The sequence below is a fragment of the Niallia sp. Marseille-Q9988 genome (genome assembly GCF_976954375.1).
Genome location: NZ_CDRJSZ010000013.1, coordinates 57672 through 114443, shown reverse-complemented (window position 1 = coordinate 114443; position 56772 = coordinate 57672). Strand labels below are relative to the sequence as shown.

Here is a 56772-nt window from a genome sequence, read left to right as displayed (position 1 = left end):
GTATTTTAGCCAAAAAATATACTGATACGAAACCCAACTTTAATTTAAAACATCAGAAAGTAAAACTATTAGAAGAAATACTAGATAATGCTGCTCTTGATATATTTATTAATATGATTTTAGAATTTTAATTTCTCGTGATTAATTCTTAGGAAAATTAAATCATTCAACCAAAATATTACACTACTAGAGATGATCATATAATAAAAATTTTGGTCTAAGTAAAATTTGGGATTTAGATCGGTAGCAAGCGGATAGAAAATCAAATTAACTATAAAACCTAATATAAAAAATAATACAAAATTTTTAATATAGGAATTATTTAGGGACTTTCTAAAGAAAAATTGAATGGGCGCTCCTAATACTAGATAGATTAAACTAAAAATTGTAAAAAATAACAAGAATGAAGCTAAATCAAAAGAGTCGAAAATAGAAAATGGAACCGTGTTAATAAAGTAAAACAAAAAAAGAGCAAGAAAAAAAGCTGAAGAAACAGAACAAATTAATAGTCTGATAAAAAAGTTGTTTATTAATTTCATGATAAACATAGTACCTCCTCCTAATTCCAATATTAGTAAGTTATACCTATATATAGTATAGATGTATATTGTTACAATTAATTATAGCATTACTACTATACATATATAGGTTTGTAATGAAAATTTAAAAAATAAAAGGAGCATTCCTGTTAGAAGGATTTTCGGGGACTTGAACAAAAAGAGCCCTCTTGGTATGATGCGGGGTGTCAAATCGTCGACGAAATGACCCCTAATTTGTAACCAAGGAGGACTCCATAATGGATTTTAAACAAAATCAGAAAATAAATCAAGTCACCGAGAAAACACTTGTGGTCGGAATCGATATTGCCAAGCGTACGCATTACGCTTGCTTTGTAGATGATCGCGGTCGTGTGCTTCAAAAGTCTTTTGCTGTTTCCCAGTCTAATAGCGGTTTTAATTATTTCTATCAACGTATTTTGACCGCAATGAAAGAAAATGAAAAAACAGAGGTTATTGTTGGGATTGAACCTACTGGCCATTACTGGCTCAATTTAGCTTATTTCCTTGAGGAACGGGGCATCCCCTTAGTAATGACAAATCCGATGCACGTCAAACGTTCAAAGGAGTTAGACGACAATCTTCCAACTAAACATGACCGAAAAGATGCGCTAGTAATTGCTCGTCTTATTAAAGACGGTCGTTTCAGTTATCCGCGTATTTTAAAGGAAATGGAAGCAGAACTTCGTGTTGGCTCAACTTTTAGAAGCAAGTTGGTAGAGGAGTTAGGCTCTCTCAAAAACATGATGATTCGCTGGTTAGATCGCTATTTCCCAGAGTTTACTCAGGTGTTTCCTTCATTCGGAAAAATGGCTTTAGCTGTACTTGAATGTACTCCATTTCCGAGTGATTTTCACCAAAAACAACCCGATGAAGTCTTAACCCTTTATCGAAAGGTCGAGGGGCTAAAATCCCCACAAAGACCAAAAGCAGTGCGCCTTATTGAAGTCGCGGCTAACTCTATCGGGGTAACAGAAGGACGTGAGATGGCCCACATTGAAATCGCCACGCTCGTTCGCCGTTACCATCAATTAGAGAAAGATATCGAAAACATTACGGTGCACTTAGTTGAACTTGTAAAAACGTCTGTAGAGTATGAATGGCTATCAACCGTCCAAGGACTTGGAGATACCACCATTGTTGACTTATTAGCCGAAATTGGAAGCTTTTCACACTACGAAGATCCACGCCAACTTATCAAACTCGCGGGATTAACGTTACGTGAAAATTCCTCTGGTCTGCATAAAGGACAAAAACGTATTTCTAAACGGGGCAGACGAAAGTTACGTGCCCTCCTGTTCCGAGTTATGATGCCTATGATTCGCCATAATGAAGCCTTTAGAAAGCTGCACGAGTATTACACAAACCGTCAGGTTAATCCATTACGCAAGAAGCAATCTATCGTGGTTTTATGCGGTAAGCTATTAAAAGTATTACATGGAATTAGTACCAAGCACAAAGCGTTTGACGCACAGCGAATGATGAGGGATATTCCAGGTCTCGCAGAGGCTGTTTAAACCCTACATCCCCTTAATAAGACAATAAGACCTAGACAACAGGATGACACGGAGAAGCTGGCAATATATTTTCCATTCGACCTTGAGTCCCTAAAGGAGCTTCGCTAGCCTCTGCCTTATGACTAGACCGAACGAAGGAATGTAGGCACATAGATGCCCAGAGACATGGGAGGGTACGTCATCATAAGCTACGCAGAGATCCATTGTGCATCGCATAATTCCCTATCACTACTTTCTATAATTATCCAGTAGTGACCGCGTAGCGTACCCGTAGGTTGGAATAATTACACATAATATATAAATTCTGTTAGGAATCGTGTCGAAAAATATTTTTTTGACACCCCAACAACGGCTCAAACCGTTGATAAATCAATATTTATAGAGGGAGGAAAAAATGTATAAAAAAAAGATTATTTTTACTTCAATTATAGCCTTAGGATTTGCTATGTCTCCCTTAATTGTTAGCGCTGACAATGATGTAACTGTTAAAACAAATGATAATAAGGTGATCTTAGAGTTAAGCCCTAAAAAGAACGAATACTATAAAATATACAAAGACGACCAGTTAGAATATAGTGGTACAAACAATAAATATACAGACTATATTGATCAATCACAAAAATATAAAATAGGAGTCTATTCAAATGGTAAACTAAACGAGGTACTCTCTGTTAAAGCGGCTGATAATAAACATAATATTTTTGAACCAACATCTATGAATACCGCAGAAAAAGAGGAATATATTGATAGCATAGTTCAAAATACAAGATTAGAAACTATCGTCACCTCTAATTCAGTAACTATACAATGGCCTAAACTTCCAGATGAAGATAATGTTTATGAAATATTCAAAAATAATGTAAAAATCGCTGAGACAACAGATCTACATTATGTTGATACTAATGTAGAGAGTGGCAAAGAATACAATTACATGCTAAAAATTAATAATGTTGTTTCTGAAGAAACTGCAGATTTAATAAAAAATGAAGCAATAAAAGAAAAAATAGTATTAACTGATGAAATGTTTGAATATGATGGCTCAATATCTACCCTAGTAGCAATACCATCCGTAGAGGAAGAGTCATTGACTGAAGATCCAATTATGGATCCTATCTTTGAAAAGGCAAAGGGTAGCGGCACTATTGGTACAAAAGCAATTCCTAAATCAAATGAGTTTTCATTTGATTACAGGACTTATATACCATTCAAGTCAGTTAAAAATCCAAATGTTTTAACTAATGATGACTATCCTTACTTAAAAGGAGATAATAGATCAAATCCTACTGCTTATTCTGACAAATACAGAACAGAAGCTAGAGTATATGCAATGTTAAGTCAACCAGCAGCAGTAACCTTATGGAAAAGTGTTTCAAAATCACATTATTGTACTGCTTCAAGCTGTTCATCACCAAAATCTCTTGGAACTGCATCGGATAGTGGAATTAAATTACTTAAACATAGAGTTAAAACTAATGACTTAATGTGGGCTGTGAATCATGCAGTGGGTGTTCCAAAAATTTCTGCTCCTAAAATTGATTATAATTATGTTGCTCAACTTTCTAATAAATCATTTATTGCTTATGGAAAACATGATAGAGCACCAAGTCATGAATTTTATATGAATTACCCAACTGGTAGCAAGAAAATTTATTCCCATCAAGTTACTAGTTCACTCGAATTTTTATTGCTTTTTGGTGTCGTACAAGGATCATGGAGTTTTGATATGTAATAATAAAACCATAAACTGTGCTCACTAGAAGGTGTATTGAAGCAAAGTTTTTACATCAAATAAAGTAAAAAAATGCGAGTATTAAAATTTTCTTCTCATAGCATGGGGTAGCGTCAGGAAAATGCGGTTTTGCAAAGCTAAACCTATTTTCCTGACGATTACCCCTTCTTTATCCTTATGATGATATATGGTTTATTTTCCCCTAGGGTATTGACTTATTCCCCAAAGAGGGGTAGCGTCAGGAAAATGCGGATTTACAACGTTAAGGAAATTTCAATATCAAAAAGCCTAATTTCTCAATTAACTGTGAAGAAACTAGGCTTTTTTCATTTCTCAATTAAAGCGCCTGATTGTAGAATATAATTTTCTTGTTGAACAGTATTTTTGTACTGTGCAGTAAAGAAATTCTATGTATAATTAAAGGACCTTTCTTTACTTTTTTTATTTAGAGCTTTCCCTCTTTATACTATATTCACCATATCATGGGAAAAAATTGCTTGTCTCTAATCTGCATTTGTCTCGATCAATAATACATTCTTTTTTACCGATACTCTTTTTTGCCCTACGAATTTAATGACGTGAAACAATCCATTATGAAGCTCCCCCTCTTGGAGTAAAACTTCGCCCATAAAAAGAAGCATATACTGCTGGATTAATCGAAATAGAAGACCTTAACGAAGAAAAGGAAAGGACTGAATGGAAAAAATTATTGCCGATGTTAATACAGAAGCAAAAACCTGAGAAGTCGATTCAAAACATTAGGGATACTATTGATTCAATTCCACCCCAAGGCGCTGAACCATTACTACAAACTAGTGTAGAAAAAGTAGATGTTTATGGAGATTAAGGAAATAGAAATTGGACTTAACATAATTTAACGAACTTCTAATTAAAAAAACGAGATTCAATCTCGTTTTTTCTACTTTTTGTAATGTTTTTTACTATCCACTCAACTAAATGTTTTACTCCAGTCGTGAACAGCACTACCTTCTACGTACCTTTCTGCATCTAGATTCTGCCATACAACCTGTACCTGCGGCTGTAATGGCTTGCCGGTATTTTTTATCTTGAACATCCCCACATGCAAAAACTCCAGGAATATTCGTTTCTGTTGTTCCAGACTTAACATTGATATAACCCGTTTCATCGGTTTCAATTTGACCATTTAAAAAACCGGTATTAGGTGTATGTCCAATCGCTACAAATATCCCATCTGTTTGTATCACTTCATCTTCTCCAGACTCATTATTCTTCACTTTTAAACCTGTAACGCCATTCCCTCCTGCCAAAACTTCGATAGGTGTTTTATTTAATTCCCAAGTAATCTTTGTATTTTCTCTTGCGCGGTCCTGCATAATTTTTGAGGCTCGGAGTTCAGTCCTTCTATGCACGATAATGACTTCATTTGCAAATTTAGTTAAAAAACTTGCTTCCTCCATCGCAGAGTCCCCACCGCCTACAATAATTACCTTTTTTCCTCTAAAGAAGAATCCATCGCAGGTTGCACAGGTACTCACTCCTCGCCCGATGTTTTCCTTCTCTCCAGGAATATTTAAAAGTTTAGCTGAAGCACCTGTTGAAAGGATGAGAGACTCTGTTACAATTTCTGCTTTTCCGTTTACTTGTAAGGTATACGGTTTTTTCGAAAAATCAACGTTAGTTACCCATCCTCTTTTAAACTCAGCTCCAAAACGTTCTGCTTGTTTTCTCATATTATCCATGAGTTCTGGTCCCATAATGCCATTAATAAAACCAGGAAAGTTTTCAACTTCAGTTGTTAGTGTTAATTGGCCGCCTGGTTGATCTCCTTCTATAACAATTGGTTTCATATTTGCTCTTGCTAAATAAATAGCAGCTGTTAAACCTGCAGGACCCGTTCCTAAAATAACGACTTTTTCCACGATTATATCCTCCACTGATTTTAATATTTTACGATTATCTTATCCCATCTTTTCTTTATTTACCCAAGGAGTAAAATAAAACTAAAAGGTAGGAAGAGTTACTACACTAGCAATTCCATAACAATTAACCTAGTTCTCTAAACAGACCTTTATTACATATATATATTACTAGTGGATAACCAAAGAAAATAAAAAGATTGGTATGTAATGATATCCCTGTGTAAAATCTAGCCCCATAATAAGGAATAAATAAAAGGAAGTACGCCCCACATTGAGCATAAACTCCCTAATTAACAGATAGTGAGCCGTTAATCCAATATCACAATCCACCTCTGACTCGCAAGCTAGCTCCTTAATCTTTGTATAATGAATAACACTAACCGGGATCCATATTAGAGGTAAAGCAATTGCTGCCAATACATTAAAAATAATCAATGTTGAAAAACTCGGGAAAAATAAAAAAATAGTCATGACGGTCGCTAATATAGCACCTACATACGTTACCTTCATTCTACTTTTTACAAGTCGTGGACGGCTTATGAAAACAAGTGTTAAGATTCCTGTAATTGCAAATAATGTGTTTAACCATCCAACAATCGTTTCCTTCTGAACATATTGAAATAAGAGAATGCTGGATGCGAGTTGAATTATACTTTGAAAGAAACCAAAAGCCACTATAGAAACGAGAACAGCTTTATACTCCTTCCATATATCTTTATACCGTAAGGATGAAATATTGAAGTTGCTTTTATATTTTGGTGTAAATAAACTTATAATCACTTGAATAATCAACATAACAAATATTAATCGAAATGTTTCATTATAATCATAATAAAGAATTAAATAAGAAAATATTAATGGTGTTAAGACTGCGGTGATCCGGTTCATACCTTGCTCCATCCCCATAAAAAGTTGCCTATTTTCAGGGTTGGTTAATAATATTGAATAAAGATTAAATCCAGAATAATACAATCCTACAGCTGTACCATATAAAGTACCTAAAATGATAATATATCCTATTACATTCTCTTCTTTACTTATGAGTAATCCGAACACCGCTAGTAGAAAGGAAGAAGATAAAACAAACGTCATTCGACTATTCATCCACCTCATCGTATATGCCCCTATCATTGTTCCTATGAACACAGATACAAAAACCGAGGCATTGTATACTCCTATAGTAGAAAGACTTGCTCCTTGATTCCATAAAAAAATGTTTATATATAAGTTTGAAAAAGCTAACACACCTGAGAAGACGGTATTCATAAATAAAACAATAAAAATAGGATTTTTCATTATCAATTCACTCATTTCACGACTATTTTGTGTTATCTTCATGTCCGTTTTCTTTATTTTTCATGAATGTGTATACAAAATAGCCTCCACCAACAAAAATAACTACCCAAAAAATGGTCATAATTAATCCACCCATACCATAAAACATTATATTCTCCATTGTATTTTCCACTTGTATTCACCACCAAAAGAGTTGCTGAAGGCAACTCCAAAGTTATTTTATTCTCTTTTTTGCGCCACAAACTGAATAACATGTGACAAACCATTATGAAGTTCTCCTTCATTCCTTACAACCTCGCCCATAAAAAAGTGAACAATCCGCCAATCAAAAAAAACGCTTAAAAACTCTTCTGGTTTATAAAGTAGTTCTACGTTTTGTGGTCCTCCACTTTTGTATGGTAGCTGATAAACCGAATACACCTCTGAAATAAAATAACCACCTGGTTTAACTGCATCTTTAACACCTTCAAGTGTTTTTGTACGTAATGCCTCTGGAAAGTGACCAAAAATACAAATCAATTCATCCCACTGCTCTTTATCCCAGTTAGCTTCATTTAAGTCTACAAGCTTTGTTTGAACTGTTACATTTCTATCCTTGGCAAGCTTTTCTGTTTTAGCCAGTCCGGATTGCGCATAATCCCATGCAGTTACATTCATTCCTTGTTGCGCCAAGTAGACTGCATTTCTACCTTCTCCTTCAGCAATAGCCAATGCATCTCCTGATAGGTTTAATTTTTTATGGACATCCGCAAGAAATACGTTTGGATTAGTTCCATAAACATAATTCTCATTTTTAAATCGATCATTCCAGGAATTCATAGCTTGTTCTCCTTTGATTTAATTTTTTAGTCAATACTTTTTATTAATTGCTCCATCATTTCCTTATCCATCGGTCCGACAATTTTCTTTCGAACAATCCCCTGCGAATCAATTATATAACTTGTTGGGATCGTAAAAGCTTGATATGTTTCTCCTGTATCGCCTTTAGTATCAAGCAGTATTGGAAAAGTTAATCCATAATCTTTTACAAATTTTCCAATATCATTTGTGTTCTTTTCTGCAGTAGTTAAATTAACTGCTAAAATTTCTACATTTTCATTTTGTTGATCTAGATAAAATTCTTGCATATGAGGCATTTCAGCTTTACAAGGAGGACACCAAGTAGCCCAAAAATTTAAAATGACTTTCTTTCCTTTATAGTCAGACAGTTTTACTTCTCTTCCTTCTAAAGTCTGGAGTTGAAATTCAGGTGCCAAATTTCCTTCTTTTATTCCACTAATTAAATCATTATTTTCTATTCGATTGTTAAGGGAGGTTTCATCCATATTGTCTTTTTCTGAAAATGCATAGTCATATACTCCCCAACCTAAAAGACCAATCAAACCTACTAAGACGAGTATTTGTTTGTTCATAATCCCACTCCTTCAAAAATCGTGAATGTAGAGAGATAAGCACTGATCTTTTCCATTTGACCAGTGAATAATAACAATCCCATTATGATAAGGATTACTCCATTAACTAACGAAAGCTTTGGTAAAACCTTATTGATTCTTTTAATCACATTTAAAGAGTATGTCACAAGAAAAGATAACATGAGAAAAGGAATGCCTAGACCTAAGGCGTATATCCATAATAAAAACATGCCAGAATAAATCGTTTCAGTTGAACTAGCCAGTAATAAAATGGACGATAAAGCAAGTCCTACACAAGGTGTCCATCCTGATCCAAATGCTAAACCAAGGATAAATGATTTTAGAGAACTAGCTTTGGACTTCCTATTATAATCAAACCGTTTTTCAGTCATTAAAAACTTTATTTTAAACACACCAAGCATCTGTAACCCAAAAATAATGATGAGGAATCCCCCTATCATTTGAATTAATTTCTTATTATCTAAAAATATTTGTCCTACAACACTTGCTGAAGCTCCTAGTAACACAAATACAATACTAAATCCAAAGATAAAACTTATTGAACGAGAAAACAGGACACTCTTCTGGGTATTTACTTTTCCATCTTTTACTGAACCATCGGTTAAATGAGCAACATATGCAGGAATTAATGGAAACACACAAGGTGAAAAAAATGAAAGTACCCCTGCAGTTAATGCAAAAAATATTGTGATATTTTCCAATTCTTACCCACCTATCTTTCTACTGTAGTTTTCTATCCCAAAGGTAAAGAGACAAGATTATTAATCCTACAAAAAACCACTGCTCCATCGAGAAAATAAAAATCGTATTTTCATTGATTAGAACCAATGAGAGTATTATTTTGTAGAATGAAAATAAGACGATGACAGAAAAAAATGATTTATATGAGGATAGAATTTTTTGAACTAGAATGAGTATCAAATTAGTCAACGAATAAATGCCAAAAAGAACATGATAAATGAAATTATCCTCTACAAAGGTGGCGGATAAAAAGTGATAGACAGACAGCACTGAAAAACTAAATAGTAAGCCGTATTTCAAAGTAACTAGCATTGAAATATCTAATTTCCTTGCTTTATAAATAAAGTAGTAGATTGAAAAAATAATAGCTAAAATTAAGCCACTTCTTCCTCCTGTAAAATACAACAACGACAAAGGACTTTTTATTACTAATGAAGGTTCCGTAAGAAGTAAGCTACCTTTCCAAATAAAAAAGCCTAAAAACACGCTATTAGTTAATAAGTCAAATACTGCCTTATTATGTTCCCTATTCGGTAAGCGTAGGAGCAATACTTTTATAAAAACTATTCCAAATAGAATTGCCACTCCAAGAAGAAACCATTTAAGGAGAATCGTAAATGAACCGATTTGAATGATATCCATGGGTACCTCCAAAAAAATTGCTTGATGTTTACACAAAAAGGGGCTGTTTAGCCCCTCTTCTTAAAAGATTCTTTGAAACAAGACGATGACTCCTACCAGGAGCCAGACTAAAATCCCTGGTCATATGGGTGGGAAAAATGACCGTGATTTTTTGTTAGGAATTCCTCAACTACCTTTGCCACAGTTGTTATGATCTTTATTCATATTATCAGCCTACTCCATTACTTATTTTATAATTTCTCCCTGCCATTCTTGAATACCGCCACTTACACTTACAACATTACCATAACCATAGTCTTTTAAAATGTTTGCAGCTTGAAGACTTCGTTTCCCACTTCTGCACAATAGAACGATTTCCGCATCTTTAGAAAGACCTTTATAATCGGATTTTAATGTGCTTAGTGGAATGTTTTTCATCCCTTTAATATGACCTGCTTCATATTCATGGGGTTCACGCACATCAACAAAGATTATGTTACTTGATTTGGGATCCTGTAATTTTTGCTCCAACTCATTAATTGAAATTGTTTTAATGCTATTATTTTCAAACTGGGTATAGCCAAAATATAATACTAAAATGACAAGGGGTAGATATAATGCTATTGTTTTAATCTTCAAGGAAACTCCTGCTTTCAGATGTACTTATAGTGTAAGGACAATAAATTGCCCGCCACCCAATATGGTCTTGGTATAATCAATTTTGACATTATTAAAATATGGTTTACTTGTTTCATGTACTAAAAAACTTATGCCATCTTGTTCAATAATCTCATCATTTTCTAAAGCTGACTCTTCCAGAGCCAGACGAAGCTGAGGTCCCCCTCAACCAATGCCCATTGCAAGACGAATAAATGGTTTTTTTACATCTTTAACTTCTTGTTTTATTTTTGATATCGCAGCATCTGTAATTTTAATCAACGTTATTCCTCCTCAATATTTAAAAATGTACAAACAAATCCGCTGAAACTGCCTCATTTAAAACCCATTTAATGGGGACTTGCTCAGCTGGGTACTTAAATTGCGTATGGTCCTTTATATCTAAGTCCACCACATAAAATTTAACGCCAGATTCAACAGCTATCTCAAGTAAATCGTTAATTGAAGGTGCGTTAAAATCAGCTAGAGCATTAGACAAGTATTCAATTCCATCCGATGGAATAGGAATGTATTTTTGATCTAAAATGTTTACTCCTTTTCGTGAGAAGGCTAAGATCACATCAGCCCCGGATGAAGCAGCTCCAACAGCAACATTTAAAGGTGGGTAAGCAGACTCTAATTCATCATGAAGTGCTAAAACGACAACTTTTTTCGTATTCATGTTTAGTCCCCCTCTTAAAAACTTAAAACAGCATCAGCTTGGTAGGCTGTTTCTAAAAAGGTAACAACGCCCGCGAGTTCTGCCCCTTCTATTAATTCCAAACCATCAGCAATTAACACATTCATTTGACAACCATACAATTTAATTCCCGCATTTAAAGCCAAGTTAAAAAGTAAGGATAGATCTACTCCATGTGTTCTCGTCATTCTTTTTAAATAACGTTTATCTAAAACACGCGCTCCATCAAGATCAAAAAATATGGCGACTTCATTTTTTTGTTCAACCATTTCGATTGATTTCTTCAACACATAGGGAACATTTGAGCTTAACGATACAAAATAAACAAATTTCTTGTTCGTCATTATAACCCCTTCTTTCAAACCTACTATGAATACACTTTATTTTCCCCTGTTTTTACAAAATATCTAACCAAATCTTAACGGCAGTAGCTCCAATTAATAACGCTAAAATGACTTGCAACACTTTGGTATTTACTTTTTTTCCAGCCATTGCACCCAATGGGGAAGCAATTAAACTTGCAACGATCATAATAAAAGCTGGGAAGTAGTCAATTTGTCCGGTCGTAATTTTACCTACTGTCGCTCCGATTGATGAAATAAACGTAATCGCTAGAGAAGAAGCGATCGTCATTCTTGTTGGAATTTTTAATACCACTAACATGATTGGCACTAATAAAAAGGCTCCTGCTGCTCCAACGATCCCAGCCCCCACCCCTACAATAAGGGCTAATAGTGCTGCAAGCCATTTGTTAAATTTCACCTGATCTAATGGAATGTCGTCTATTCCCTTTTTCGGAATAAACATCATCACTGCTGCAATTAAGGCTAATATCCCATAAATTAAATTAATGCCTCCTTCAGACATTAACTTTGATCCAAATCCTCCAACAAAACTACCCACTAAAATACTAGCACCCATATACATAATTAACGTTTTATTTAAATATCCACCTTTTCGGTAAGCCCAAACTCCACCAATAGTTGCAAAGAATACTTGAATCGCACTTATGCCTGAAACTTCATGTGCAGTAAATGCTGCTAAGCCAAATAACGGTGGAATATATAATAACATTGGGTATTTAATAATAGACCCGCCGATTCCTAACATTCCTGAAACATATGATCCAATAAATCCTATTAAGAAAATCGTAATGATGAATCCAAAATCCATGGTGTTACCTCCTTTTGAAAAAAGGGAACCCTACATAGGCTCCCCTTATTTTTTAACCTTTTTTAATCCAAAATTTAAATACATCATTTTCTTCTTCATGCTTAATTAGTTCATGACCACCAGATTTTGCCCAAGCTGTTAGGTCGTTTTTAGCACCTTTATCAGTAGCATGAATTTCTAGAATTTCACCTGATGCTAATTCATTGATTGCCTTTTTTGTTTTTACAATTGGCATTGGACATGCTAATCCTTTTGCGTCTAATACTTTAGTTGCTTCCATTTCGTTATTCCTCCTAAAATAAGTTTTTATCGAACCGCACAACGGTTTGGTCCAATTTCCATTTCACGTTGTTTTTCATCATCTGGGTTAATTTTCCCCATGTTAGTTTCACGAATTTCTTGATACGCATTTGGTTGTGGTGGTAGGTTTTCTGTTACTAATTTTCTGAATTCATTTTCGTCCTCGATGTTTAGACCATGATTTTTTGCAAATAGTGTCCCTAATTTTTCTGATACACTACCATCGTCATTCAATTCATCAATGATCATAAAGTGCGCTGGTAGAACAACTAGTTCTTCTGAAAGCTCTCTGTAACGGATGTACAAACTTTCTCTTAAATCTGCTACCCAGTCTTCTGCCATCCCAGCTAAGTCTGGTCTGCCGATTGAATCGATGAATAGGATATCACCTGATAATAAGAACTGAGAATCCACAACAAACGATGTAGAACCAATTGTGTGACCTGGAGAATACAGGGCATGAATATCGATGGCAGTATTTCCGATTGTTACCACATTTCCATCTTCTAAAGGCTTATACTCAAATGTGACTTCTGTTGCATCCTTTGGTGGTAACCAATACGTAGCACCTGTTCTCTCAGCAATGACTCTTCCACCAGAAATGTGGTCAGCATGAAGATGCGTATCAAATACATGCGTAATTTTTGCACCAATTTCTTTTGCAAAATCAAGATAAATATCAGTCATACGAGTTGCATCGATGATAGCTGCTTCCCCATTTGAGACGACCATGTAAGATAGGCAGCCCTTACCGATACGAACGAACTGATACACTTCACCTCCATCGTTTAAGTCCCCGACCTTCACAGGCTCTAAGTACTCACTCCACGCTTTCATCCCACCTTGCAGGTAAGAAGCCGTTAATCCTTGTTCTGATAACATCTCTGCCACCATTAATGAAGATCCTTCTTTTGCACAAACGACTAAAACTTCTTGATTAGCCGGGATTTTATCTAAGATTCCTTCCACTCCATCCAGTAACTCGAAATACGGAATATTATAATAGTCGAAGTTTTCTCCTTCAATTTTCCAATCTTGAAAGTCACTTTCATTACGAACGTCTAGAATAAATAATGGTTCTTTATTAAATACTTTTTTTGTTACTTCTTTTGAAGTCATAGCCTTTACAGTCATATCATTTTACCCCCTATGGTATATTTAAATTCAAAAAAATAATTAATTTTTATTAAAACGTAAGAGTTACATCTGCATCTTTTGCAAATTCTAAAAAGGTTACAGCTCCACCCACTTCAATTCCATCCACAAATGCTTCCTTTTCTAATCCCATCACATCCATTGTCATTTGGCAACCAATGAATTTGACACCCATTTCTTGTGCCATTGCCACTAACTCAGGTATAGCTGGTACGTTTGCTTTTGCAAACCCTTCAGCAAAATGCTCTTTCCCCTCTGGCATTGGTAGTTGTGTGTATGCCTCTTTATGAATTAAGTTTAATCCTTCAAATGTAAAGAATATGGCAACTTCCTGATCAGATGCTGCTGCAGCTGTTGCGATATTAAAAACTTTATATGCATCAAATAATCCACCATTACTTGCTATAATTGCTACTTTACTCATTCTTAATTCCTCCTAGTTTCTTAATGCTAGCATTATATTATTTGGATCATAACCAACAACCCACTTGCCATTTACCTCTGTTTGAGGCACACCCAGTTGTCCGGTCTTTGCGACTAGTTGGTTCATAATCTCTGGGTTTTCTTCAACATTTACCTCTTTAAAAGGTATAGTTTGATCTGCCAAAAAGTTCTTTAGCATAACACAATACGGACAGCGTGTGGTTGTGTATACCGTTACTGTGCTCATATCAAATTTCCCCTCCTTATTTATTTAAACTATTGGTTTTGCCTGACCAAGCACTCATCCCTGGCACAACATTAATCACATTTGCAAAACCTTTTTCAGCTAATTTTTGAGCTGCGAGATCACTACGGTTTCCAGTTCGACACACCACATAAATCTCATCAGCTGTATTAAGCTCTGAAAGACGATCCTCTAACTCTCCTAACGGAATAGAGATGGCGTTTGGAATATGGTTGAATGCGTACTCCGCTGCTTCTCTAACATCGAGAACAACAATATTCTCGTTAACATCTAGTTTTTTCTCCAACTCTTCATTGCTTGTGATGTTAGGATGTTTTCTTTCAATTGTTCCATCATTGGAAGATTTTCTAAGGTAATGCTTTAACACATCTCCTTGTTCAATTGTGCCTAGATACTGATGTCCAGCGCTTTTTGCCCATGCTTCAAGGTCAGCTTTTGACCCTTTATCTGTTGCTTGAACCTCTAAGACTTGACCAGATTGTAACTCATTCATTGCCTTTTTTGTTTTGACGATAGGCATTGGGCAAGCTAGGCCCTTTGCATCTAATAAAAGATCTGTTTTTAATGAATTCATAATATAAAAACCTCCTGTTTATTACCCTTACGAGTATATTGACTTCTAAAAAAAATCACCTTATTTTGTTTCGCCTTCCCACGCAAGCATTCCGCCTGTCATGTTGGTTACCTTAAACCCATGACTTTCAAGAAATTGACAGGCGCGACCACTACGTGCACCAGAACGACAAACCATGATATAGTCTTGAGACTTATCTAATTCATGCATACGGAATTCTAATAACCCTAGTGGAATGTGGATCGCTCCTGGGATTTTCCCAGTTTCAACTTCATCCACTTCACGAACATCAATCAAGTTTAATGGTTGACCTTCTACTAACGATGTTTCCACTTCTTTTGCTGTTAGTTGTTTCATTTTCTCTCCTCCTTTTTATCTCCAGGCACTCATACCACCTTTTACATTTGTCACGTTCGTAAATCCTAATTTTTTTAATATTTTAGTAGCATTTTGACTTCTCATTCCACTTTGACAAATAACAACTACTTCTTTGTCTTTTGATAGTTCCTTCTCCGCTTTTTGCGCAAGTTGTTGGAGTGGGAGATTTTTAAATCCTTTAATGTTTCTTCCCTTAAACTCCCCAGGAGTACGTACATCAACAAATTGTTTATTCCTATCTTTTAATTCATTCTTTAAATCTGTTGTTGAAATCTGTCTAACACCTTTAGCCGGGATGATTCGTTTAATGATAAATAACAGAAAGAGTCCAATGATTAAATAATTTAGATATTCCAAACTTACTCCCTCCTTTTATGTAGGGGATAATCCCCCTAACGTGTTTAGATAAATAGGTTTACATTTCCATCTTCTGCATCAGCTAAATATGCAGCTACACCTGCATACTCGATATTATCTAAAAGTTCTTCTTTTTGAAGTCCTAATAAATCCATTGTCATCGTACAAGCAACGAGCTTAACATCTTGTTCTTTTGCCATTTCAATTAAGTCTGAAAGTGGCATTGCATTATGCTTTTTCATTACATCTTTAATCATTTTAGGACCGAAACCTGCAAAGTGCATTTTTGACAGACCCATTTTTTCAGCACCTCTTGGCATCATTTTGCCAAACATCTTTTCCATGAAACCTTTTTTCACTTCAATATCTTCATCCTTACGTAGAGCATTTAATCCCCAAAATGTGTGGAAAATAGTTACTTCATGATCATAGGCAGCTGCCCCGTTTGCAATAATATAAGCAGCCATTGCTTTATCATAATCACCACTAAATAATACGATTGTTGTTTTTTTTGTTTCTGTCATGTTTGTTCCTCCTCTTGTTGTTTACCCATTAGGGTATTTTTCTGTATAAAAAATTTTCCTTTTACCTTTACCCCTATGGGTATAATATTATTAAAAATAAAAGAGAGTGTCAACCCCTTTATTTCTATCTACTTCTTACAAGCAGATTGACAGCTTCTTTTAATAGTTCTTCTGTATTTTTCTCACCAATTTCTTCGGCGTTACGAACACATTCCACTAAATTTGAACTGACGACAACTCCAATCGTCCGATCAATCGCTGTTCTTGCTGCAGACAACTGAGTAATAACATCTTTGCAGTCTTTATTTTCTTCCATCATTCTCAAAATTCCTCTAAGTTGTCCTTCAATGCGCTTTACTCTGTTTTTCATTTGGTCGTTGTATTCCATCTGTTTTCCCCCTTAACAATAACTTTCTTTATTTAATTGATTTTCCTTTAATACTGTTTGTGTTTGATTTGTAATTAAATAGCCAACGACCTTAAAATCTCTTTTGCGTAAGAAACGAATCGCTAGATTCCTTTCAAGGCGGTTTGATGCCACTACAATCAAGTCACTTTTTGGGATTTCTGAATAAAACCTATTAAGGTATGCCACTGGAACATTGATGGCTCTTTCTATTGGGCTGTTATGAGACTCAATATAATCTCTTACATCTACGACTATTGATGTTCCCATATCAACGTGATTAGTTATATTTTCAACCCTAAAAACGGGAAAATGTCTTTTAAAAAGAGCAACAATAATGGCACTCATTATTATAGCAACTATCATATGCTGTCTCCTTTACTAATAAAAAAAGGAATGTCTTACAACGTTTATATTATACCCATTAGGGTATATTGTCAATACCTTTAAATTTATTTCTTTTTAACTTTGTAAGAATAATTTTGATTTATCAGATACCCTTCTTTTATTTGTGGATATATACCATTGATAACAAAAAATGAAGATTAGAAATATATCGATCACATCTCCACCATAATACATTAGCACTCCACCCATCTCGGCTTGGGAAATTGGTACACTCTTTGGGGGATGGGCATAAATATACTTTGATAGAATACCGTGGATGCCTGAGGCGATTATTAAAACAATAGAACGATAGAGGAAACTTGTTCTATGGGCAACTGGATCAATATAGATCATGGATACTGTAAAAAGGTATCCTGCTATGAATACATGAACGTGTATAAAGACATAAAGATATAAATTCCCGTGCATTTGTGCGTATAAGTCCGTTGTATAGAGTACCCATAGTCCTCCAATATTTAGAAGCGATGCGATAAAAGGATCACTTACAATGCGGACCGGGTAACTTTTTAATATCTGTGTAAACCGTCGTGCTAATTTCACAGACAGAGTTCTTAAAAAAAGCGTCATCGGTGCAGAAAGCGCAATAAGTAGAGGTCCTAACATCCCAAGAAATAAATGACCTAGCATGTGTATTTTAAGATCCATATGGGCTTGTTCAGCTACCGGTCCCACTACAGCAAGTGCTACAAACAGAACCCCTAAAAGCCAAGATAACGTTCGGTATGGCGACCATTTTTTATGCTTTCGATTGGATAAAACAACTCCCATTATATAAAGAATAATCATTAACACAAATACCAAAATGAAGAAATAATCTAAATAACTATAACCGGAACTATCAATGTGATTGTGATCCACTAAGAATTTCCTCCCCTTGGGATAATTGCTTTCTTGTGCGAAATACGAGAATCACCCCAACAATAATGAGTGCTACAGCAACTAAATTCCACACTAAGTCGTAAGGAAGTATTTCTACATTGTAACGAATCTGATGTATTCTCATGAACTTGTGTTGGATGATACCATCATACAAATTAAAGCCTCCAGCCCCAAGCAATATTCCTCCCCACCATCTTGCAAGCCAAAAAGCATTTCTGCGGCGAAGGTCTGCAAACATAAAAGCTGAAAAGATGGTCGCAAACCAACTAAAAGCATGAAACAGACCATCCGAAACTAGTCCAATATCAGTTGTTGATTTATCATAGAAGTGATGCCAGTGTAGTAGTTGATGAAAAACCGTTTCATCAATAAAAGCTACAAGACCAAGCCCAAATAAAAAGCCACCAAATAAATTGCGATTCGCAAAAATAAACTTTTGTTTTGAGTTTTTAATAATATTCATCCATTTCCCTCCTATATGTTCATATTTAATTATTTTGTCCATTCAACCATTACTTTTAAACAATAGGTGATGAAGAAGGATTTTGATTCTGTTTTCATAATAAAAGAACACTCATAAAGTCACGAGTGTTCTATAAAAAATAACCCAATATCAGCTTTTATTTAGTATCTTCTTTAATGCTTCCTTCTCTTCAAATATTTCTGTTGCAGTCCTAACGCCAAGTCTCCTTATCAGTGGTAATGGAGGACACCACCCCTGTAAAGAATGTTGGATCATAAATACACTTGTTATTCCTGACAATGCCATCCATTTTTTATTGCTTAATAATCCAAGTAAAGATGATATCAATACAATTGATGCAAAGTTAAGTTCTAAAACTCTTTCGGTATCCCATTCATAATTTAATTCTTTAATACGTTTATCTATTTCTTTTTCAGTTTTCCCGTAGTAATTGTTGATATTATGTGCAGTTTTTCGTTCTATATCATTATTGATTCTATCATCTGTGTTTAACTTTACTTTAGTCGTAGTTGGTGGAAATAGATCTCTCATACATTCCCATCCTCTCGTTGATTGGTATATAAACCCATTGAGTTTTTTAAATAAATCTTCTACAATACCTAGTATAACAATAGGAATTAATGGGTATAGGAGGAACCTAATATGAAACGTTTTTTCAAATCTTTTTTCAATGAAAAATGCCCTACTTGTAATAAAAATTTAGTCAGCGATAAAACGAACTCATTACTCTCAATTGTAATCAAATCATGTCCAGATAATCATTTTCAAAAGGAATATCATCCTGCACTTGAGACATACGTTGAAAGTAATAAGGTCTCTTAAAATAAAATATCAGACCAAATTTTAATTGAAGTAGCTAATATGAGTAATGCCAAAATCCATTGTAGGATTTTGGTATTTATTTTTTTACCAAAATTAGCACCAAGTGGCGAAGCGATTAGGCTTGCTACAACCATGATTAACGCTGGATAATATTCGACTTGACCTGTTGTAATTTTCCCAACAGTTGCACCAATAGACGAGATAAACGTAATAGCTAAAGAGGTCGCTATCGTCATTCTAGTTGGAATTTTCAGCACTACGAGCATGATAGGAACTAAAATGAACGCACCAGCAGCACCAACAATTCCCGCACCCACCCCAACAATTAATGCAAGAACAGCTGCGAGCCATTTATTAAACTTCACCTGATCATGTGGGATCTCATCGATTCCTTTTTTAGGTAAGAACATCATCACAACGGCGATTAAAGCTAGAATTCCATATACAATGTTAATTCCACTTTCGGTCATGAGCTTTGAGCCATATCCACCAATAAAACTACCAATTAATATGGCAACACCCATGTATATAATTAACGTTTTATTCAAGTACCCTCCTTTTCTATAAGCCCATACTCCCCCTATTGTGGCGAAAAAAACTTGTACGGCGCTAATTCCAGATACCTCATGTGCACTAAATGCAGCTAATCCAAACAGTGGTGGAATGTATAAAAGCATGGGATATTTAATAATCGATCCACCAATTCCTACCATTCCGGATATGAAGGATCCAATAAAACCGATAAGGAATATAACCACGATAAATCCAATATCCACTTTCTTTTTCCTCCAATCAAAGGGGGAGGGTAACCGTTTAAAGGTACCTTCCCCTAAATTCTATCCTTTTTTTAACCAGAACTTATAAACACCATTTTCTTCTTCATCTTTTAGCAATTCGTGTCCACCCGATTGTGCCCATGCAGTCAAGTCGTTTTTTGCCCCTTTATCTGTTGCATGAATCTCAAGGATCTCTCCTGAACTTAATGAATCCATTTCCTTTTTTGTTTTTACAATTGGCATTGGACAAGCTAGCCCTTTTGCATCTAATACTTTTGTTGCTTCCATCTCTTTTCCTCCTATCTCACTGCACAGCGATTTGGTCCAATTTCCATTTCCCTTTGTTGTTCTTCTTCTGGTTTGATTTTACCCATATTTGTCTCACGAATTTCTTGGTATGAATTCGGCTGTGGCGGAAGATTTTCTGTCACCGTTTTTCTGAATTCAGCTTCATCATTAATATTTAATCCATGATTTTGTTGATAAAGTACACCAAGTTTTTCTGAAATACTTCCATCATCATTCATTTCGTTAATTCCCATGTAATGGGCAGGTAAGACTAGAAGATTATCAGCTAGCTCTTTGTAACGTTGATAAAGGGTATTTCTTAAATCTCCTACCCAGTCTTCAGCTTTACCAGCTAGATCAGGGCGACCAATGGAATCAATAAATAAAATGTCACCTGTTAACAAATATTGATCATCAACGACAAAAGATGTACTACCAATGGTATGCCCAGGAGAGTAAATGGCTTTTATGGTTGTCTGTCCAACCTTGTATTCATCGCCGTCATTAATTTGTGAGTAGTTAAATGTGACTTCTTTAGCATCCTTTGGTGGTAAATAATAGGTTGCACCATGTTTTTCAGCAAGTTCTCTACCACCAGAAATATGGTCAGCATGCAAATGAGTATCTAAAACGTGTGTTAACGTAATATTATGTTCCTTTATCATCTCTTCATATGGAGACAACATTCTGTTAGTATCAATTATTGCCCCTTTTCCGTCAGACTCAATTAAATAGGAAAGGCAGCCTTTTCCAATCCGTACAAATTGAAAGATGCTTCCTCCATTTTTCAAATCACCAATCTTTATTGGCTCAAGGTGTTCACTCCAAGCCTTCATTCCGCCTTCTACTGAGTAAACATCTGTAAACCCCTGTTCCATTATTTGTTCGGCGACAAATTCTGATGCACCACCTTTAGCACAAATGACATAAATTTCTTTGCTCTTTGGTAGTTTATCTAATATTGAATCGACTCCTTCTAATAATTCAACGTAAGGAGAATTGATTACCTCTATATTGCGCCCTTCTATTTTCCAATCGTCAAAATCGCTGGTATTACGGGTATCAAGGATGAAAAGGTCTTCATGATTAATGACTTTCTGGGCTAAATCTTTAACAGATATTGTTTTCAGAGCTGTTGTTGTTCCCATGTGTCTCCTCCTTTTACTTTTCTAAAAGTTGAGTAATCGTTTCCGGATCATACCCTAAAACCCACTCACCACTAATTTCAATTTGAGGGACTCCCATCTGACCTGTTGTTTCAACCAATTTATCTCCTGCTGCAGGATCTTCTTGCACATTTACTTCTTTAAATGCGACACCTTGCTCATTTAAAAAGTTTTTTACCATTACACAATAGGGACAAGTGTTTGTGGTATAGACAGTAACATTCTTATTCATCATTCTTCACTCCTTTAGAACGTTAGCGTTACGTCAGCATCTTTAGCAAACGCTAAAAAGGTAACTGCACCGCCAACATCAATCCCTTCTACAAAATGCTCTTTTTCTAAACTCATAACATCCATTGTCATTTGGCACGCAATCATTTTCACACCCATCTCACTCGCCATTGCAACAAGCTCTTCAACTGGTGGAACATTCGCTTTTTTAAATCCTTCTTGATAATGTTCTGTTCCTGTAGGCATTGGCAAATTTTTATGACCTTCTTTATGAATGAGATTTAAGCCTTCAAATGTAAAAAAGATTCCCACTTCAGCATCAGTAGCAGCTGCAGCCGTTGCAATATTGAATACTTTATAGGCATCAAACATCCCACCGTTTGAGGCAATGATAGCTACTTTCATTATTATTCCTCCTTGTTTAATGATTTTTATCGATAGGTCCTGTCCAGTCTTTCATTCCAGGAACTACATTTTTAACGTTGTTAAAGCCTTTTTCGGTTAACTTTTGTGCAGCAAAATCACTACGACTACCCGTTCTACAAATGACATGTAGATTGTCTACATTGTTAAGTTCCTCAAACCGATTTTCTAATTCACCAAGTGGGATATTAATAGCACCCGGTACATGACCGAATGCATATTCAGCCGGTTCTCTCACATCTAAAACAGTTATTTTTTCATTTCCATCTAATTTCTTTAATAATTCATCTAAATGAACCACATCCGGATGTTTTGCTTCAGGTTTTTCTTCTTCTGAACGAACTTTTCGAAGATAATGTTTTAAGGTCTCTCCCTCTTCTACAGTTCCTAAATACTGATGACCGGTACTAGAAGCCCAAGCCTTTAAATCAGCTGTTGAACCTTTATCGGTAGCTTGAATTTCCATCACTTCACCTGGTTCAAGGGTGTTCATTTCTTTTTTTGTTTTTACAATTGGCATCGGGCAAGCCAGTCCCTTTGCATCTAACACCCTATTAACTGTAACTTCCATTGAGATTCCTCCTTCTTGGGTTACGGTTTTTCGACTTCATCTTCCCAATTAAGCATTCCACCAACCATATTTTTCACTTTATACCCCTTATCTTGCAAAAATTCAGCAGCCATTCCACTCCGATTCCCCGATTGGCATACCATAAAATGCTCCTTGTCTTTGTCAATTTCATGTAATCGATTTTCAAGCTCTCCTAAAGGAATATGGTAAGCACCTGGGATTCTCCCTTGTGCAACTTCTTCATGTTCACGAACATCGATAATACTTTGTGCTTTTCCTTGCCTTACTTTTTCAGATACTTCTTTTGGTAAAATCTCAGCAACTTTTGACTTAGTATTCATTTCGTCACTCCTTATGTTGAAGTAATACAAGTCATACTTAGAATTCTCTTTTATCGGTTAAATATGTTTATTTGCCACGTCCATATAAATCCAAAATAAGCTTCTAATTGTAACTTTTATCACACTAATTGATTTTAGTAATGTTAATATCACAATACTAACAGGGGTATAAAGTTGAACTGGAGTGATTAAAATGAATAAAAAAATAATAATAGTAGGTGGAGTTTTAGGTGGAGTTTAATTTTGTTTGAAATATTAGGTGGATTAACCTTAGGGCTATAAAAGACATTTATTCGGGAAAGCAGTAAAAGTGAATGTCTAAACAAGGAGGAAAACAAATGAAAATAAAAACAAATCAACGTGTCGTTGCCGTTTTAGCCTTACTCCTTCTTGCCGGATATGGTGGCATCGATCATATGATGTACTCTGGTGGCATAAGCCCAAATATGTATGCTGGACATGATGGCAGTACCGGAAATGCAAGATGGCATGATAGAAATATTTCAAAGTCCTGAAATGATAGATACGATAAATAAAATAGTAAACGAAAAATAAAAAAAAGGACGGCGATAGTTTTTTATCGTCGCCCGTTTTTTTCAAAGTAGTTATAAAATATTTATTTCTTGACAGGCAAATTCACAGTTTCTATATACTTTTATTAATACAATTAATTAAACGATCCTCAATATCTTTTGCAAGCTTTATGATTTCATCATTATTCACAAGCTTAATAAGTGCTGTTGGTCTAGGCATCCCTATCTTAGTTTGCCCATTGTCACTGTAAACAACAATTTTACATGGTAAAAAATACCCCACTAATAAGTTTTCATTTAAAACTCTCTGAGCTTCATGTGGATTACAGACTTCTAAGACCTTATATTCCTGATTAAAATCTAGTCCCTTCTCTTGAAGTTTGTCTTTGATATCAAACATCCACAAAACGCCAAACTTCTCTTCTTTCAAATTAGTTTCTAAACTTGTTACTGCTTCATTAATACTCTTTTTTGTTTCAACGGTATAGTCAAACATTTTTTATCCTCCTTAAAATTTAATGTTTTTAGCAATTATTGCATAAATTGATTGATTTAAATGCACAAGTTTTGGATGAAAGCCGTTTTGTTCTAATAACTTTTTCATGGTTATAGACGGTACTTTCTGTTCTATTGAAGGTCCTATCTCTGATTCCACCGCTTCCCATTCTAACAATACAAACATTCCACCTGGCTTTATAATCCTACGAATTTCTCCGAGTGCAGCTTTTATATCAGGCACTTCATGTATGACAAAAGCTATTAACGCTTTATCTATCTACAATATTCTTTTCCAATTTTATATCCTCAAGATTACTTTCAACATACCTGATATTACTTATGTTCTCCTTTTCTGCACGTTCCATTAATAATTTCAACATCCTGGGTTCAATATCTACAGCATAAACCATCTTAGATTTTTTCGTTAGTGAAAGTGTAAAATAGCCGTTACCCGCACCTAGATCAGCGACATTTTCAAACTCTTCAAGTTCTAATAATTCCAATGCCTTATTGGGTGTTATAAGCTTTTTTCTCTTTGGATCAAAGAGCCTATATGCTCTATTTGGATCAGTTCGATGAGACAGAATCATCCCCCCTTCCATTATATACGTATACCCGTAATGGTATATATTAATTATAAAATGAGTAATAAGATACTACAAGCCTTAAGTTTGGTCTTTGTCGTACATTGAGTAGGATTTTTCAATAAATCTTTTATATTGATTCAATACTCTGTTCCTACCTTATTAATGTTTCATTCATTCGAACTGCTGTTATGATTCCTGCAATTAGAGGTAATAGAGCAACTAAACCAATTGCCCAACTAATATTAAGCATATCTGCAATAAATCCTGCAAATAATGCTCCAAATGCATATCCACTATCTCTCCAAAAACGATAAACTCCCATTGATGAGGCTCTCCATTCTGGTTGTGCTATATCACTAATTGAAGCTTGTAAGGTTGGATATACCATTGCGGTTCCTAGTCCTAGAAGAATAGCTGCTATGAACCATAGGCTATATTCGTTTACAAATAAAATCATCCACAGAGAAAGAGCTTGAAGCCACATTCCACCAACAATGAACCACTTTCGTCCGATCTTATCACTTAACGCTCCGGTAAACAGTTGGAAAAATCCCCATGAAGCTGGATAAATCGCAACTAACACTCCAATTTCTGATACGGTTAAGCCAACACCTGTAAAGAATAATGGGAAGAGTCCCCAAGCCATACCATCTTTAAGGTTTGTGCTTAATCCTGCAAAAGTGATGCTAGATAAACTTTTATTCTTAAACGTAGTTATTTTGAACACTTCTTTTGCAGATAAAGTCGGACCATTATTGGATGATTTTGTTTGAAGCTTTATATGTTCTTCTGTATCTCTTACAAGTAATGATAAGATAAAACCGATTACCACAATAATAATACCTAAATAAAATGGTTCGGGGCGGTTAGAAAAATTTGTTGCAACAAAACCAGAGACACCAGCCATTACAGCTACTCCTATATACCCTGCAAATTCATTTAACCCTACAGCAAAACCTCTTTGAGTAGGTTTCGATAAATCAATTTTCATATTTACGGTCATGGACCAAGATAATCCTTGGTTGATACCTAAGAAAATATTTGCAACTACAATCATCCACCATGAGGTCGCAAATATAACCAGCAAAGGAACTAATAAGCCGATACTCCAACCGATAAGAAGGACTTTCTTTCTTCCTAATCGGTCTGCGATAGCACCTGCAAAATAATTCACAATAGCCTTTGAAAATCCAAAACTAATAATAAAAGATAATGCCGCACTAGCCGATGCCAAACCAAAATCTTCTTCACCAATAATCGGGAGAATGGTTCTTTCTAAACCAACCATTGAACCAACAAAGAAGTTCGTAACAACTAGAAGTATGAAATTTATTAAATTTTCTTTAATTCCAATTTGTACTTTACTCAAACCATTCACCTCCAAAAAGGGAGAACCAAATAGAGGTTCTCCACTTTATTATTTTCCTTGATTTGTTTTTCTCATCTCTTTAAAACCTTCTGGTTGTGGTGGTACGTTCGTTGTCATAAAATCAACAAATTCCTTCTCGTTATCAAATCTCATTGCTTCATTGTGACGTTTTTCAAATCCAATGGTTGAAGAAGGTTTCCCACTTAAACCACGTCCACAAACTGATCCTGAAAACGCTCCAGGATAAATTTCAACATGGTCTTCTAATTGAGTGATCTTTTTTAAGCTTTGATACAAATCTTTTGCCCCTTCTTCAATAGATACAGCCAATTCAGTTCTACCTGCATCTCCAACCATTAACGTATGACCTGTTAAGACAAACCAAGGTTCATCAGCTCGACGTTTATCAGAAACCACGATAGAAATGTGCTCTGGTGTATGACCTGGGGTATGCAAGAACTTTAATAGTGTATTTCCAGCTAATAATTCATCCCCGTCTTCTACTGGAGTAAAGTTAAAGCTTGTTTCTGCTGAAGAATGAAGGACATATTTTGCACCTGTTTTCTCAGCTAATTTTCTTGCACCTGATACATGGTCAGCATGAAGATGTGTATCAATTACATAAACAATATTCATGCCTAACTTTTCAGCTTCTTCTACATAAAAATCAACTTGATCTTCTAGTGGGTCTACCACCACTCCTTGTGATTGACTTCCACACCCAAAAAAATATGATGCTGCTACTGGATTAGTGTGTAAATATTGACGAAATAACATTTTTAATTCCTCCTTAAAATTAATGAATATAATCAGATTGTTTCCACTCATGAACCCCTTCTTCCATGCGATAAGCTTCGTATCCAAGGGAGTTTAATGTTTCTACTGCTTGTGTTGCAAAAGCACAATAAGGTCCACGACAATAAGCAATTATTTTTTTATCTTTTGGAAGAGAAGAAATATGCTCCTCTAGATCTTCAACAGGTATCGATAGAGCTCCCGTAATATGTTGATTTTTATATTCATCTTCTGGTCTAACATCAATTAGAACAGCCTCACCATTTTGTATCTCTTTCAACATATCTTTAAGATGAACCATTTTAATCCTTTCATCTCTTCCTATATAACCTTTTCTTACGTGTGTAATATCACTAAACTGCATTTCGGCTAAATTTTTAATCGAATGCAGGAGTTCAATTACGTTATCATCTGTTAAAGAGTAGAATACAAAGTTTTTATCCTTACTAAATTTAACTAATCTAGCCTCTAGTAGTGCCTGAAGGTGTTTTGATGTATTTGCTACAGACATCTTTGCTTCTTTGGATAACCTCTCCACTGTTTTTGGTCCTTGAGATAAATAATCTAATAACTCAAAGCGCTTAGGACTAGATAGAGCTTTACTAATTCGAGCAAATTGACTGTAAACAAGATCTTTAAATTCTCTAGGTTCCATATAATCACCTCTAATCTATTCAACTTATTGATTGAATAGTTGAATTGTATAATATATGATTTAATTTGTAAAGTGGTTTGCTAAGTGGAAAAATATAGTTTGAAAAATTTAATGTATTTTATTATTAACCAAGCTGAGAAGATTAAATGATATATAAAGTTAATAATGAAACTAGGAAGGATATGCTTTAGCCAAAATGTTTGCTGCAATCGTTAGATTTTCCGAAGAGGTATAGGGTCTTTTTATTTATAAAAAAACACCGCAAACCACGGTGGAAAAAGAAAAACCATTAATAATGGATAGCTGTTTATCTCTTTTTATTTCTGCTATCTTTCTTGCAATAACTTAATTTAAGACATTATTTATTGCGCAGTATTTAGTCTACTACGTAATTAGAGATACTCCACAATCGGGGCCTTATATGGAATAAGGAGTGACTAATTGTTCACTTCTGACAGCTTTCTATATAATGAAGCCCTAGATACATTTGTAATTTCACAAATTTGATTTACAGTCATATTTCCTTCTTTATATAGCTTTACTGCATAATTCATTCCTGCGTGATTTTTATGATATTTCTTTAACCGTCCTTTAAACTTCCCTTCTTTCTTTGCGAGCTCAATTCCTTCACGCTGACGCAAACGAATAAGGTCTCGCTCTAATTGGTTAACACCAGCCATTACCGTAATTAAGAATTGGCTGTATGGATTATCTTCTGATAAATCTAGCCATGTATCCTTAAGTGATTTTAAGCTTGCCTTTTTATTTCGTATTAAATCAATCAATTCAAATAAATCTTGCGTACTTCGAGTGATCCGAGTTAAATCTGTAACATAAATAACGTCACCTTCCTGTAAATCCTCTAACATTTTTTGAAGTTGTTCACGATCCTTTGTGGCTCCTGAAATTTTTTCTTCATAAATAATATCCATTCCAATTTCGTTCAATTGCTGAAATTGCCTTGAAGGATTTTGGCTAGTCGAACTGACGCGTATATAACCGATTTTCTGCAAAATTTCACCTCGTTTTTGAGACAAGTCTTATGAGACACTCTTAACTATGATTTTATCAGTCTACTATACTTGTATCAATAGAGTACACTCTATTGATATATAATTAAACTAATTAACTGAAAAATTACAGAAATGGGATGAGACTATATGAAAATTGCGAGAGGTAGAGAATTACTTACACCAGATCAGAGACTTGCTTTAATGCAAATCCCTGAAGATGAATGGGTATTGGGAACCTACTACACTTTTTCCAAACGAGATTTAGAAATTATAAATAGGCGAAGGAGAGAAGAAAATCGTTTAGGGTTCGCAGTTCAATTGGCCGTTCTTCGGTATCCCGGATGGCCATACACTCATATCAAAAGCATCCCAGATTCCGTCATACATTATATATCGAAACAAATCGGTGCCACACCATCCACGATTAGTCTTTATCCTCAAAGAGAAAATACACTTTGGGATCATTTGAAAGAAATTCGAAGTGAATACGACTTTGTAACTTTTACTCTAAAAGAATATCGAATGACATTTAAGCATCTTCATCAAGTAGCTTTGGAAAATGGTGATGCCATACATTTACTACATGAATGCATAGATTTTCTAAGAAGAAATAAAATCATATTACCTGCTTTCACCACACTTGAGAGAATGGTGTGGGAGGCAAGGGCGATGGCTGAAAAGAAGCTATTTAACATGGTTAATCAATCTCTAACAAAAAAGCAAAAAGAAAAGCTGGAAGAGGTCATTACTTCGCAGCATCCATCCGAATCCAATAAAACGATATTGGGTTGGTTAAAGGAACCACCAGGTCATCCTTCACCCGAAACATTTCTAAAAGTAATAGAACGACTCGAATACATACGAGGAATGGAGTTAGAAACGGTACAAATTAGTCATTTGCATCGCAATCGCCTGTTACAGCTATCTCGCTTAGGTTCAAGATATGAGCCTTATGCATTCCGTGACTTTCAAGAAAATAAACGATATTCGATATTAACCGTCTATTTATTACATCTTACTCAGGAGTTAACGGATAAGGCATTTGAAATTCATGACAGACAAATACTAAGTCTGTTATCAAAAGGCCGTAAGGCGCAAGAAGAAATTCAGAAACAAAACGGTAAAAAGCTAAATGAGAAGGTAATACACTTTACGAACATCGGACAGGCTTTAATCAAAGCAAAAAAGGATAAACTAGATGTTTTTGAGGTTTTGGAATCTGTTATTGAATGGAATTCTTTTGTTTCTTCTGTAGAAGAAGCTCAGGAGCTTGCACGTCCTGCTGACTATGATTATTTAGACTTACTGCAAAAACGCTTTTATTCACTTAGAAAATATACGCCGACGCTATTAAGAGTATTAGACTTTCATTCTACAAAGGCAAATGAGCCACTTTTACAAGCTGTAGAGATTATCCGAGGAATGAATGAATCTGGAAAGCGAAAAGTACCTGATGACTCACCAGTGGATTTTATTTCAAAACGTTGGAAAAGGCATTTATACGAGGATGATGGTACAACAATTAATCGTCATTACTATGAAATGGCTGTTTTAACGGAACTTCGGGAGCATGTTCGGGCAGGAGATGTTTCCATTGTTGGTAGCAGGCAATATAGAGATTTTGAGGAATATTTATTTTCAGAAGATACATGGAATGAAGCGAAGGAGAATACGAGATTATCAGTTAGTTTATCATTCGAAGATTATATGACGGAGAGAACCAAAAGTCTTAATGAAAGGTTAAAGTGGTTAGCTGCCAATTCCGTTAAGTTGGACGGAGTTTCTCTTGAAAAAGGAAAGATATCAATTGCACGCTTGGAAAAAGATGTTCCGGAAGAAGCAAAAAAATTTAGTGCGAGCCTGTATCAGATGCTCCCAAGAATAAAATTAACCGATTTACTCATGGATGTTGCTTATATAACAGGATTTCATGAACAATTCACTCATGCTTCCAATAATCGAAAACCGGATAAAGAAGAAACGATTATTATTATGGCAGCCCTTTTAGGAATGGGAATGAATATTGGTTTGAGTAAGATGGCTGAAGCAACACCCGGACTTACATATAAGCAACTAGCCAATGTATCTCAATGGCGCATGTATGAAGATGCCATGAATAAAGCACAAGCCATATTAGTAAATTTTCATCATAAATTACAATTGTCTTCCTATTGGGGCGACGGTACAACATCCTCATCGGATGGTATGAGAATGCAGCTAGGTGTTTCATCACTACATGCAGATGCAAATCCACATTATGGAACCGGAAAAGGAGCAACCATCTATCGTTTTACTAGTGATCAATTCTCTTCTTACTACACCAAGATTATTCATACTAATTCAAGGGATGCGATTCATGTTTTAGATGGTTTGTTGCACCATGAGACGGATCTAAACATAGAAGAGCATTATACAGACACAGCCGGTTATACAGACCAAATATTTGGACTGACTCATTTATTAGGATTTAATTTTGCTCCAAGAATAAGAGATTTATCAGATTCGAAATTATTTACAATAGATAAAGCAAGTGAATATCCAAAATTAGAAGCCATTTTACGTGGACAAATAAATACAAAGGTCATTAAAGAAAATTATGAGGATGTTTTGCGATTAGCTCATTCTATACGAGAAGGAACAGTTTCAGCATCCCTTATTATGGGGAAATTAGGTTCTTATTCAAGACAAAACAGCCTAGCTACAGCCTTACGTGAGATGGGACGAATAGAAAAAACTATCTTTATTCTTAATTATATTTCAGATGAATCTTTAAGAAGAAAAATACAAAGAGGATTGAATAAAGGAGAATCTATGAATGGACTGGCACGAGCTATTTTCTTCGGAAAGCAAGGAGAGCTTAGGGAACGAACCATACAGCATCAATTGCAAAGAGCCAGTGCCTTAAACATAATCATCAATGCCATCAGTATCTGGAATACTTTACATCTAACAAAAGCAGTTGAATATCAAAAACGGTCAGATAGTTTAAATGAAGAATTATTGCACCATATGTCACCTCTAGGTTGGGAACATATTAATTTATTAGGAGAATACCATTTTAATTCCGATAAAAAAGTTTCGTTAGATTCTTTAAGACCATTGAAACTTTCTTAACGTTGTTAAAAATAGAGAATTCGTCAGGAAAATAGGCTTATCGTTGTAAATCCGCATTTTCCTGACGCTACCCCAAAGAGTGGGAATCTTTCTAACACAGTCCAGTTAAACGGATCTTTTATTCTAAAAGAACTCTAAACCTATCATTAAATGATAGAGTGGACTAAAGAGATCTGATTCAACAAGTTCTTTCATATGGTCAAAATGAATTTGTAATTCTTCCATTTCGCTGAGAAGAATTTCGTTATTTGAACTTCCTTCTAAGATGACCTTAATATAAAGAACATCTGAAGATAATTCATCAAGAATTTGCTTATCATACAACTTTTTTAAAAGTTGATCTTCCTTTCTTCTGTTTACCTCATTTAAGAAATTTTCTAATTGGTTAATTACTTCTTTTTTCTTCATTTTATTATCTCCTTTCACTTTGAACTTTCTAAGTAAATAGATTACTTCGTTCGTGACTTTATTATAGTTAACTGTCCTTTATATATAACCGGAAAATGTTCGAGTAATTTCAGCCCTATAATTAGATACTTGCAATCTTAACTTCTATTAGGACAAACGGTTAATATTAAACATCTAAAGAGTTATAGGGAAAAAGTGAAGAGAGTGTACCAAAAATTAAACTTTTTTTGAATAAATTGTGAACTAGTAGGATTATATACTTATGAAATAGAAAGATTAATATGAAAGGAGGGATATAATTGAACGACTATGATTTGTTACTCCATCTAAAAAACCAATATGATGCAACCAATACTTCCACCGACCTCAAAAACCTCATCGATACCTTCTTAGAATATTTTCCAATCGAATAACATATAATAGTTCATCTATTTGTTTTGAATTAACATTAATATGCAGCTTTACTAAAAAAAGAGGAAGACAAAGATGTAGGATTGTTACTTGAAGAAAGAAAAAGATTATTAATTAAAGAACCTTGTTCAACAATAGAAAACACAAGGAATAAAAGGAATTTCAATTTCTTATTAATAAGTTTTTATCTAAGAAATTATCTTTGGTTGTTATGATAGTTCTACACTTAATAAATAATGTACTTTATTTATTAAGTGTAGAAAATAAAATACATTTTCTAAATATTAAAAATCTCTCGGTTGAATAATGTACCTATCAAGCCGAGAGATTTTTGAATGCCATTTTAATTGTTACATTTAACTAATTTTGATATCTGAAAGTGAATCAACTATGTCTTCATGAAGAATATTGACCTTGAAGTATTCTCTTAATTTACATAAGAATACGTTTAAATTATATTTATATCTTATTTGTATTTTGGTAATACCCGATTCAGGTAAATATTCATGTCCTTTATAACTTCCACCTACTATAAAGAGAGTGATTGTATCACCTTTATAGTCTTGTCCGTTAAAACTAGGTAAGATGGTTAGCGTTTTATTTCCTATATAAGCGGCTGCAACATCTATTGCTGCTTCCGTTGGAGTTACTTTCACTTTAGTATTATTAAAAATGCTATATACTGGCATATTAAGGTCCACCTTTTAAATTTTTTAGATTATAACTTCTTTATACTTATACTAAATTCCATCAATATGTTATTTTTCATAATCTTTCGGAATGCAATCTTGCTAAAGCGCCTATTTTTTTATTGTTTTCTTCATAATTATCAGGAACGGTCATTTTAATAGATAAATACTAATTATTTTTTCATATTTAATCGGAAAAAATATTTTGTTTTCTATTAGAAATAATATATTAGCTACAGAACTACAAAGAATATAAAGGTGGCTATGCAGGAGGAAGAGCAACTTTTGGGGCAAAAATAATTCAAAAAAGCTACACAAATGATAAAATAATCAAAATGTGTAACTTTAAATTTGGGTGTAAATTTTAGGATTTTAATTAACTCTCTATATAATACTAATCAACCCAATTTATTGATTTCAAGTCTTGCTCTAGCCATTTATAAATAATGTCAGTTATTGGTGTATCCTCGAATATATCTAATACTTGACCAGTACGAGTCACACTTAACCACATACAATCATCTCGACGATATTCTTTAATTTTTTTACCAATTTCATAGATAATATTATCATCAAGATGAAAATCATCTGAATCTTCTTTTGTAAATTGGATATCTAAAATAAAATCTTTATAATCTGATGGCAAAGGTTCTAAGTGCCAATTTAATCCCGGACCCGCAGAGAATCCATCTGTTTCTTTAGGTGCTTGTAAATCTCCTTTTAGAGTAAAAGGATAAAGTACAAACTTCCTTAACCTATTTTTTAATAATGGGAAGAATGTTTCAACAATCTCTTTATATCCAATAATCACTTCTTTATAAATTTTTACAGTTCTTATATATAGCTGTTCATCGGAGTAGGCACTCCATACCCAATTGTCTTTAGGATTTTCAATATCCTCCCCAGGTATCGGACATTCTACAACATTAATACCTTTAATCTCTAAATTTGCAATGTAATCCTTATACAATGACATTGGAACTCGTTTTTTATTTACATTTATATCTGAAATATTCTGATATTCTTTTTCAATTCTAGATTTTATTTCATTTATACTGATACTTTTGGTGTATAAAGAGCCTTTCCTGACTATTTTTAAGGAAGTGCTCCACATTAATTCTTTATAAATTATCTCTGTACAGATGGGCAATGCCTTATTTTTAATTATTTTTGTTAATTTACCCCTTAATTCCTCGAATGTCCATCTCCAATACCAACTTGATCTATCACCTGGTCTAGCTCCTTTATAACTTAGCCAGTCATATTCAATCTTATTTCCATCTAGGATATTGATTTCAGGCAGTTTTTTTCTTCCCCTATACCAAGATATATATAACCATTCGTCATCTTTCATTATTCCAATAGGTAGGATAGTTCGATTCATATCCACTGGTGCAATAATATCAGCTAAGATGCCTAAAGATTTTATCCAAGAACTCATGGTCATTCTAATTTTTTCTCCACATTCTTGTGTTGATAAAGAGGTTATATCATTATGAATTCCCCATTTTTTTATACTTTCCTCTATTAGTACTGAAGCAAAACCTGGTACCTTTTCTACAATTTCGCGAAGAATATTGTCAATAGTATCCTCCTTAAATATGGTAATTAGAATAATAAGAGGATATTTCCAGTAATCTAAAGTACCCTTTTCAATTATGTGATTAATATTTATCATATTTTCGGATAACGACTTAGCAGCAAACCATTGATTCAATATCGGAAGAACAAATGATATGTAACCATTTTCTTCAATAATCAAACCACTGTTTAAGAGACTCCTAACTTCGACAATGTCACCTATTTCAGTCTTTTTAACAGGAACATTTCCACTGCTAGTACTTATCATAGCTAAATTCATTAGTAACTGATTTGTATTTGATTCATTTATTTCTACATTTTTAAAGGCGTTTTCTATTAAGTATGCTAGTAGTTAGCCACTGGTATTTGGGATTATATTATTTGTTTTTCTTAAATATAATCCAAGTAAAATCGCGAAAAGAGGACGTTGAATTACTACTTCTATGTCTTTAGGTAGATTGTAAAAATGATAAAGTTTTTGCTGATTATTGATAAAATTTACTATCTCTAATGCTTCATCTTCATTCAAACCTTTCATTCTTATCTTTTCAGAGATATTAGCAAAAATACTTAATGGTCTGCTTGTAAGGATTATGCAGAGATTATCCCATCTTTCAATAGCAATACGCATATTTTCTAATATATTTGATGCGATTGATACTGATACTTCATCCATTCCATCTACTATAATCCAGTATCTTTTTGATTTATCAAGAACTATTTTTTCTAGATACTTTTGAACGTCAATGTCTAATTGTGCTGCATTTATACTTATCGGAATAGGAAAATCAAATTCATTCTCTGCTCTTAATAACAAATCTAAATAAATCTTATCAATAGCAAAAGATTTACCTAGTCCAAACTCACCTTCTATTACTACTAATCGTTTTTCGTCAGTTGGCTTTAAATATTCAAAATTATAGTGTTTATTCTCTAAAAAATATAAAGCTTGTTCTTTATCCAAACCATTTGCCTTAAGTCGTGAAATAGATTTTGCTAAAGTTAGCTTTCTTTGCTCATCTATTATTTTTTTTTTTAATACAATATCTCTTTCAAAAATCTCATTTACTGCTTCACTAACATGTCTGTAACTTATAGAACTATGATTTTCTACTTTTAAGATCCCACTATGATCTCCTGGAAGAGGAATTCCTCCTGTCCATTTCGATCTGACAATATGTGGAATGGCGCTGTTTTCTGGCACAATAGTATCCTCTGTTCCAAAGAAAAATTTAAAATCTAAATTAATTGTTTCTAAATGCTTTTGCCATAATCTTATCGTTTCATCTAAAAAACTGCTATTAGGCTCTAAAGATGGAATTTGAGCATGCTTGTTTATACTCTTTATTAATTGATTATATAAAGCAAATGAAGAACCATTATATGGTGTAGCTAAACTAATCATACCTTTTACATTATGAGTTTGATTATGTTCAAGTTCCTCGAGAATATATCTTATAGCTACTAATCCACCCATACTATGACCGATTAATAATACATTTTTATATTGCTTAATTTTTTTCGAGTCAATTTCTCTTTTTAATTCCCTAGCCAAAGTTTCAATAGTAGTAAAAGGACCTTTTCCAACAGAAAAACTTTTAAATTTACCTAGTTTAAGTTTTTTAATTCCCATTAGAGCCAATAATCCGTTTGCTAAATGGAATGTATCATAAGTTATTTCCGCTACATCTACATTTTTAAATGTATCATCAGTTAAAAATAGATCTATCCATGAAATACCATCCTGTTTCCATGTATTATCAGATGCACCAAGTCCATGTATCAGTACGATTAAATTATCATTTTTTATATCATTTTTTTTATGTAACAATAAATTTAACGCCAATTCAAATCCCTCATTTATCCATATATAACAAAATGTTAACACTCATAGTCAATTATACCAAGATATGCTTCATCATTCATTACAATAAGCGAAATACATTGAAACTTCGCTATCTTTCAAAATTACTAACTTTCACCATCTCTTTATCTTTTGAAACAAGATTGTAAGTTTGATTAGAGTTCATTATATCAATTTCTATCTGGAACGAAAAAATCATAATAATCACCTTGTATAATTATTCTGCTCCCATAGCGACATAAGGAAGAGAAGTTCCAATAATTCAAGGGAAGCACTCATTTGTTTAAGTACATTTTTTTACAAGCTCTTCTTCTTAACTTAGTATTGGATATATAACACTTTTGCAAAAAAAGACCCCAAGTACTCTACACCCGAGGTCTAAATGTTAATTATTATTTGTTCTTCATATAATTTTGGTAATTCTTATTTCCACCAGAAAGATTATATATATCATTAAACCCTAAGTTACGCAAAACATTTTGTGCAGCATTCCCAGTGACTCCACCATTACAGTAAGTTACGGTTGGTAAGTTACGATCAAGCTCTCTACTTTTCACACGTAATTCACCTAGTGGTATATTTATTGCACTCTCCACTTTTGATACATTATGTTGTTTTGGTGCTCTGGTATCAATTACTTGAAGAGCTTCTCCTTTTTCTATTCTCTCCGTTAGTTCCTTTGGTGTAATTAGCTTATTTTTCTTTTCAATAGCATTTTGCAGAGCCATTCCAGTGTACATTACTGGATCTTTTGTTGTACTGAATGGAGGTGCATAGGCAAGATCTAGATGGAATAAATCTTCTGCTTTTGCTTTAAACGTCATTGCTGTTACAAATACATCAATCCGTTTATCTACACCTTCTTCTCCAACTATTTGTACACCTAATATTCTGCCAGTTTCTCTATCAGCAATTGCTTTAATAACTAATTCTTTTCCTCCGAGGTACTCTGCTCTAGCCGGTTTAATATTATGAAGTATTTCGATATCATAGCCTTCTTCTAATGCTTCTACTTCATTCATACCTGTTTGACCAACAGCCAAATCAAATACTCTTAAGATACCAGTACCTAAAATACCTCGGTGTTCTAAAGAACCTCCCGTTATTACATCTCCAGCTATTCTTCCCATTTTATTAGCTGTACTTCCTAATGGACGATAGATAGGTTTTCCTGTAATAACGGAGTAGCTTTCAGCAACATCACCAACAGCATAAACATCAGGAAGGTTAGTCTGCATTTTGGAGTTAACTGCAATAGCTCCAGTACTACCAATTTCAACACCGATTTCCTTAGCCAATTGTGTATTTGGACGAACACCCGTAGCTAATATAACAATATCCGTTTCAATAGCTTTTCCTGATTTAGTTTGTACTTCCTTCTTGCTTATCGCAGTTACCTCATCATTTAAGATGAGATTGACTCCTTTTTTAACTAAGTGTTCTTCCACTCGTGAAGCGATATCTTTATCCATATGTGCCATTACATGATTACTACGTTGTACGATTGTTACCTCTAAACCTCTATGAGTAAGCTGTTCTGCCATTTCTAATCCAATATAGCCAGCTCCTATGATGGTTGCTTTCTTTGGTTGGTTTGCTTTCATATATTGATCAATAGCTGCTGTATTTTGTATCGTACGAACTTGGAAAACATGCTCTCCATCTACTCCATCAATATCAGGTTTAATTGGAGAAGCCCCTGTTGCAAAAACCAATACATCATAAGAGTCTTCTTTTATTTCATTTGTATCTAAGTTCTTCACTTGAACTTTCTTCTGCTCGGCATCAATTGTAGTTACTTCATGACGAGTAAAAATATCTACGTTATATCGCTTTTTAAACCAAGCAGCACTTCTTGGAGTTAATGTTTCCAGATTTTCTACTTCTCCACCTAGAAAATAAGGAATACCGCATATGGAATAAGAAATGTCATAGTCTGCATTATATAGAGTGATTTCCGCATTTTCATCGTTCCTACGTGCCTTTGCTGCTACAGATGTTCCTGCTGCTACAGATCCTATAATTAGTACTTTCATATTTATATCCTCCAAAATTAGTATCAATATTACTCTGTATAATTAACAATTCCCGTTCATTTATGAAAGAATGGAAAGCCACAGATATAAGCCGATTAGAGTTATCAAAAGGGTTGGAATAGTTAAGACAATACCTGTTTTAAAATAAGTTCCCCATGATATTTTTACACCTTTTTGAGATAAAACATGGAGCCATAACAACGTTGCTAATGAACCAATTGGTGTAATCTTAGGACCTAAATCAGATCCAATAACATTGGCATAAATTAACCCTTCTTTTATTACTCCTGTAGCATTTGTATCTGCAATTGCTAATGCATCAATAAGTACAGTTGGCATATTATTCATTATGGACGATATGATTGCTGCAATGAATCCCATTCCCATGGTTGCAACAAACAATCCTTGGTCTGCAGCTGCTTGAATAACACTAGATAGCAGGTCTGTTAAACCTACATTACGCAATCCATAAATTACGACATACATTCCAATAGAGAAGAATACAATTGCCCACGGAGCACCCTTTACTACTTTCTTAATAGATACAGCAGCGCTTCTTCTTGCAAATACAAGGAAAATAATCGCAATTACACCTGCTATGATTGAGACTGGAATAGACAGGAATTCACTCACGAAATAGCCAATAAGTAAAACAGCTAAAATCATCCAAGATAAACGAAACATCTTTAAATCTTTTATTGCTTCTTGTGGTACTTTTAATTGATTTAAATCATAAACCTTTGGAATTCTTTTACGGAAATATAAGTACAACACCAGGATACTTGCTATTAAAGAAAAAATATTTGGCACAATCATTCTGGATGCATATTCTACAAATCCGATATCAAAGAAATCAGCAGAAACAATGTTGACCAAATTACTAACAACTAAAGGTAATGATGTAGTGTCTGCTATAAAACCACTTGCAATGATAAACGGAAAAACCATTTTCTCGTCTAACTTTAAAGCTCTAACCATCGCTAAAACGATTGGTGTTAAAATTAGTGCTGCCCCATCGTTTGCAAAAAACGCTGCAACAATAGCACCTAAAATAGCAACGTAAACAAACATCTTGAGTCCATTACCACCAGCAACTCTTGCCATATGTAAAGCTGCCCATTCAAAAAATCCTATTTCATCTAAGATTAAAGAAATAATAATGATTGCGACAAATGCAAGTGTTGCATTCCAAACAATTCCAGTTACGTCAATGACATCATTGAAATCAACTACACCAACAAGAAGAGCTAATATTGCCCCGCCACATGCTGACCAACCAATCGAAAGATTTTTCGGTTGCCAGATAACTAATGTCAGTGTTACTAAAAAGATAATTATTGCTAATATAGTTTGTAACAAAGCTGTTAACCTCCATTAATTACATATAATTCTTAAACCCTTTTCCTCTAGCCATAGTAATTTTTCTCTCTGACTTGGAACATGTTTTAATAACTCTTTAACTAATACGTAGTATTCACTTGTTGTGTTTAAAGAATAAACCACCCACTGACCTTTTCTTTGTTCTTTAACAATTCCAAGATCTCGCATCTTCCGTAAATGCTGGCTAATAGAAGGTTGTGACATATTAAAAAGTTCAACAAATTCACAGACACAACACTCCTGTTCATCCAACATGCTTACCATAGATAATCTTGTTTTATCTCCTAAAAGCTTTAATACATTTGCAGTATCCTTTATATCCATTACAGTTGCCAGATTTATTTACCTCCCTTAGTATCTTCAAAAAAAAATGGTACTCATGTAACCAATCAAAGATATTAATGAAGAACTCATTTGCGTATATAATTATATGCTTATATGTTAATTATAAAAAAAGTTAATGTCAACCACATTAACCCTTATTATTTTATTTATTCACAAGAAATACGCATTCCGTTTTCCTCAAGCCAAATAAATTTTTCATTTTGATTTGGAATGTAATTTAAAATGTTTTTAATCATAGGGAAATATTGATTTCCTTGCTCTAGAGAATAGATAACCCATTTGCCTTTTCTTTGCTCTTTAACCAGACCAGCATCTTTTAATTTTCTCAAATGTTGACTTATAGCTGGCTGTGACATTTGAAACACATCCACAAATTCACATACACAGCAGTCATTTATCATTAGCATTCCCATTATGGATAACCTTGTCTTATCACCTAGTAGTTTCAAAATATTCGCAATAGTATCTATTTGTTCAATAGTCATGTATAATCATCCGTTCCATTTGAATTACCTTTATACTAAATGGAGTAGTCATAGTATGCAAGAAAATAAGAGTTAGTTAAACTCTTATTTTCTCTTTTCAATAGTATATTTAATTAATGAGCTATTTCCTTCTCTAATTCGCAATAAGCTCGAATGAAATTACTATAGGATATAGATCCAAGTGTATTTTCTTTATTGCTAAATAATCTTGCAAAAGCCTTCTCTCTTGCTAATTCAATGGAAACTTCCAAACTATTCATGATTAATTTCAAGTAAGCTTTAAAATAATCTTTACTTAGATTGCCACCTTTATTTATAACCATATATAACCCTCACTCTTAATTATTAGGAGCAACACGAATTCGTCTCACAACTATTATTAGGTGTAATATTAGAGAAACTCACGCTACAAACCCCTGTCTCAGGTAAATCTAGCTCTACTTTTTCAGAAGATTCTATATCTCCTGCCATAAATGCTGCTATTGAACGTACCTGTTCATATCCTGTAGCCATTAAGAAGGTTGGAGCTCGACCATAGCTTTTAGATCCAACAATATATAGATTCTTCTCAGGCTGCCTCAATTCTTTTTCACCATGTGGACGAACTGTTCCACAGCTATGCAAATTAGGATCAATTAAAGGAGAAATTGCCTCTACACTTTCAGTAGCAAAATCAACTTTTGTACGTAATTCATTTAAAAAAGAGTAACTAGGTCGATTTCCTGTATTGACAATAACTTCATCAATCGATTCAATTTCCAGCTTTACACCGTTCACTTCTCCTATAATATTTAGCGTTGAGGTATTATTCCTTTTTATCAACTGATCTACTCTAAAGGAAGTGTGTACTTGAACGATCCCTTTATCCACCAATCCATGAATCCTGCTGCCTAATAATCCTCTTGCTTCTAAGGCATCCTTTTCCTCTCCACCATATGCATCCTCTACCCGTTCTTTGCGGATAATCCATATAATTTCTGTTTTAGGGTTCTTTTCCTTTAAAATCCCTAATTCTAATAAAGCATTAATGGCAGAGTGACCGCTTCCTATAACTGCTACTTTCTTATTTTTGTAGCGGTTTATACTTTCTCCCAAGATATCAGGTAACCCATAAAAAATGTTGTCCTTCAGGGATTTTTCTGATTCTAACCAAACTCCATTGGAGTTAGCTGGATTAGGATTTCCCCATGTACCAGTAGCATCAATGACAGCTCTTGACTCAAGAACTTGAATAGTCCCTTTATACTCTGTATAAATAACAAATGGGACATTCTCTCTGTTAGCTGTCTTCATTTTATCGGTATTTTTTTTGGCTATAGAAATGACTTTTGTATTTAAAGCTATTACTTCTTGTAATTCTGGAATCTTTGATAAAGGGATTAAATAATTTTCCACGAGTTCTTTACCAGTAGGTATTTCCTCAAGATTCGGTTGTTCCCATCCATCTCTCTCTAATAAAGTAGATGCTGCTTTATCGATGTTGTATTTCCATTGTGAGAATAGTTTTATATGCTTCCAAGTAAGGATGTTTGCTCCCACTTCTGTTCCAGCTTCTAGAACAATCACTTTTTGCTTATATTGAATCAAATGAGCTGCAGCAGCTAAACCTACAGGACCTGCCCCAATAATAGCAATAGGTAGTTCTTTACTGATAGTTGTATTTTCTTGAGTTTCATCCGATGGCTGACAGCAAGATGATAAGATAAAATCAGACATATTAATTACTCTCCTTTGTATTTAACAAATAGTAATCTTGATCAAAAAGCAACTTTTCCATTATCATTACATCTACAAATTTGCCTCTTAATCTTCCTTGATTTTTAAATAATCCAACCTCCCTATAGTTTAGTTTTCGGTATAAACCTTGGCCTAAAGTATTTATAGGAAATGTAGAGAGCACTAGTTTGTAGAAATCCTGTGATTTTGCTTCTTCTTCTAAGACATGTAATAGTTGCTGTCCTAGTCCTTGGCCCCTAAATCCCCTATGTATATATATGGATATTTCTCCTACGCAATCATAAGCAGCCCTACTATTGTATGGGTTAATCGAAGCCCACCCCATAATTTCTCCTTGTTCATTGGTTGCTACGAAAGCACAATATCTTCCATTATGAAGATTAAAACAATTGTAAATATAGTTTTCGTCTTTAGATTCTTCTTCAAAGCTGGCTATTCCATCTTCAATTCCTTGATTATAAATCTCTAATATAGCCGATAAATCCCTTTTCTCTACTTTCCTAATCATTTTTCCATCCCCTTAATTGACTTTTTCATTAATTGACTTTATCAACTATATTGTTTAATGAAGGCCACCTTATTTGGTGGCACAACTACCTAACCCATTATTTTTGTTCATTGCAACCAATAGCAAACTTAGACTTTCTAAAACCTGTTGATGCTTATCTTCCTGTATGTGCTCGAAAATATTACCGAGATACTCCATCATTTGATTGGAAATTTCATCTGCTTTCGATTCCCCTTCATCTGTAAGTGACAAAAGGACATATCTTCTATCATTAGGGTCTGGAACTCTTGAGATGAAGTGAAGCTCAACCAATTTATTAACCTGACGACTTAAAAGTCCTGTATCCATGATTAACTTTTCTGCCAATGTCTGTAGAGATATATTCGGACTCTTACTTAACTCATAGACAATGTGACTTTGCGATACTGTAATTCCACAACAGTCAGAACCATCTTTCTGAAGAAGTCCAAAGTCCCTTACCAACTGTTGTAACAACTCACGTATTTGAATTTTATCCTGGGTTTTCATATATTATCGCCTCTACACTAAATGATAACGTCATTAATTGATATTGTCAAATGTTAAACTTCCTAATTCTTATGAGACATAAGAAACAGTTTCAAAAAGGTTCCTTTTTAGGTCTACAAATGATAGACTATGCTTAATAATGGTATGAAAGATGAAGATAAAATATTTATATCAAAAGTAATTCTTCGAAATTTAGAAAAATCATTAATAAAATCTAGATATATATCGATATTAATTTCTCTTATCGAATTTTAATTTAGAAGGAGTTAGAATATGAATAGTTTACAATATAGCAGCAAAACAAAAATATTTGCTTTAGGTGGTCTAGGAGAAATCGGAAAAAACATGTATGTAATCGAGTACAATGATGAAATTATAATTGTAGATGCTGGATTTAAATTTCCTGAATCCGAATTATTAGGTATAGACTATGTTATACCTGATTATACGTACTTGGAGAAAAACAAAGACAAAATTAAAGGTTTATTTATTACACATGGACACGAAGATCATATAGGTGGAGTTCCTTTTTTATTTAAGCGTATAAAAGTACCTATTTATGCAGGGGCTCTAGCAACAGCATTAATTCAGAGTAAGTTAGAGGAACATAAAACAGGTTATGTAGAAATGATACATATTTCAGATGATATTGATGTTCAATTTGACAATATAAAAGTAAGATTTTTCCGAACAACACATAGCATTCCAGATTCTTTCGGCGTAGTAATCACCACACCTGATGGAAATATTGTGCATACAGGTGATTTTAAATTTGATTTTACACCAATGGGGATAGAAGCCAACCTTCACAAAATAGCAGAAATTGGTCGAGAAGGAGTTTTATGTTTATTATCTGATAGTACAAATAGTGAAGTACCCGGTTTTTCAATGTCTGAAAAAAAAGTTGGAGAATCGATTAAAGAGATATTCGAAGCAACACAATCTCGTATTTTATTTGCGACATTTGCATCAAACATTCATAGAATACAACAAGTAGTTGAAGCTTCTATTCGTTATAAGCGGAAAATCGCTATCGTTGGAAGAAGTATGGAAAAAACAATTCAGATAGGAAAAAACCTAGGTTATATACAGGCTCCTGAAGATATATTTGTTGAAATCAGTCAAATTAATTATCTTCCAACTCATGAAGTAACTATTATATGTACAGGAAGTCAAGGAGAACCTATGGCTGCATTGTCGAGAATAGCAAATGGTAATCATCGACAAATTCATATTGTCAAAGGTGACACAGTTGTTTTTTCTTCCTCTCCTATTCCTGGGAATATTATAAGTGTTAATCGGACAATTAATCAATTATTCCGAGTAGGTGCAAATGTTATACACCATAAAATTAGTGATATTCATACATCTGGTCATGGTACCCAAGAAGAACAAAAATTAATGATATCACTAATAAAGCCCAAATACTTCATGCCCATTCATGGAGAATACCGAATGTTAAAAAAACACGTAGAATTAGCTGTTGATTGGGGTGTTTCACTAGAAAATTGCTTTGTTATGGATAATGGTCAAGTACTAGAAATCTCTGAAGATGAAGCACGAATTAACAGTAAAACAATACCTTCCCAAGGTGTCTATGTTGATGGAAGCGGTATAGGTGATATAGGAAATATTGTATTACGTGATCGCAAAATTTTATCCGAAGAAGGAATTATCATCATAAGTCTAAGTATGGATAGTAAAAAAAAGCAGTTAGTATCTCCACCTGCAATAGTTACAAGAGGATTCGTTTATATGCGTGGGTCTGAAGAACTTATGAGAACAATAGAAAAAGTGGTAAATGAATGTGTATCCACACTACTCAAACAAGATATATTAAATTGGGGGAAAATTAAACAAGAGATTGTGGAAGTTCTTAGTCCATTCTTATATGCTGAAACTGGACGTCGACCAATGTTACTACCCATTATTATAGAAGTGTAAGAATACAATATTTTCTTTTATAAAAATTGTCACAGAAACTAACAAAGGGTTTCTTTTTTCAACTACTTTAAGAAACCTTTTTATATAAAGTAATAATTAGAGATGCACTGTTAAGCTAAGCCAATTATCCTCCTGATAAATAAAAATATGAAAAAATTATTATCTATCATAGTTGATTGATTTACCTTGTGTCCAATTAAACTTAATAAAAACATTATCTCTAATAAGAGGAAAATCATAGGAAGTACAATAAAAAAATATGTTATTATAGTTTGGTCACAACACCATCAGGAGGATAAATATGTTATATGGCTACGCTAGACCAACACAAGAAGATCTTACTTGCAAAAAACAAATAACTCAATTAGAAGCAATAAATTGCACATCTATCATTTTAGAAGACCATTCCTCAGCCAAAAAAAGAATAAAATTAATAGAATTAATAAACTCTCTTTCAAGTGAGGACAAAATTGTTATTACTAAATTTTTCGCACTTGCTGATTCCACCCGTCATCTTCTGGAAATAATGGAGAAAGTTCAGAAAAAGAACGCATTTTTGCAGTCGTTACATGAAAATGTCGATACTAGCATAACAAAACACTATGAATTTACTGGGATACTAAATCATTTAGTTGAATTCCAAACAGACTTGATTAGTGAAAAAACCAAAGAAGGATTATTTGAAGCAAAAAAAAATGGAAAAGCACCTGGAAGACCAAAAAAGCCAGATAAAAATGTTAAACTTGCCATGTCAATGTACAAAAGTGGAAAATTCAGTCTTGCCCAAATAAAGGAACATACCGGAATCAGTAAAACTACTCTGTATCGATATCTAGAAAAATAATACTTCATCAGTGTTTTACAAATCTCCAATTAATTACTAGTGAAACTAAATCATTACTTAGTGTAGCTATTCTCCACTATAATTCATCACTTTAGAGGTTGGCTCCTTAATACAAGAATTATTTTAGATAGCCATCTTCTCATCTTTTTAATCAAAAGGAGTGTAGTTAATACTATGAATAAAAGGAAGAGGAATACTTCTATATTTTACGGTTGGTTTATTGTTTTTATAGCAGGTTTAGGTACATTTTTTTCAGGGCCTGGTCAAACCTATTCAAATTCGACATTCATTGAGGAATACATAAAAAGTTTTGGGTGGAATAGAACCGAAATATCCAGTCTATATTCCATCGCTACTTTATGCTCTGGATTTCTGATAATGTTTATGGGAAAGTTTATGGATCGCTTTGGTTATCGTAGAATGCTCGGAATAGTAAGTGTCTTGTTTTCATTAGCTTGTTTTTTCAATAGTTTTGTTACCAATATTTGGATGTTAGGAATTGGTTTTTTCTTGATTAGGTTCTTGGGTCAAGGAAGTATGACGTTAATTCCTAATACCATAGTGCCACAATGGTTTATAAAAAAACGAGGAAGAGCAATGAGTTTTATGGCTATAGGAAGCTTTTCAAGTGCTGCTTTTTTTCCTATTGCAAATACGTGGTTAATTGATAAGTGGGACTGGCAAACAACCTGGCAAATATGGGGAGTCGCATTACTAATTATTTTCACACCCCTTGCTATAATAGGAGTGAGAAATAGGCCTGAGGATATTGGAGCCTTGCCAGATGGTATTACAGAAAAATTCAAGAATAAATCTCATAATAAAATATCCCATTCTTATTTAGTGATGGATTGGACCTTAAAAGAAGCTATGCAAACTAAAGCTTTTTGGGCAATTTTAGTTTGCGTGGGAATCCCTGCACTTGTAAATACAGCTATTACATTCCATCTCTTATCCATATTTCAAGAACAGCACCTGTCCTCGCAGTTAGCAGCTAGTGTTTTAAGCCTGATGGCATTAGTTGGATTCCCAATTTCATTTTTGTCAGGTTTTATACTAGAAAAAATACAAACAAAAATCCTTTTGATGGGGATATTCTTAACAGAGATTACATTCCTCATTCTGTTAATAAATGTAAAAAGCATTTGGATTGGAATTATTTTTGGAATATTATGGGGAGCAAGCAATGGAATAGAAAGAATTACACTCAATATTATATGGTCTGATTATTTCGGAAGAAAATACCTAGGGAGTATAAACGGGATTGCTATGATGGTTATGGTTGTAGGTTCTGCAATTGGTCCATTGCCACTAGGAATAGGATATGATTATTTTCACAGTTATATAGAAAGCTTATTATTTTTACTGTTATTTCCGATTCTTGGAATATTTGGAGCAATCCTTGCAAAAAAACCTCAGAAAGTAACAATAGCAAAAAGAGCTAATTAGAGGAGGTTTTAACCTTCTTTCTAATTAGCAAGTTTATTTTACAATTAATACTGGACAGTTAGCTCTTTTAGTTACTTTATGACTTACACTACCTAAAACAAATTCCTGTAGGACGTTTAATCCTCTGCTTCCCATTATTGCAAGATCTGTACCCTTGTTATTAATGTAGTCTACTAAAACTTGACCTGGTTCTCCCTTTAATATAACAACTTCATAATTGAGCCCCGATTCTTTCACTAACTTTTCCACTTCTGAAATTTTCCCTCTATTTTTATCAACAAATTCAGAGCTATTCCAATTATGAAGGGTCTCAGTCTTTGCCTTTGAAGGATCACTTACCATAACGATTTCTACTTTAGATTCTGAGCAACAGTTAGCAATATAAATTGCGTTTAATGCAGCTCTTTTTGAGTGTACGGAACCATCGGTTGCTAATAAGATATTTCTATACATTTTCATTCCTCCCAACTAAGCAAGCGCTTACATATATAATATAACTTTTTATATAAAACGGGAACTTAATTTATGTTATTTTTATTTTATTTTCAATTAAACTCATTCATTTCCATTTTCCTCAAAAATAAAACCCACTTTTTTTAAAGTGGGTTTTATAATACAATTATTTTACTATCAATACTGGGCAATTGGCTCTTTTAACCACCTTATGGCTGACGCTGCCTAGTACCATTTCTTGTAGAGTGTTAAGTCCTCTGCTTCCGATTACAACCATATCAAACTTTTTTTTATTAGCATGTTCTACTATAGCTGGTCCAGGGTCTCCGTGTAATAATTCAAAACTAAAATCAATATTATTGGCATTTAATAACTCTTCAAAAGGCAATAATTTTTTCTTGCGAGATAACTCCAATTCCTCCTTATTATGAGCGTGTAAAACCTCATCTTTTGATTTGGAAAAATCCACAACATAAACTAATTTTATTGTACTTTCTTCACTTAAAGAAGCAATTTTCATTGCTTCCTCTGTTGCTCTTTTAGAATGTTCTGATCCATCAATGGCTAATAGTATTTTTTTATACATTATACACTTCACTCCCCTTTTTAGTGTGCAGATAATTTTGCATTTGGATCGTTAAATACTGCCAACTTATCCACGATTTTTTTACTTGCTGCATTTAAGTTTTTAATAGTCACGTTGTTATGATTTTCTCGATATTTAATCACTACTTTATCGATCGCACCAACAGCTGAATCATCCCATATGTGCGCATTGGTGAAATCAATAATAATATTCTTATTCTCCACAGAAAAATCAAATTGCTCCACGAACTCTTCCACGGAAGCGAAAAATAACTGCCCTTCTACCTCGAAAGTAATATTCTGGTTATTCACATTCCTAACCAACTTAATTTTAGATATTTTAGCCACAAAAAAGATGGCGCTTAATATAACTCCTGCTATAACACCGATAGATAAATCATGTGTTGCTACTACGATGATAACAGTGACTAACATAACTGCTGCATCTGTTTTTGGAGCGTTTTTTAGGTAAGTAAAAGATGACCAGTCAAATGTACCAATAGAAACCATGATCATTATACCTACCAGGACTGCCATTGGAATTTGGACTACTATATTCCCTAATACCAAAATTAGAAACATAAGAAATAGTCCAGCAACAAGTGTAGATAACCTACCTCTACCACCTGACTTTACGTTTATAACGGATTGTCCTATCATCGCACAACTTGCCATACCACCAAAAAAACCTGTAATAACATTGGCAATTCCTTGCCCTCTAGCTTCCCTATTTTTATTACTACCTGTTCCAGTCATGTCGTCCACAATGGAAGCAGTTAAAAGAGATTCTAATAAACCTACAATAGCTAATGCAATGGAATATGGAAAAATAATCTTTAATGTTTCAAAATTAAGTGGTACATCAGGAATAAAGAAAGATGGTAACGATTGAGTGATATTACCTAAATCTCCAACTGTTCTTAAATCAAAGTCAGAGAAAATTGCTAAACTTGTTAATAAAACAATTGCAATTAATGGTGCTGGAACCGTCTTTATAAATCTTGGTAAGATATAGACAATCAATAATGTAATGGCTACAAAGATATAAGTCATATTGGAGATACCTATAAAATGAGGGACTTGTGCCATAAATATTAAAATAGCTAAAGAATTAACAAAGCCAACCATAACTGCCCTCGGAATAAACTTCATTAGCTTTGCTATTTTTAAAACTCCAAAAACAACTTGGATAATACCTGTTAATATAGTGGCTGCTAATAAGTAGTTTATACCGTAGTCTTTTACTAATGGCACCATTAGTAATGCCATAGCTCCAGTCGCAGCCGAAATCATAGCTGGTCTTCCGCCAACAAAAGAAATGGTTACAGCCATACAAAAAGAGGCATACAGGCCAACCATTGGATCAACACCCGCAATAATGGAAAACGCTATTGCTTCTGGAATCAGTGCCAAGGCAACTACTATTCCAGATAGAATATCTGCGGGAATATTTGAAAACCAATCTCTCTTCATTTTTTCAATCACTAAAAAATACCTCCGTTATAATATTTTATATAATAAATATATAATCAGCTTTTTTAACTTACTTTGAACAGTCTAACACCAAAAGAACCAAAATGGAACCATTTTGGTTCTTTTTTTCAAATAATTTTTATGATATGGTTTATTTAAACGCTTAAAAACTAAGGAGGCTAATACATGTTAATTGGTTATATGAGGCCTGTTGAAGATGACCCTAATTGTATAGATCAGTTAGAAAGTCTTACTACCTATCATTGTAACGTAATCTATACTGAAGAACTTAGTTCTCACAAGAATAAAACTACACTTAAAAAGATGTTATTAAACTTAAATAAACACGATAAGATTGTGGTTGAAAAATTTTATACAATTGCTGATTCATTAAAAAAATTAAAGGAGATATTAAATATTATTAGGGAAAAAGATGCTTATATTTTGTTTATTAAAGAGAATATTGATACGAGTAATGTAATGGAAGAAAAGTTTAATGAATATGTACAACATCTAATAAACCTTCAGGGCGATATTATAAGTGAAAACACTAAAATAGGAATAAAAACAGCTAAAAACCAGGGGAAAAATACAGGTAGACCCAAAAAGTCTTTACGTAATATTCAAAAAGCAATTGATATGTATATTAGTAAGCAGTTTTCATTAATAGAAATTCAAAATACAACTGGAATTAGTAAGTCCAGCTTATACAGATATTTATCAAATTGGGAGGGAAAATCCTAAGCTTAAATTATATTGGGTGACTACCAATTTGTGATTTTTTCAAGTATTTTTAGGTAACATCAAGTGCTGGCTGATAATTGTTAATTTCCTTATATTGATTGAAAAATATAAAAACCTCTGTCAAATTTAAGAACAGAGGTTTTCCAATTTTTTGTCTATTTTAATTAATCTTAGATGAAATAATACTAAATATTTAGTTATTTTACATTTAACTTCAAATCAGTTGAGAACTTTTTGTAAAAAAGCAACTTTTTTCATCTAGAACTTTATTTTAATACAACAACTCAATTATATTACGAATATTTATGACAAATCATTCCGGAAAAATTACTAAATTAATCCGATTTTGAATTCTGACATATTATTTACTCTCCTTTGTTTTTAACAAATAATAATCTTGATCAAAAAGCAATTTTTCCATAATCATTACATCTACAAATTCCCCTCTTAATTTTCCTTGATTTTTAAATAATCCAACTTTCCTATAATTCTGCTTTCGATACAGACCTTGACCTAAAGCATTGATAGGGAATGTAAAGAGCACTAACTTGTAAAAACCATGTGATTTTGCTTCTTCTTCTAAGACCCGTAATAATTGCTGACCTATTCCTTTCCCCCTAAATCCCCTATGTATATATATGGATAGTTCTCCTACACCCTGGTAAACAGCTCTTGTATTATAAGCATTTATGGAAGCCCAACCAGTTATTTCTCCTTGTTCGTTTGTTGCTACGAAAGCACAATATCTTCCATTATGGAGATTAAACCATTTGTAAATATAGTTTTCGTCTTTAAGTTCTTCTTCAAAGGTGGCTATTCCATCTTCAATTCCTTGATTATAAATCTCTAATATAGCCAATAAATCCCTTTCCTCTACTTTCCTAATCATTTTTCCAACTCCTTAATTGACTTTCACATTAATTGACTTTATCAATTATAATATTTAATGAAAGCCACCTTATTTGGTGGCACAACTACCTAGCCCATTGTTTTTATTCATTGCATATAGAAGCAAACTTAGACTTTCCATTACCTGTTGATGTTTATCTTCCTGAATATGTTGAAAAATATTACCTAGATACTCTAACATTTGATTGGAAATTTCCTCTGCCTTCAATTCCCCTTCATCCGTAAGTGACAAAAGGACATACCTTCTATCATTAGGATCTGGAACTCTTAAAATAAAGTTAAGTTCAACCAGTTTATTTACCTGTCTACTTAAAAGCCCTGTATCCATCATTAACTTTTCTGCCAATGTCTGTAGAGATACATTTGGGCTCTTACTTAACTCATAAACAATGTGACTTTGTGATACTGTAATTCCACAACAATCAGATCCGTCTTTCTGAAGAAGACCAAAGTCCCTTACCAATTGCTGGAGCAATTCACGTATTTGAATTTTATCCTGTGTTTTCATATATTATCGCCTCTAATTAGATGTTATCATCATTAATTGATAATGTCAAATAATATTTTGAACTTATACCTTATTCAACTCCCCCTTTAGTTACACAAGAGACTCCTCCACTAAAATAAAATGAGTGTTAACTTTTAAATTAAGCGTTAATTACTATTAACCTTAAATCTCATAAAAAACGTCTAATCCCTTATGAAACAAGGTTCTAGACGTTTATCAATTATAAAAGCGTTAATATTAGTAAAAACGAGTTCATTTATTTTTCACCTTCTTATTACGCGTTATTATATGTATTTTTTCATCCTTTTCTCTTTCTCAAATGCATCAATCAAATTAAATTTCTCATCATTAAATGGATTGATAACAAAGGGTCTTGTTGATAATGAAATGGATTTAAATGAAATATACAAGTCATCCTCAGAAATTAAATCACTCCCACTTTTTAAAGCCTGTACGGTTGATTCTTCTATTAGTTTTTTTATATAATAAGGATTTCCTTTAGTTGCATAAAAAATCTTCTTTGCTAATACTGGATCAGCTAAGAAAGCTTGCTCAGGAAAGGGCAGTTGCTTATCTAATCCATTTAAAAACGCTCTAAATTCTATTTCCTCTTCTTTCGATTGGTAGGAAAAAGGCTGTAAACTTTGCTTTTCACAAAAGCGGCGGTCTAATTGTTCATTATAAACAAAGACTTTATTTGATTCAGGCATTCCGCATACTAATATTGGTATTCTAACTTCATTAGATAAATTTTTCACCCAATTAGATGCTTTGTTTAATACATTTTTACTTTCGCTATCAATTAAATGTTGAAACTCATCTACTATAATCATTTCAACTTCACACTTTTCAACAAAAGATAATATTCTGACAGTCATATTATTCTCTGTACCACGATCATAGTTTGGATCTCCCATATTCAACAATATTTTAGAAGCCACTGACTTTGGTGTTGCTCCTACAGGAACTGTTAAATATAAAATCGGAATTTTTGTAAAACCATCAATAATTTTTCTCGGATATTTACTTTCATACTCTTTGAGTAGAGTAGATTTCCCAAGACCAGTTTCACCATATATAAATAAACCATCAGGCTGAACAGAACCAAAGGATAACTGATGGTGTTCTTCTATTTTATCTAATATTTTTTTATAACGCGGATATTGAATAATGATACTTTTAACGTGCTCTTTCCTTTTTTTTATTTCTTTGACATCAGGAATTTTACCTTTTAGTGGCTTAAATAATTCATTCATCGTTATGACCTCATTTTTTGAAACTCACTCCATAATCTGGTAATGAGTCTAAATCAATATAATCACTATTACTTTTCCCAATCATTGTTTCTTCATCTTGTAATTGCTCTTTTTTACTTTTAGTTGCATATTTTTTCTGTTTATTTTCCCTTTCTTTCTGTTCATCAAAATGAACAACTATTGTATCAGCTTCAATAGGACTTTCTATTTGTAGTTCCGCTAATCCCATTGAAGAAATACCTTCATAATTATAACTCTTAGGCAAATCTCGTTTATTCAACTGTTCCAAGTTGCGTTTTTGTTGGTTATATTTCTTTTTATCACAATTTGTGAGCTCTTTTACTTTTCTTATGGTTTTTGCTAAATTAGTTACATCATCTTTGTTAGCGCCAAGTGTTCTTACCGAAGAGTCTAGTTCTAACTGAGACAAATAAACAGGTAAATTCGTGGGAATTTCCTTTCTTTCAAGAGATGTGTTATTTGCTTGAATATATATTTTTTTAAATTTATCATAAACATAAACAGATCTCATATCCGCTAAGTCATATCGAACTTTAACAGACCCAATTTTCTTTTCGTGTTTTACCTCGTTAATTAAGTTAGCTCTAAGTTCCATTAAATCTTTACTATTATAGTATTCGTTTTCTATAACAACGCCTTTATTTTGTATCTTTCTATAATCTATTCCACTCATAAAAATTAATTTAAGCTCTTTTTTGCTTTGTGGTATAGGTAATTGTAGCAAAGGATTATTCACTAATCCTTTAAGCCATAGATCCTTTGGCTTTCCTCCTCGTCTCTTATCATAAGAATTCGCAATTACATCTACCATCACCAGATGAGCCATATAAATAAACGTCTGCATTGTTATACAAGCTTCTCCTACAGAATCATATAATCCTTTCTCATAAACATTTGAAAAAGTCGTTCCTTTTAATGTATGAATCCATGTAGTGTTAAGTGTTCTAAATCCTCTCTCGATAGTTCCCTTTTGATAACCAGCACCAACTTTACAAAAGTGAACATTTATATTTAACTGTTGGCAAGTATCCTTAACATCATACGATTCATTTATTATTGAATTATCAAATACTACCTCAGAGGGTTTTCCATATGCTACCCAATCATTTTCTATTAAGGGATATAATTTTTTCAGGTACGTTTTTGGCATAATAGAATGTAATAGACATTGTTTCACCGCAGATGCATTTACATCCTTAAATGTTACATAAAATCCTAGTGGATGACCGGTAGCTTTATCTATTGCATAGACTAGCCAAGGACGTTCTGGCTTTAGTGTCGATGGATTAATTAATAAGACATCGACAGGTGTCCAATCAATCTCCACTCTTTCCAAGGGTTTAGTAATTACAACTTCTTTTCTAGAACCTTTCTTCCTCAATTCAGTTTCAACTTTACCAAGCCTAATCTCTTCTTTTCTAAATTTGTCTTCTATAGTTTTCTTCCTTCTATAAAATGTAGAACGAGATACTATTTTAATTTTATTTTTATCATCTCTAAATCTGTTAATTTCTTCGATTCTTAATGAAAATTCAGAAAAAAGATGTTCATCTGTAAACTTTTCACCACTATATTGGAATTCATTTACCAGTTCTTCTATTAGTTCGACTATCTCTCCCTTTGTATAATGATTTTTGGGACCAGGCTTCTTTTTTACAAGAGTTCGAATATCTTCATATTTTTCCCATCTACTCTTCCATTCATAAAAGGTTGTTTTACTAACTTTTGGTTCTATCGTATCTAAATAACTCTTAATTTCTGCAGGTAGTATCTCTCCGTCTATCACTGGTTTTATAATTTTATACCTTCTTTTAGCCTCGTTAACTGAATCTATATCTAGCAATGAAAAGTCCCTAATTTCAGATTCACTGCTGCGCCAATCGTTATTTCTGAATACTAATTCTTCTTTATTCCACTTTTCTAATAAGTGTTCTTTATCCCAAATCTCGATTTTATTGTAATTTAAATTCTCTAGTTCGATTGCTCCATTTATTTCTCTTCTAACTATATATCTATCTTCATCTATCATTAACTTTGTTCCTGCTAAAAATGCAAACATACTCATTAGTAACTATCCCCTCACAATATCTATAAAAGTTTCATCATTGAGTAATTCATTTATGAGATCAATATTTAATTGCTGATTATAAATCATATAGTATAAATTCGAATAAATTTCTGGACTAGGTATACTATCATCAAACTTTATGATATCTTCCATCTTACTTTTTCCATTTTTTTGTATAAAATTATAAATTTTTATTTTTGTACTTTCTTTAGTTAACCTTTCGTCGACTCCTCTAATCTTATCGAGGTTTTGTATTAGATATCCTTGTCTTATATCTTTTTCTGTAACTATTTTGAATTTCCATCCTTTTTTTTCACAATATATTTTCCCTACTTCAAATTTAACTTTATTATCTTCTTCTTTAATCTTATCCTCTGGCTTAACTTCAAAAATAATATACTGTTTATCCTTAGTTTCCACTAAAAAATCAGGAAAATATTTGTATATCTTCCCTTTATATCTGTATTCTATTTTTATTGGTTGAGATTGAATTTTTATGATTGAAGGATCAAAATCTAAAACCTTAATGAAGTCCTTCTCTAACAGACTCTCCCAAGCAACCATTTCATTAGACTTTTTGCTATTTATAAAGCCTCTAAAGCTGCCTTTTTTGGATGGTTTTATTTTTCTAACTTGTTCCATATTATCACCTAGTTTACCAGAGTATTTTTTTGGAGATTATTATATTTGAGGTGAAGAACATCATGTTACTTTTTTATTTAAAGCCTAAGAACAACGAAAGCCTTACTGGATTCTTTTATAGGACGGCAAAAGAAAACTTAATGGATAACATAAAATGGATTAATGATCACTTTTCCGTATTTACAGGTTATCAGCCTAATGTTAATTTAATGAATTGGGGCGAACAAAACCATATTAAAGATAC

At 33.5% G+C, this 56772-nt stretch carries 68 protein-coding genes and 1 pseudogene (1 of these 69 cut by a window edge); 10 read left to right on the top strand and 59 right to left on the bottom strand.

What is annotated here, in order from left to right; genetic code table 11:
- Positions 1 to 796 precede the first annotated feature (796 nt).
- Complete coding sequence (locus tag ACWNMZ_RS20870) at positions 797 to 2074, top strand: IS110 family RNA-guided transposase (protein WP_031536138.1); 1278 nt, start codon at positions 797 to 799, stop codon at positions 2072 to 2074.
- Positions 2075 to 2468: 394 nt separating this feature from the next.
- Positions 2469 to 3803 carry a hypothetical protein gene (locus ACWNMZ_RS20865; protein ID WP_016204248.1) on the top strand — a complete coding sequence of 445 codons (1335 nt, stop codon included), beginning with the start codon at positions 2469 to 2471 and terminating at the stop codon, positions 3801 to 3803.
- A gap of 503 nt (positions 3804 to 4306) precedes the next feature.
- Here the strand turns inward: ACWNMZ_RS20865 and ACWNMZ_RS20860 are convergent.
- The 25 genes and pseudogenes from ACWNMZ_RS20860 to ACWNMZ_RS20740 form a co-directional block, all read right to left on the bottom strand.
- Complete coding sequence (locus ACWNMZ_RS20860; RefSeq protein WP_449598867.1) at positions 4307 to 4432, bottom strand: hypothetical protein; 126 nt, start codon at positions 4430 to 4432, stop codon at positions 4307 to 4309.
- Positions 4433 to 4752: 320 nt separating this feature from the next.
- Positions 4753 to 5704, bottom strand: a pseudogene (gene trxB, locus ACWNMZ_RS20855) (thioredoxin-disulfide reductase).
- A 168-nt stretch (positions 5705 to 5872) separates the two neighbouring features.
- Positions 5873 to 7042 (bottom strand): MFS transporter, encoded by a 1170-nt coding sequence (locus ACWNMZ_RS20850; RefSeq protein ID WP_016204384.1) that lies wholly within the window; start codon positions 7040 to 7042, stop codon positions 5873 to 5875.
- Entirely contained in the window at positions 7023 to 7172 is a 150-nt protein-coding gene (locus tag ACWNMZ_RS20845; RefSeq protein WP_019380829.1) for an SHOCT domain-containing protein, read from the bottom strand. The genes ACWNMZ_RS20850 and ACWNMZ_RS20845 overlap by 20 nt, the downstream gene beginning before the upstream one ends.
- A 47-nt stretch (positions 7173 to 7219) precedes the next feature.
- On the bottom strand, positions 7220 to 7819 hold the full coding sequence (locus ACWNMZ_RS20840) for a class I SAM-dependent methyltransferase (protein WP_016204385.1): 600 nt from the start codon (positions 7817 to 7819) through the stop codon (positions 7220 to 7222).
- Between the two features lie 26 nt (positions 7820 to 7845).
- A complete protein-coding gene (locus ACWNMZ_RS20835; RefSeq protein ID WP_016204386.1) occupies positions 7846 to 8412 on the bottom strand; it encodes a peroxiredoxin family protein in 567 nt (188 codons plus the stop codon).
- Positions 8409 to 9134 carry a cytochrome c biogenesis CcdA family protein gene (locus tag ACWNMZ_RS20830; RefSeq protein WP_019380828.1) on the bottom strand — a complete coding sequence of 242 codons (726 nt, stop codon included), beginning with the start codon at positions 9132 to 9134 and terminating at the stop codon, positions 8409 to 8411. The genes ACWNMZ_RS20835 and ACWNMZ_RS20830 overlap by 4 nt, the downstream gene beginning before the upstream one ends.
- A 19-nt stretch (positions 9135 to 9153) precedes the next feature.
- Positions 9154 to 9816, bottom strand: coding sequence for a hypothetical protein (locus ACWNMZ_RS20825; RefSeq protein WP_016204387.1), 663 nt, complete (start codon positions 9814 to 9816; stop codon positions 9154 to 9156).
- A gap of 225 nt (positions 9817 to 10041) precedes the next feature.
- Positions 10042 to 10434: a rhodanese-like domain-containing protein gene (locus ACWNMZ_RS20820; protein WP_019380827.1), complete on the bottom strand. Its 393-nt coding sequence runs from the start codon at positions 10432 to 10434 to the stop codon at positions 10042 to 10044.
- Positions 10435 to 10753: 319 nt separating this feature from the next.
- Entirely contained in the window at positions 10754 to 11134 is a 381-nt protein-coding gene (locus ACWNMZ_RS20815) for a peroxiredoxin family protein (RefSeq protein ID WP_016204390.1), read from the bottom strand.
- A gap of 14 nt (positions 11135 to 11148) precedes the next feature.
- Complete coding sequence (locus ACWNMZ_RS20810; protein ID WP_016204391.1) at positions 11149 to 11496, bottom strand: DsrE/DsrF/DrsH-like family protein; 348 nt, start codon at positions 11494 to 11496, stop codon at positions 11149 to 11151.
- A 52-nt stretch (positions 11497 to 11548) separates the two neighbouring features.
- Positions 11549 to 12325: a sulfite exporter TauE/SafE family protein gene (locus ACWNMZ_RS20805; protein WP_016204392.1), complete on the bottom strand. Its 777-nt coding sequence runs from the start codon at positions 12323 to 12325 to the stop codon at positions 11549 to 11551.
- A gap of 52 nt (positions 12326 to 12377) precedes the next feature.
- A complete protein-coding gene (locus tag ACWNMZ_RS20800) occupies positions 12378 to 12605 on the bottom strand; it encodes a sulfurtransferase TusA family protein (protein WP_016204393.1) in 228 nt (75 codons plus the stop codon).
- A 26-nt stretch (positions 12606 to 12631) separates the two neighbouring features.
- On the bottom strand, positions 12632 to 13759 hold the full coding sequence (locus tag ACWNMZ_RS20795) for an MBL fold metallo-hydrolase (protein ID WP_016204394.1): 1128 nt from the start codon (positions 13757 to 13759) through the stop codon (positions 12632 to 12634).
- A gap of 52 nt (positions 13760 to 13811) precedes the next feature.
- Positions 13812 to 14204 (bottom strand): DsrE/DsrF/DrsH-like family protein, encoded by a 393-nt coding sequence (locus ACWNMZ_RS20790; RefSeq protein WP_016204395.1) that lies wholly within the window; start codon positions 14202 to 14204, stop codon positions 13812 to 13814.
- A gap of 12 nt (positions 14205 to 14216) precedes the next feature.
- Entirely contained in the window at positions 14217 to 14450 is a 234-nt protein-coding gene (locus ACWNMZ_RS20785; RefSeq protein ID WP_016204396.1) for a glutaredoxin family protein, read from the bottom strand.
- Between the two features lie 16 nt (positions 14451 to 14466).
- Positions 14467 to 15042, bottom strand: a complete 576-nt coding sequence (locus ACWNMZ_RS20780; protein WP_016204397.1) for a sulfurtransferase TusA family protein — start codon at positions 15040 to 15042, stop codon at positions 14467 to 14469.
- A gap of 60 nt (positions 15043 to 15102) precedes the next feature.
- Positions 15103 to 15399, bottom strand: a complete 297-nt coding sequence (locus ACWNMZ_RS20775; RefSeq protein ID WP_016204398.1) for a rhodanese-like domain-containing protein — start codon at positions 15397 to 15399, stop codon at positions 15103 to 15105.
- A gap of 15 nt (positions 15400 to 15414) precedes the next feature.
- Positions 15415 to 15777 carry a rhodanese-like domain-containing protein gene (locus ACWNMZ_RS20770; protein WP_016204399.1) on the bottom strand — a complete coding sequence of 121 codons (363 nt, stop codon included), beginning with the start codon at positions 15775 to 15777 and terminating at the stop codon, positions 15415 to 15417.
- A gap of 44 nt (positions 15778 to 15821) precedes the next feature.
- Positions 15822 to 16301 carry a DsrE/DsrF/DrsH-like family protein gene (locus ACWNMZ_RS20765; protein WP_016204400.1) on the bottom strand — a complete coding sequence of 160 codons (480 nt, stop codon included), beginning with the start codon at positions 16299 to 16301 and terminating at the stop codon, positions 15822 to 15824.
- A 124-nt stretch (positions 16302 to 16425) separates the two neighbouring features.
- Positions 16426 to 16689 (bottom strand): metal-sensitive transcriptional regulator, encoded by a 264-nt coding sequence (locus ACWNMZ_RS20760; protein ID WP_016204401.1) that lies wholly within the window; start codon positions 16687 to 16689, stop codon positions 16426 to 16428.
- Positions 16690 to 16701: 12 nt separating this feature from the next.
- Entirely contained in the window at positions 16702 to 17073 is a 372-nt protein-coding gene (locus tag ACWNMZ_RS20755; RefSeq protein WP_016204402.1) for a rhodanese-like domain-containing protein, read from the bottom strand.
- Between the two features lie 96 nt (positions 17074 to 17169).
- Complete coding sequence (locus tag ACWNMZ_RS20750; protein WP_016204403.1) at positions 17170 to 17973, bottom strand: cytochrome c oxidase assembly protein; 804 nt, start codon at positions 17971 to 17973, stop codon at positions 17170 to 17172.
- Positions 17954 to 18457 (bottom strand): DUF2243 domain-containing protein, encoded by a 504-nt coding sequence (locus ACWNMZ_RS20745; RefSeq protein WP_016204404.1) that lies wholly within the window; start codon positions 18455 to 18457, stop codon positions 17954 to 17956. Before ACWNMZ_RS20745 ends, ACWNMZ_RS20750 begins: the two co-directional genes overlap by 20 nt.
- Before the next feature lie 150 nt (positions 18458 to 18607).
- Positions 18608 to 19009: a DUF2892 domain-containing protein gene (locus ACWNMZ_RS20740; protein ID WP_016204405.1), complete on the bottom strand. Its 402-nt coding sequence runs from the start codon at positions 19007 to 19009 to the stop codon at positions 18608 to 18610.
- 111 nt (positions 19010 to 19120) lie between these two features.
- Here ACWNMZ_RS20740 and ACWNMZ_RS20735 point away from each other — a divergent pair, with 111 nt between their 5' ends.
- Positions 19121 to 19300, top strand: coding sequence for a hypothetical protein (locus tag ACWNMZ_RS20735; RefSeq protein ID WP_016204406.1), 180 nt, complete (start codon positions 19121 to 19123; stop codon positions 19298 to 19300).
- Here the strand turns inward: ACWNMZ_RS20735 and ACWNMZ_RS20730 are convergent.
- Genes ACWNMZ_RS20730 through ACWNMZ_RS20700 form a run of 7 tightly spaced genes read right to left on the bottom strand, consistent with a single transcriptional unit; the run spans position 19297 to position 23096 of the window.
- Positions 19297 to 20076, bottom strand: a complete 780-nt coding sequence (locus ACWNMZ_RS20730; RefSeq protein WP_019380822.1) for a sulfite exporter TauE/SafE family protein — start codon at positions 20074 to 20076, stop codon at positions 19297 to 19299. The genes ACWNMZ_RS20735 and ACWNMZ_RS20730 overlap by 4 nt on opposite strands.
- Positions 20077 to 20136: 60 nt before the next feature.
- Positions 20137 to 20364 (bottom strand): sulfurtransferase TusA family protein, encoded by a 228-nt coding sequence (locus ACWNMZ_RS20725; RefSeq protein ID WP_016204409.1) that lies wholly within the window; start codon positions 20362 to 20364, stop codon positions 20137 to 20139.
- 11 nt (positions 20365 to 20375) lie between these two features.
- Positions 20376 to 21512, bottom strand: a complete 1137-nt coding sequence (locus ACWNMZ_RS20720) for an MBL fold metallo-hydrolase (RefSeq protein ID WP_016204410.1) — start codon at positions 21510 to 21512, stop codon at positions 20376 to 20378.
- 13 nt (positions 21513 to 21525) lie between these two features.
- Positions 21526 to 21762, bottom strand: a complete 237-nt coding sequence (locus ACWNMZ_RS20715; protein ID WP_016204411.1) for a glutaredoxin family protein — start codon at positions 21760 to 21762, stop codon at positions 21526 to 21528.
- Between the two features lie 14 nt (positions 21763 to 21776).
- On the bottom strand, positions 21777 to 22166 hold the full coding sequence (locus ACWNMZ_RS20710; protein WP_016204412.1) for a DsrE/DsrF/DrsH-like family protein: 390 nt from the start codon (positions 22164 to 22166) through the stop codon (positions 21777 to 21779).
- Between the two features lie 16 nt (positions 22167 to 22182).
- Positions 22183 to 22755, bottom strand: a complete 573-nt coding sequence (locus tag ACWNMZ_RS20705) for a sulfurtransferase TusA family protein (protein WP_016204413.1) — start codon at positions 22753 to 22755, stop codon at positions 22183 to 22185.
- 20 nt (positions 22756 to 22775) lie between these two features.
- Positions 22776 to 23096: a rhodanese-like domain-containing protein gene (locus ACWNMZ_RS20700; RefSeq protein ID WP_016204414.1), complete on the bottom strand. Its 321-nt coding sequence runs from the start codon at positions 23094 to 23096 to the stop codon at positions 22776 to 22778.
- A 314-nt stretch (positions 23097 to 23410) separates the two neighbouring features.
- On the opposite strand from ACWNMZ_RS20700, the gene ACWNMZ_RS20695 reads away from it, so the two are divergent.
- Positions 23411 to 23611, top strand: coding sequence for a hypothetical protein (locus ACWNMZ_RS20695; protein WP_142385654.1), 201 nt, complete (start codon positions 23411 to 23413; stop codon positions 23609 to 23611).
- A 130-nt stretch (positions 23612 to 23741) separates the two neighbouring features.
- Here ACWNMZ_RS20695 and ACWNMZ_RS20690 read toward each other — a convergent pair whose 3' ends face one another.
- The 7 genes from ACWNMZ_RS20690 to ACWNMZ_RS20660 all read right to left on the bottom strand — a co-directional run bounded on the left by ACWNMZ_RS20690 (position 23742) and on the right by ACWNMZ_RS20660 (position 28546).
- Positions 23742 to 24125 carry a DUF302 domain-containing protein gene (locus ACWNMZ_RS20690; protein ID WP_019380820.1) on the bottom strand — a complete coding sequence of 128 codons (384 nt, stop codon included), beginning with the start codon at positions 24123 to 24125 and terminating at the stop codon, positions 23742 to 23744.
- A gap of 12 nt (positions 24126 to 24137) precedes the next feature.
- Complete coding sequence (locus ACWNMZ_RS20685; protein WP_157888625.1) at positions 24138 to 24368, bottom strand: class I SAM-dependent methyltransferase; 231 nt, start codon at positions 24366 to 24368, stop codon at positions 24138 to 24140.
- Positions 24369 to 24396: 28 nt separating this feature from the next.
- Complete coding sequence (locus ACWNMZ_RS20680; protein ID WP_250637168.1) at positions 24397 to 24729, bottom strand: class I SAM-dependent methyltransferase; 333 nt, start codon at positions 24727 to 24729, stop codon at positions 24397 to 24399.
- A 136-nt stretch (positions 24730 to 24865) separates the two neighbouring features.
- Positions 24866 to 26083 (bottom strand): MFS transporter, encoded by a 1218-nt coding sequence (locus ACWNMZ_RS20675; protein ID WP_016204419.1) that lies wholly within the window; start codon positions 26081 to 26083, stop codon positions 24866 to 24868.
- 48 nt (positions 26084 to 26131) lie between these two features.
- Complete coding sequence (locus ACWNMZ_RS20670) at positions 26132 to 26860, bottom strand: MBL fold metallo-hydrolase (protein WP_016204420.1); 729 nt, start codon at positions 26858 to 26860, stop codon at positions 26132 to 26134.
- Positions 26861 to 26879: 19 nt separating this feature from the next.
- A complete protein-coding gene (locus tag ACWNMZ_RS20665) occupies positions 26880 to 27533 on the bottom strand; it encodes an ArsR/SmtB family transcription factor (protein ID WP_016204421.1) in 654 nt (217 codons plus the stop codon).
- A gap of 437 nt (positions 27534 to 27970) precedes the next feature.
- Complete coding sequence (locus ACWNMZ_RS20660) at positions 27971 to 28546, bottom strand: recombinase family protein (RefSeq protein ID WP_016204422.1); 576 nt, start codon at positions 28544 to 28546, stop codon at positions 27971 to 27973.
- Positions 28547 to 28693: 147 nt separating this feature from the next.
- Here ACWNMZ_RS20660 and ACWNMZ_RS20655 point away from each other — a divergent pair, with 147 nt between their 5' ends.
- A complete protein-coding gene (locus tag ACWNMZ_RS20655; protein WP_152112362.1) occupies positions 28694 to 31660 on the top strand; it encodes a Tn3 family transposase in 2967 nt (988 codons plus the stop codon).
- 123 nt (positions 31661 to 31783) lie between these two features.
- Here ACWNMZ_RS20655 and ACWNMZ_RS20650 read toward each other — a convergent pair whose 3' ends face one another.
- The 12 genes from ACWNMZ_RS20650 to ACWNMZ_RS20595 form a co-directional block, all read right to left on the bottom strand.
- Complete coding sequence (locus ACWNMZ_RS20650; RefSeq protein WP_016204921.1) at positions 31784 to 32068, bottom strand: hypothetical protein; 285 nt, start codon at positions 32066 to 32068, stop codon at positions 31784 to 31786.
- A 767-nt stretch (positions 32069 to 32835) separates the two neighbouring features.
- Positions 32836 to 33168 carry a hypothetical protein gene (locus ACWNMZ_RS20645; protein ID WP_016204923.1) on the bottom strand — a complete coding sequence of 111 codons (333 nt, stop codon included), beginning with the start codon at positions 33166 to 33168 and terminating at the stop codon, positions 32836 to 32838.
- A 394-nt stretch (positions 33169 to 33562) separates the two neighbouring features.
- Positions 33563 to 35029 (bottom strand): hypothetical protein, encoded by a 1467-nt coding sequence (locus tag ACWNMZ_RS20640; RefSeq protein WP_109769258.1) that lies wholly within the window; start codon positions 35027 to 35029, stop codon positions 33563 to 33565.
- Between the two features lie 72 nt (positions 35030 to 35101).
- Positions 35102 to 36595 (bottom strand): alpha/beta fold hydrolase, encoded by a 1494-nt coding sequence (locus tag ACWNMZ_RS20635; protein WP_251628546.1) that lies wholly within the window; start codon positions 36593 to 36595, stop codon positions 35102 to 35104.
- 410 nt (positions 36596 to 37005) lie between these two features.
- The gene (locus tag ACWNMZ_RS20630; protein WP_016204927.1) at positions 37006 to 38649 is read right to left on the bottom strand and encodes an FAD-dependent oxidoreductase; all 1644 of its coding nucleotides are present in this window, start codon (positions 38647 to 38649) and stop codon (positions 37006 to 37008) included.
- Positions 38650 to 38709: 60 nt separating this feature from the next.
- Entirely contained in the window at positions 38710 to 40008 is a 1299-nt protein-coding gene (locus ACWNMZ_RS20625) for an arsenic transporter (protein WP_016204928.1), read from the bottom strand.
- 15 nt (positions 40009 to 40023) lie between these two features.
- On the bottom strand, positions 40024 to 40353 hold the full coding sequence (locus tag ACWNMZ_RS20620) for an ArsR/SmtB family transcription factor (protein WP_016204929.1): 330 nt from the start codon (positions 40351 to 40353) through the stop codon (positions 40024 to 40026).
- A gap of 167 nt (positions 40354 to 40520) precedes the next feature.
- Entirely contained in the window at positions 40521 to 40859 is a 339-nt protein-coding gene (locus ACWNMZ_RS20615) for an ArsR/SmtB family transcription factor (RefSeq protein WP_016204930.1), read from the bottom strand.
- 113 nt (positions 40860 to 40972) lie between these two features.
- Positions 40973 to 41182, bottom strand: a complete 210-nt coding sequence (locus ACWNMZ_RS20610) for a hypothetical protein (protein WP_016204931.1) — start codon at positions 41180 to 41182, stop codon at positions 40973 to 40975.
- Between the two features lie 22 nt (positions 41183 to 41204).
- Entirely contained in the window at positions 41205 to 42575 is a 1371-nt protein-coding gene (locus ACWNMZ_RS20605; protein WP_109769256.1) for an NAD(P)-binding domain-containing protein, read from the bottom strand.
- Between the two features lies 1 nt (position 42576).
- Entirely contained in the window at positions 42577 to 43104 is a 528-nt protein-coding gene (locus ACWNMZ_RS20600; RefSeq protein ID WP_016204933.1) for an arsinothricin resistance N-acetyltransferase ArsN1 family A, read from the bottom strand.
- Between the two features lie 69 nt (positions 43105 to 43173).
- On the bottom strand, positions 43174 to 43632 hold the full coding sequence (locus ACWNMZ_RS20595) for a MarR family winged helix-turn-helix transcriptional regulator (protein WP_016204934.1): 459 nt from the start codon (positions 43630 to 43632) through the stop codon (positions 43174 to 43176).
- 273 nt (positions 43633 to 43905) lie between these two features.
- On the opposite strand from ACWNMZ_RS20595, the gene rnjA reads away from it, so the two are divergent.
- From rnjA to ACWNMZ_RS20580, 3 genes are all read left to right on the top strand, one after another.
- The gene (rnjA, locus tag ACWNMZ_RS20590) at positions 43906 to 45576 is read left to right on the top strand and encodes a ribonuclease J1 (RefSeq protein WP_047945031.1); all 1671 of its coding nucleotides are present in this window, start codon (positions 43906 to 43908) and stop codon (positions 45574 to 45576) included.
- Positions 45577 to 45877: 301 nt separating this feature from the next.
- Complete coding sequence (locus ACWNMZ_RS20585; RefSeq protein WP_016204937.1) at positions 45878 to 46420, top strand: recombinase family protein; 543 nt, start codon at positions 45878 to 45880, stop codon at positions 46418 to 46420.
- Between the two features lie 174 nt (positions 46421 to 46594).
- Positions 46595 to 47869, top strand: coding sequence for an MFS transporter (locus tag ACWNMZ_RS20580; RefSeq protein WP_251628547.1), 1275 nt, complete (start codon positions 46595 to 46597; stop codon positions 47867 to 47869).
- 33 nt (positions 47870 to 47902) lie between these two features.
- On the opposite strand, the gene ACWNMZ_RS20575 is transcribed toward ACWNMZ_RS20580, so the two are convergent.
- The 3 genes from ACWNMZ_RS20575 to ACWNMZ_RS20565 all read right to left on the bottom strand — a co-directional run bounded on the left by ACWNMZ_RS20575 (position 47903) and on the right by ACWNMZ_RS20565 (position 50380).
- The gene (locus ACWNMZ_RS20575) at positions 47903 to 48322 is read right to left on the bottom strand and encodes a universal stress protein (RefSeq protein ID WP_016204939.1); all 420 of its coding nucleotides are present in this window, start codon (positions 48320 to 48322) and stop codon (positions 47903 to 47905) included.
- A gap of 166 nt (positions 48323 to 48488) precedes the next feature.
- On the bottom strand, positions 48489 to 48908 hold the full coding sequence (locus tag ACWNMZ_RS20570; protein WP_016204940.1) for a universal stress protein: 420 nt from the start codon (positions 48906 to 48908) through the stop codon (positions 48489 to 48491).
- A gap of 20 nt (positions 48909 to 48928) precedes the next feature.
- Complete coding sequence (locus tag ACWNMZ_RS20565) at positions 48929 to 50380, bottom strand: SulP family inorganic anion transporter (protein WP_040344256.1); 1452 nt, start codon at positions 50378 to 50380, stop codon at positions 48929 to 48931.
- A 186-nt stretch (positions 50381 to 50566) separates the two neighbouring features.
- On the opposite strand from ACWNMZ_RS20565, the gene ACWNMZ_RS20560 reads away from it, so the two are divergent.
- On the top strand, positions 50567 to 51124 hold the full coding sequence (locus ACWNMZ_RS20560; RefSeq protein ID WP_016204942.1) for a recombinase family protein: 558 nt from the start codon (positions 50567 to 50569) through the stop codon (positions 51122 to 51124).
- 361 nt (positions 51125 to 51485) lie between these two features.
- Here the strand turns inward: ACWNMZ_RS20560 and ACWNMZ_RS20555 are convergent, their stop codons facing one another.
- The 5 genes from ACWNMZ_RS20555 to ACWNMZ_RS20535 all read right to left on the bottom strand — a co-directional run bounded on the left by ACWNMZ_RS20555 (position 51486) and on the right by ACWNMZ_RS20535 (position 56528).
- On the bottom strand, positions 51486 to 52013 hold the full coding sequence (locus ACWNMZ_RS20555; protein ID WP_016204943.1) for an arsinothricin resistance N-acetyltransferase ArsN1 family A: 528 nt from the start codon (positions 52011 to 52013) through the stop codon (positions 51486 to 51488).
- 69 nt (positions 52014 to 52082) lie between these two features.
- Complete coding sequence (locus ACWNMZ_RS20550) at positions 52083 to 52541, bottom strand: MarR family winged helix-turn-helix transcriptional regulator (protein ID WP_016204944.1); 459 nt, start codon at positions 52539 to 52541, stop codon at positions 52083 to 52085.
- Positions 52542 to 52825: 284 nt separating this feature from the next.
- Positions 52826 to 53797 (bottom strand): TniB family NTP-binding protein, encoded by a 972-nt coding sequence (locus ACWNMZ_RS20545; RefSeq protein WP_016204945.1) that lies wholly within the window; start codon positions 53795 to 53797, stop codon positions 52826 to 52828.
- 10 nt (positions 53798 to 53807) lie between these two features.
- On the bottom strand, positions 53808 to 55883 hold the full coding sequence (locus ACWNMZ_RS20540; protein ID WP_016204946.1) for a Mu transposase C-terminal domain-containing protein: 2076 nt from the start codon (positions 55881 to 55883) through the stop codon (positions 53808 to 53810).
- A 6-nt stretch (positions 55884 to 55889) separates the two neighbouring features.
- The gene (locus ACWNMZ_RS20535; protein ID WP_053215733.1) at positions 55890 to 56528 is read right to left on the bottom strand and encodes a TnsA endonuclease N-terminal domain-containing protein; all 639 of its coding nucleotides are present in this window, start codon (positions 56526 to 56528) and stop codon (positions 55890 to 55892) included.
- A gap of 62 nt (positions 56529 to 56590) precedes the next feature.
- Here ACWNMZ_RS20535 and ACWNMZ_RS20530 point away from each other — a divergent pair, with 62 nt between their 5' ends.
- A protein-coding gene (locus ACWNMZ_RS20530) for a TniQ family protein (protein WP_016204949.1) crosses the window boundary here: on the top strand, positions 56591 to 56772 show its beginning. Its footprint extends 1630 nt past the window's final position; the window shows 182 of its 1812 coding nt (coding positions 1–182); its start codon is at positions 56591 to 56593; the stop codon falls past the right edge of the window.

What these genes read in the sequence shown, in the direction of transcription:
- ACWNMZ_RS20555 (WP_016204943.1), bottom strand. Translation starts at nt 52,013, where the DNA reads ATGATTAGGAAAGTAGAGGAAAGGGATTTATTGGCTATATTAGAGATT.
- ACWNMZ_RS20705 (WP_016204413.1), bottom strand. Translation starts at nt 22,755, where the DNA reads ATGGAAGTTACAGTTAATAGGGTGTTAGATGCAAAGGGACTGGCTTGC.
- ACWNMZ_RS20695 (WP_142385654.1), top strand. Translation starts at nt 23,411, where the DNA reads ATGTCTAAACAAGGAGGAAAACAAATGAAAATAAAAACAAATCAACGT.
- ACWNMZ_RS20700 (WP_016204414.1), bottom strand. Translation starts at nt 23,096, where the DNA reads ATGAATACTAAGTCAAAAGTTGCTGAGATTTTACCAAAAGAAGTATCT.
- ACWNMZ_RS20580 (WP_251628547.1), top strand. Translation starts at nt 46,595, where the DNA reads ATGAATAAAAGGAAGAGGAATACTTCTATATTTTACGGTTGGTTTATT.
- ACWNMZ_RS20550 (WP_016204944.1), bottom strand. Translation starts at nt 52,541, where the DNA reads ATGAAAACACAGGATAAAATTCAAATACGTGAATTGCTCCAGCAATTG.
- ACWNMZ_RS20630 (WP_016204927.1), bottom strand. Translation starts at nt 38,649, where the DNA reads ATGAAAGTACTAATTATAGGATCTGTAGCAGCAGGAACATCTGTAGCA.
- ACWNMZ_RS20795 (WP_016204394.1), bottom strand. Translation starts at nt 13,759, where the DNA reads ATGACTGTAAAGGCTATGACTTCAAAAGAAGTAACAAAAAAAGTATTT.
- ACWNMZ_RS20565 (WP_040344256.1), bottom strand. Translation starts at nt 50,380, where the DNA reads ATGAAGAGAGATTGGTTTTCAAATATTCCCGCAGATATTCTATCTGGA.
- ACWNMZ_RS20800 (WP_016204393.1), bottom strand. Translation starts at nt 12,605, where the DNA reads ATGGAAGCAACTAAAGTATTAGACGCAAAAGGATTAGCATGTCCAATG.
- ACWNMZ_RS20545 (WP_016204945.1), bottom strand. Translation starts at nt 53,797, where the DNA reads ATGAATGAATTATTTAAGCCACTAAAAGGTAAAATTCCTGATGTCAAA.
- ACWNMZ_RS20640 (WP_109769258.1), bottom strand. Translation starts at nt 35,029, where the DNA reads ATGAATTTAGCTATGATAAGTACTAGCAGTGGAAATGTTCCTGTTAAA.
- ACWNMZ_RS20665 (WP_016204421.1), bottom strand. Translation starts at nt 27,533, where the DNA reads ATGGAACCTAGAGAATTTAAAGATCTTGTTTACAGTCAATTTGCTCGA.
- ACWNMZ_RS20840 (WP_016204385.1), bottom strand. Translation starts at nt 7,819, where the DNA reads ATGAATTCCTGGAATGATCGATTTAAAAATGAGAATTATGTTTATGGA.
- ACWNMZ_RS20760 (WP_016204401.1), bottom strand. Translation starts at nt 16,689, where the DNA reads ATGGAATACAACGACCAAATGAAAAACAGAGTAAAGCGCATTGAAGGA.
- rnjA (WP_047945031.1), top strand. Translation starts at nt 43,906, where the DNA reads ATGAATAGTTTACAATATAGCAGCAAAACAAAAATATTTGCTTTAGGT.
- ACWNMZ_RS20645 (WP_016204923.1), bottom strand. Translation starts at nt 33,168, where the DNA reads ATGCCAGTATATAGCATTTTTAATAATACTAAAGTGAAAGTAACTCCA.
- ACWNMZ_RS20670 (WP_016204420.1), bottom strand. Translation starts at nt 26,860, where the DNA reads ATGTTATTTCGTCAATATTTACACACTAATCCAGTAGCAGCATCATAT.
- ACWNMZ_RS20745 (WP_016204404.1), bottom strand. Translation starts at nt 18,457, where the DNA reads ATGAATATTATTAAAAACTCAAAACAAAAGTTTATTTTTGCGAATCGC.
- ACWNMZ_RS20605 (WP_109769256.1), bottom strand. Translation starts at nt 42,575, where the DNA reads ATGTCTGATTTTATCTTATCATCTTGCTGTCAGCCATCGGATGAAACT.
- ACWNMZ_RS20765 (WP_016204400.1), bottom strand. Translation starts at nt 16,301, where the DNA reads ATGACAGAAACAAAAAAAACAACAATCGTATTATTTAGTGGTGATTAT.
- ACWNMZ_RS20600 (WP_016204933.1), bottom strand. Translation starts at nt 43,104, where the DNA reads ATGATTAGGAAAGTAGAGAAAAGGGATTTATCGGCTATATTAGAGATT.
- ACWNMZ_RS20535 (WP_053215733.1), bottom strand. Translation starts at nt 56,528, where the DNA reads ATGGAACAAGTTAGAAAAATAAAACCATCCAAAAAAGGCAGCTTTAGA.
- ACWNMZ_RS20790 (WP_016204395.1), bottom strand. Translation starts at nt 14,204, where the DNA reads ATGAGTAAAGTAGCAATTATAGCAAGTAATGGTGGATTATTTGATGCA.
- ACWNMZ_RS20655 (WP_152112362.1), top strand. Translation starts at nt 28,694, where the DNA reads ATGAAAATTGCGAGAGGTAGAGAATTACTTACACCAGATCAGAGACTT.
- ACWNMZ_RS20585 (WP_016204937.1), top strand. Translation starts at nt 45,878, where the DNA reads ATGTTATATGGCTACGCTAGACCAACACAAGAAGATCTTACTTGCAAA.
- ACWNMZ_RS20540 (WP_016204946.1), bottom strand. Translation starts at nt 55,883, where the DNA reads ATGAGTATGTTTGCATTTTTAGCAGGAACAAAGTTAATGATAGATGAA.
- ACWNMZ_RS20650 (WP_016204921.1), bottom strand. Translation starts at nt 32,068, where the DNA reads ATGAAGAAAAAAGAAGTAATTAACCAATTAGAAAATTTCTTAAATGAG.
- ACWNMZ_RS20720 (WP_016204410.1), bottom strand. Translation starts at nt 21,512, where the DNA reads ATGGGAACAACAACAGCTCTGAAAACAATATCTGTTAAAGATTTAGCC.
- ACWNMZ_RS20735 (WP_016204406.1), top strand. Translation starts at nt 19,121, where the DNA reads ATGAAACGTTTTTTCAAATCTTTTTTCAATGAAAAATGCCCTACTTGT.
- ACWNMZ_RS20815 (WP_016204390.1), bottom strand. Translation starts at nt 11,134, where the DNA reads ATGAATACGAAAAAAGTTGTCGTTTTAGCACTTCATGATGAATTAGAG.
- ACWNMZ_RS20610 (WP_016204931.1), bottom strand. Translation starts at nt 41,182, where the DNA reads ATGGTTATAAATAAAGGTGGCAATCTAAGTAAAGATTATTTTAAAGCT.
- ACWNMZ_RS20865 (WP_016204248.1), top strand. Translation starts at nt 2,469, where the DNA reads ATGTATAAAAAAAAGATTATTTTTACTTCAATTATAGCCTTAGGATTT.
- ACWNMZ_RS20780 (WP_016204397.1), bottom strand. Translation starts at nt 15,042, where the DNA reads ATGAATTCATTAAAAACAGATCTTTTATTAGATGCAAAGGGCCTAGCT.
- ACWNMZ_RS20825 (WP_016204387.1), bottom strand. Translation starts at nt 9,816, where the DNA reads ATGGATATCATTCAAATCGGTTCATTTACGATTCTCCTTAAATGGTTT.
- ACWNMZ_RS20805 (WP_016204392.1), bottom strand. Translation starts at nt 12,325, where the DNA reads ATGGATTTTGGATTCATCATTACGATTTTCTTAATAGGATTTATTGGA.
- ACWNMZ_RS20755 (WP_016204402.1), bottom strand. Translation starts at nt 17,073, where the DNA reads ATGATAGTTGCTATAATAATGAGTGCCATTATTGTTGCTCTTTTTAAA.
- ACWNMZ_RS20850 (WP_016204384.1), bottom strand. Translation starts at nt 7,042, where the DNA reads ATGAAGATAACACAAAATAGTCGTGAAATGAGTGAATTGATAATGAAA.
- ACWNMZ_RS20810 (WP_016204391.1), bottom strand. Translation starts at nt 11,496, where the DNA reads ATGACGAACAAGAAATTTGTTTATTTTGTATCGTTAAGCTCAAATGTT.
- ACWNMZ_RS20710 (WP_016204412.1), bottom strand. Translation starts at nt 22,166, where the DNA reads ATGAAAGTAGCTATCATTGCCTCAAACGGTGGGATGTTTGATGCCTAT.
- ACWNMZ_RS20680 (WP_250637168.1), bottom strand. Translation starts at nt 24,729, where the DNA reads ATGGAAGGGGGGATGATTCTGTCTCATCGAACTGATCCAAATAGAGCA.
- ACWNMZ_RS20715 (WP_016204411.1), bottom strand. Translation starts at nt 21,762, where the DNA reads ATGAATAAGAATGTTACTGTCTATACCACAAACACTTGTCCCTATTGT.
- ACWNMZ_RS20775 (WP_016204398.1), bottom strand. Translation starts at nt 15,399, where the DNA reads ATGAAACAACTAACAGCAAAAGAAGTGGAAACATCGTTAGTAGAAGGT.
- ACWNMZ_RS20570 (WP_016204940.1), bottom strand. Translation starts at nt 48,908, where the DNA reads ATGTATAAAAAAATACTATTAGCCATTGATGGATCAGAACATTCTAAA.
- ACWNMZ_RS20870 (WP_031536138.1), top strand. Translation starts at nt 797, where the DNA reads ATGGATTTTAAACAAAATCAGAAAATAAATCAAGTCACCGAGAAAACA.
- ACWNMZ_RS20575 (WP_016204939.1), bottom strand. Translation starts at nt 48,322, where the DNA reads ATGTATAGAAATATCTTATTAGCAACCGATGGTTCCGTACACTCAAAA.
- ACWNMZ_RS20835 (WP_016204386.1), bottom strand. Translation starts at nt 8,412, where the DNA reads ATGAACAAACAAATACTCGTCTTAGTAGGTTTGATTGGTCTTTTAGGT.
- ACWNMZ_RS20615 (WP_016204930.1), bottom strand. Translation starts at nt 40,859, where the DNA reads ATGACTATTGAACAAATAGATACTATTGCGAATATTTTGAAACTACTA.
- ACWNMZ_RS20560 (WP_016204942.1), top strand. Translation starts at nt 50,567, where the DNA reads ATGTTAATTGGTTATATGAGGCCTGTTGAAGATGACCCTAATTGTATA.
- ACWNMZ_RS20785 (WP_016204396.1), bottom strand. Translation starts at nt 14,450, where the DNA reads ATGAGCACAGTAACGGTATACACAACCACACGCTGTCCGTATTGTGTT.
- ACWNMZ_RS20860 (WP_449598867.1), bottom strand. Translation starts at nt 4,432, where the DNA reads ATGGGCGAAGTTTTACTCCAAGAGGGGGAGCTTCATAATGGATTGTTT.
- ACWNMZ_RS20595 (WP_016204934.1), bottom strand. Translation starts at nt 43,632, where the DNA reads ATGAAAACCCAGGATAAAATTCAAATACGTGAGTTGTTACAACAGTTG.
- ACWNMZ_RS20740 (WP_016204405.1), bottom strand. Translation starts at nt 19,009, where the DNA reads ATGAGAGATCTATTTCCACCAACTACGACTAAAGTAAAGTTAAACACA.
- ACWNMZ_RS20725 (WP_016204409.1), bottom strand. Translation starts at nt 20,364, where the DNA reads ATGGAAGCAACAAAAGTATTAGATGCAAAAGGGCTAGCTTGTCCAATG.
- ACWNMZ_RS20690 (WP_019380820.1), bottom strand. Translation starts at nt 24,125, where the DNA reads ATGTTTGACTATACCGTTGAAACAAAAAAGAGTATTAATGAAGCAGTA.
- ACWNMZ_RS20620 (WP_016204929.1), bottom strand. Translation starts at nt 40,353, where the DNA reads ATGGATATAAAGGATACTGCAAATGTATTAAAGCTTTTAGGAGATAAA.